Here is a 54781-nt window from a genome sequence, read left to right as displayed (position 1 = left end):
GACCCAATTCGTGATGACGGACATGAGGATTGTGATTGCCTGAGGGATGCCACCGAAGAAGGCGACAGCGATGTCTCCCCCAATGAGCCAGAGAGCGAGGTAGTAGGCTGCAATGAGGAGGATGCCGTTCTTGTGGAGCCACCTGAGATAGCGATCTCGTAGCATCGAACGGACCATCCGATAGTTCACCACATCGTCGTAGTCAGGGACGAAGTTTCTCCACCCCCGACGCGGCCCGTGCGGGTCTCTATCAGTGTCACTGTAAGCGTGGTGCGCCTTATGGACAGCAACCCACCCTATCGCGCTTCCTGAGCCAGCCAGATGGCCGAACAGAATAAACAGACGCTCTAACCACCACCACCGGAACTGGAAGCTGCGATGCGATAGGTAACGGTGGAAGGTGACAACCACTCCGAGGCAACCGAAGACGAAGTACATTGCGATAGCACAGGCCCACCAAAACAGGCCCGCATCGCGATAAACGATACCGGCGAAGATGCCCGCCAGCATGATGAGAAGGATGTGAATGGAGCGTATCATTCGGTGACCTCCAATCCGGCCCAGCGCGTCCCGCCAGCGTCGAACTCCACCCAGCCTTCAAACCGGCCTTCAAAGAAACCTTCCCGTTGCACTGTTGAGCGCGCGAAGAAGTATTCCGTGTTGAGTGCCTTAGCGTATGCCTGAGGGTTGGCTGAGATGATCGAAACGTGGTGGTGTTCTGAGTTGAAGGCGGTGACCTTCGTCATGCCCTCACGGGAGAACAAGAAGAGTTCGTGGCCACCGTCTGCCATGGGAACAGCGAACAGCGCTGATATGGTGGAGAACCCGTCGTAGACTGCGCGGACCAGAACAGCATGCCCTGCTTCCTCTGCCATAACGAACGGGAGAACACCGGGGATGCCGACGAATGCGAGCCATGGTCGGTCAGTGTTCTGGGTGATGTCGTAGACTTTCATTACCAACGTCCTCTAATTCTCAGTTCGATGACTTGACCCGGCTGCACATCGTTATCCCAAGTCTTCACAGGAAGCGGTTCGATGCCCGCGTAGAAGCCGTGACCACCTTGGGAGATGCCGCCCAAGTAGGCCCTGCTATCTGAGGGGGTCCAATACTCTAGGCGCTTGTTGGTGGTCTTGTTCCGCAACTCTAGGGAGACCACCTTGTTGAGCGGATGGTTAGTGCGGAAGTTTTGGTCAGCCAAGTTGCCGTTGCTGGTGAGTAGCTCGTACATGTAGACGCTTCCGGCGTAGATACCTGACGATTGGCCGGGAATGCCCTGTGCTGCGGTGATGAGGAGGCGACGGTCGTTTGGCTTTGACCCACTGAGGAATGGCGGCATCGCATCCCCCGCTTCGAAGGTTTTCAAAGTGCCGTACCAATTCCCTTTTCTGTCAGCCAGCGTCGTGACCGAATAGCGAATTTCCTTGATGTCCTGCCAAACGCTTGTCCACTTCCCGTTCCGCCGAACGAAAACCTCTTTGGGTTTCTTCCAGCTTCCCGAATGACGCACGTAAGGTGTGGCAGCTTTCCAGCTACCACCATGTCTTGAGTAGATTGTCATGGATTATACCTTGAACCAGAAGTCTCCGTCCTTCCCGCCAGATGGGTTTCCGGTGGAGATGCTGAAATTTGGGCGGTTGGCGATTTCACCGTTCCAGTTTGGTTTGTGACCTTCGTGGAAGACCCGCTTGTCGTTAATCCGCGCATCGCCTGACCCGAACAGGTCAAGTCTTCCTCCACCATCTCGGGATATACGCAGACGGTCTGAGAGACCTTGAATATACCCCACGCGCGTCGTGCCACCTCGGTAGAAACCTACGTAGGGGCTGAGGGATGCACCAGCATTGTAGCCGAGCCTAAGTTGTTCCGAGGAGTTTCGGCCTATCGAGACGAGACCCTTGGTGTGGCTGAGTTCGTCTTTACGCATGAACGTGGTGTAGTGAACCCCGCCGATATGATCGTGACTGTGGGACGACGCCGGATATGTCGTCGGTTTCCCTGTGATAGAGGTCCACGAATGATTGTGGGACGCAGGTGGAAACACAGAGGGCTTGCCCGTCACCTCAGTCCAGCCGTGGGTGTGGGCTGCAGCCGCGAATGACGCTGGATCGAAACCCGCCGCGTTGGCAGCGTCCAGAGCCGACTGAGCAGCAGCGACAGCCGAAGCCTGTGCTGCACTCTCATGGCCCCCTGCAAGGCCCTCCAAGCGGGCACATTCAGCAACCGCAGCAGCGCCGTCTGCACGGAGATCACCAATCTGGGTCTCGATCTGCTGCACGGAGGCCAGAGAAGAAGCGGCACCCTGTTGGGCAGTCTCAGCAGCCACCTTGTGGGCGTTCGCTGATGCGGCAGAAGAAGCCGCCTGAGAGGCGCTCTGTGCGCTCGCTGTGGCGGAGGAAGCGGCGTTACCTTCGGCAGTCACTGCGCGGGCCTTAGCGGCATCTGCGCCTGTCCGTGCAGTCTCAGCAGCGTTCTTCAAGGCGGTGGTCGCGGTGACGAAAGAAGTACCGGACTGCTCAACCCATTGCTTGTTGGCGACATCGCCGCCGTCCATAGGGTCAGCGACCTTGGTAATCCGTCTGCCGCCAGCAGAGAAAGCGCCTGAGTCATCAAGCAGCAGGGAGCCGCTCGCTGCATCAAACGCTTCCGCTGCAATGTGAAGAGCCTGCAGAGACGCGACGTTCAAGTCCTTTGCGATCAGTACAGAGCCGTCAACGAACTCGACAAGGCGCGCCTGATCGGTTTCACGCTTGAGGACAATGACAGCGCCAGCAGCAGGGGCTTTGCCGAGGGTCACCTGAAAGGTGTTCGAAAGTGTGAAGTCTGTTGAGTAGACGCCATCAATCAGAACCTTCACGAAGGCCTTGCTGATGTAATCAAACTCGAAAGTGTAGATGGTCGTGGAGCCATCCGACACGTATGTCTTGATAGTTTTTGCCATAATGGCCTCCATGAGGGGCCGCCCCTAGGTATTTCCTAAGGGCGACCATTAGGGTCATAGTTGCGGGTTATTGGGAATGGTCGGGAAGTTGGCCCGAGATCGCGGCGATCACGTTGCGGATACCAAAGGCGTTCTGGAACATGATCACCTTGGCAACAGCCTTGGCGTCCTTCTGGGAGAAGTCGTAGTCCGACGAGAAAGCGGCCTGAGCCATGCCCCCCGTCGCCCTGAAAACGCCGTCGATCAGGTCGCCTGTAGGGTTCCCCAGAGTTGCACCGACAGGGCCACCGCCGCCTCTCAGTCCTGAGGACCGGAAGTCGAAGATGGGATCGAGACCGAAGGCCTCTCGGCCTGTGTCAAATGCAAGGGGAATGACAGACGAAAACGCTGCCCGCTGGAAGGACGCCTCAGCGAGTGCCTGAGGGTTCAGGCGTTGTTCGAGGAAGTCCTCACGGTCATCGCGTCCAATGGAGTTGATGTTTTGCTGCGCCGCGTAGAACAGCCCGCCGAAGAACATGGACGTGGTAAAGGCTGAGAAGGTTTCCCAATCCCGGTTATGGATACCGGCGAGGGTTTGCTTCACATACGCTGCCATCATGAACGAGCGGAACTGGCCGATGGTCTTACCAAGCTCGTAGCTCATGAAGTCAGGCATGTTGCCGATGTCGTTCTCTTGGATAGACTTCTTGGCCCAGCGGTCCACACCGTTGATGAAAGCGTTCTTGGCGTCCAAGTCGTCCCACTTCTCGATGTTGATGCGCTTGACCTTCTTGCCCAGCATGCCTCTGCTTTGGTCAACGTGCTTCCGCATCTGCTCTTGAATGCGACCGTGCATGTCTTCCGACACACCCATCACACGGAGGCGGTTGTCGCTGATGCCTCTGCGTCCTGTCGCATCGTCCATGAACCGTTGGACCAGCACACGGGCGTTAAGGCGCTGCAGGGCCATGTTGACGTGCCCCATACCCGAGCCAACCACAGTCATTCGCTTGGCGCGCTGGAGACCATGATCGAGACGCTGCAAGTTAGAAGCCTGCTCAACGGCACCGGCCTCGTCGAACATCGCGGACATGTTCATCCGTTCAAGGTCAGTACCGAAACCCCACACGGCCTCGATCTCGCTCAGGAACTCGTCAGAGAACTCCCCTGTCTTAGCGTTGGCGTAAATCTTCCGAAGCGCTGGGATGTTCTGCAGCAGTACACGCAGACCGCCATTGCCCATGATGTTCCCCATCTCGGCCAACTGAGCGACACCCAACTGCCCCCCGATACGGGAGAAGTTGTAGTCACGCAGCATGCGTTGTGCGGTGCGGAAGTTAGATGCACCCTCAATCGGGATGCCGTGGACCAGCTTGTAGGTGTTGTCGAGTGTACGCATCTCTGCGTTCAGCTTCTTCGCGCTGAGGCCTTTCTCCCCTGCTTCCTTAGCGATGTAGCCCTTGACGGTCTCGAAAGATGGAGCATGTGCAGGAAGGTTCCCCTCAGCATCCCTTACGCGGAACTCTTTCAGGAAGTCCTCCATGTGCCCCGCTGCGGTGACCGAACGGACGTACTGGCCGAACAGCATTTCAGCGTCGTTTTCAAGGAAGTCCTCCATTCGAACCACACGGGGTTCCCCGCCGTTGAGCGGGTACATCTTCATGCTGTGGGTTTCATCCAGATCGAGACGCCATTTCGCAGAGGCGATGCGTCCAGTTTCCCCGCTGTCTTGTGTGAAGCGGACCTTATCGGAGATGCGAGTGATCTCCTCAGCGGACATACCGGCGTCATCCAGCATCATCTTGAGGGTCTCCATGTCCTGCCCCGCCAGTGCTCGGTTGAGGTTGAACTCACCGTAGCGCCGTGAGCGGATGCTCTTCACATAGGCCGAAGCAATCTTGAGGCTGGTCTCGTAGTCGATCTCGTCAACGGCAGAGGCGCGACCGGGGTTAGCATTTCGCCACTTACGGTTTGCCTTGCGGATGCTCTCAGCGATCATGCGGTTCATCGTGCCGCCGCCGAACTCTTTCACAAGATCATCCAGCCGATCTATGCGATGACGTCGGACCATGTAGTTGTTGTTCGCTTTGATCTCATCGAAGCCACGGATGCCCATTTGCTTGCCGAACTCAAGGAGGTCAGCGAACTCCTTCTTCATCTGACCCGCCACCTTGGCGACGTGGGGGTTGTTGGGCGCGTCGATCTCGCGGCGAACTGCCAAGGAGACCTGACGGTTGAACTCGGAGCGCTCATTCACGCCGTGCTGCCAGAACAGGCGCTTGCCTTGGTCCTTGAGCCAGTCGCGGTAGGCTGAGTTGTAGGTGCGATAGAAGCGGCCCATTCGGACACGCTCCTCACGGTTCACCTTCTCAGAAACCGAGAAGCGGTTGGTAGACCCGTCAGCGTTGCCTACGCCGTCTTCGACCAGACCACCGCCAAGGCGGCGCATGATGTCGCTCTCAGAACTCTTAAGCACCGAGGAGCGGTCGATACGGGCACCTGAAAGGGCTGCTTTAGGAGCACCCGCACTGTCTGCCGCCACGATCTCAGCAGCGGACAGGTCAGGCTCCTGCGGTACACGGGCAGCGCCCATGGAGCCGTTCGGCGTACCACCGGCAAATGCGCGGCGGATGTTATCTCCCTCGGCGCGTTGGATGGCCTCAGCCATGGCCTTGTCTTCCGGGGTCTTGCCGCGCAGCCCGCCAATGGTTCCGCCCAGCACGAAGCCAGCCGCCGCAGAGATCGCGACATCTTCCCAGCCCATTGTCTGGTCCTGAGATGCAAGGTAGCCGTCGATGCCTGCGTTCACGCTGCCAGCGACCGTGCCAGCCCGAAGAGCGCGGCCAACACGTCCTACCTTGGCACCGTAGATCACAGGAGCAGCCAAGCCTTCCGTTGCCGCTGTTGCAGCGATAGCCACGGGGTCTAGGATTGCAGCACCAATGCGCAGGCCTGTACCGGCCCACCCCAAACCAGCAAGCTCTTGGTCGATCTGTTGTTCCCGCTGTAGCTCCGAAGCGAGCGCTCTCAGGTGAGCCTCAGAGGTCGCAGCGCCGAGGCCGCTATGGTACACCTCGTCCAGCCCCTCAGTGACCTCTTTGAGGAGATCATCTGTCAGTCGGAAGTCGGCGTCTGGGGTGAACTGCTCCTGACCAATTTGACGGGCGGCATGCAGTCCAATCCATTCCTCGTTCGCGGCCATCTTTGACGCATCCCACCAAGTCGGGGTGGAGGCCTCAACCTTCTGGGCGAAGTCGAGGTCTTGTGCCTTGGAGCGGAAAGTAGAGATCGGAGTGTTTTCAACCGCGTTGATCGCGCGTTGTTCGAAGGTCTCCATCGGGACCAAGTCTTCGAGGGATGCCTTGTAGCTCGATGGGGCTGGCCGTGGCCCGCTCGCCGTGGTGCCTTGGTGGCGCTGGAACTCGTAAGAAGACCCTGTGCGGGAAGCGTTCAAGGCCTCCAGAACATTCCCCGGTGTCACTGTCGATTTGTTCAGGCCATCGCCGTCATAGTAACTGTAGCCTGACCGTTTACCTGTCACCATCGGCAGACCCGCCCATTCCTTGGAGAGGTTGTTCCCGAACTGGCTGTCAGTGATCTTACCGGATACCCAATCGTTGTACCCACGGCGGGCCAGAAGTTGGGTGCCCATGCGGTCTTGGAGGGCTTCGTCAAAGAGTTCCTCCCCGGTCAGCCCGAGGTCGCTGATCAGGCTGTCCATGGTCTTGCGGATGATCTGATAGCCGCCCACAGCGGAGGACTTGGAGCCAGCGCGGACGGAAGCGTCCTGCCATGCGCGGACCTCGCTCACGGTCATCTCAGTGACGGGTTTAGGGGGTGCGATCTTGGAGCCTCTGTAGAAGTCCACATAGCCCTTGGAGGTCTCAGCCCCACGAATGAGGCCAAGAAGTGCATCAGGTGTTGAAGTCATTTGGGTGTCCTATTGAAAGAGGGTGGGATGCCCCCTTTGGGGCACCCTTAGTCGTCGCCTGTGAGCCAGCCGAGGAAGCCGCCCTGACGCTCGTGGCGTTTGCTTTGGGCGTTGTTTCTCGCGCTTTGGTTCCGCTCTCGGCGTTCCATCATGTCTTGCTGGTTGAGTGCTTCTGCGGTTGACTGAGCAACCTCAGAGGCCAGTGCTTCTGCAGCAGCGGCTCGTACCTCTTCTGCATGCTGGGCATAGCCACGTTCGATCTCGGAGATGTGGACGATGTTGTCTGCGCCAGTGATCTGGACCGGCATAGCCACATTGCCTTTGTAGGCGATCATCCAGTTACTGGAGCCGTCATGGACAGGCACCATTGTGAGGTCTTCGACATCCTCGTCATACATCTCAGCGAAGTCTTGGAGGTGGACCGTAGAGGCGTCCTCGAAGTCAGGCGGAAGGTACACGTTACGGGTGTTGACAGAGACGCCGTTGATCACCGTGTGGCTGGCCTGATAGTCCTCGACAGCTTTCTCCACCGCCTGCGCCTTAGGGACGCCGAGCGAGATGAACAACTTAGCGAGAGCCTCAGTGCGCCCGAGGGCTGCGGCACCGTTAGCCATGTCGTCCCCGAACATGCCGGGTTCGATGCTTCGGGCCATTGCGTTGAACTCGTCACGTCCGAAGCTGTTGGCTTGCGCCTTACCTGCCTCAGTTGGTGGCTTGGCTGCGCGGAGCAGAGCATCCTCTGTCGAGTAGCCCATCTCTTCCAGCAGCAACGCAGCAGACCATACGTTCTCTGCATCGGTGTTGTTGATGTGGCGGGAGCGAAGCTGCGGTGTTTCAGCCAGAGCCTTGTATGTCGCGTACCCGCGCAGAGCCGTATCGGGCACCGTTGTGGTTCCGTCAGTGTCCGTCGCAGCGGCTTCCGTCAGGGTGAGGTGAGCGTCAGACATCACGTTCTCCCAGACAGGATACGTCACGTCCACGCCATAGCTCGATAGGGTCTGCGCCATGACCGCAGGAGGTGTCTGCCTGTTGGCAAGCTCGTTCATGCTATCCACCACAGCGCCTTCGATCAGCTTCTCCCGCGTGATCGTCTTGGTCTTGCCGTCAGCGGTCGTGTAGGTGAAGTCTTGAATGGCGTACCCCTGCCCTGTCGTTACCGCCTGCAGTGCTGACGTCTTGATGGCGTCGATCTGCTGGTTGTTCTGGGCAGCTATGGTGGCTTTCATCTGAGCCGTCCGGTTGGCAGAAACAAGACGCTCATACTCGCCGAGGCTGATCTGGCTCTGATCGCGAAGCTCTGTCGCGGTTTCGAGGTTCAATGTGCCGGTCGCAGCTTGCTGTTGGAGACCCACGATTGTCGCTGTGTTCTCAGCCCGCGCCACAGCACCGGCCACCTCACGCGCCTGTTCAAGGAGCTTGTTGCTTTCCTCGGCGAACTTCTGACGTGTCAGGTACGAGCCAACAACCGTGCCATCTGGTCCAGTGATCTCCGTTGTGAGAAGCTGGTTCAGCTCGTCCACTTTGCCCTCTGATGCGAGACGCGAGGCGATACCGAAGATGTTGTTGTCCATCTGCGCGAAGGTCATCCCGAACGCTTCCCTGTGCTCGCCTTTCAGAGCGTTCAAAGCTGCATTCAGGTCGGCACCCTCAGCGACGGCATTCACAGTCGCCTCGTAGGCAAGAGTACCGAAGTTGTCCGATGTTCGCTCACGGGTCCAGTTGGACTTCCACTCAGCGTGGTTGTCGCGGAGGTTCCCGAGGACGCCTTGCATAGCGTTCCGGTAGCCCGACATGATGAACTTCGATCCACCGAACTTCTCCATGTCCTCTCTGGCGAAACCCGAGATGAACTCGTCAAGGTCGCCGTTATGCTTGTCGAAGTCGTTGTTGTAGGCGTCTACCAACTCACGCTTGCGGCGTTGAGCGTAGACAGTGCCGAACTGCTTTTCGAACGCAGCCTGATACCAAGGGCTTTCGGTGTCGCGCAGGGCACCTGAACGGACCAATTCCTGGGACTCTTCAAAGGTCATCCCTTGGATGGTGTCGTGTGCCCTGTTTGCTTCGTCCTGTTGGTACTCCTGCTGGGCCTCCTGAACGTACCCTTGAAGGGTCGGAGCGATGGACAGAAGCGACTGAGCCAACGCCGAGCCACGCGATTGTGGGGCCGAATAGACAGGAGCAGCATCCCGTGTCGGACGGGCCACTGTACGGATGGCCTCAGGCTGTCCGATGTTGGTGTTCACTTGTGGGCGTCTTGCCATAGTCGTGGTTCCTTACTCGCCTGTTCCGCCGCTGCGCCCGCGTATCTTCCAAGTGTCTCTGTATGCGCCGACGACGCCGGTCCCGGCTTGGAGGGCGGAACCTAGGAGGGAAGGATGCTGCGGTGTTGGGCGGGTGTTGATGGTGTTCGAATAGCCACGCTGCACGGAGTTACGCTCGGCTTGAAGCTGCACACCTGTGTTCTCTAGGTTCTGGTTCACGCTGTCGCGGATGCTGGCCTCTTGACCAAAGATGTCACCGAGAAGAGCGTCCACGGAGAGACCCGAGACGCCGCCTGCGGTTGCTGCAACCTGCGCCGATGAAGCTGCCTTACTGGCGTCGATCTGGGCTTGGTTCACTCTTTGGGTAGCCGCTGCGCGTTCCTGTTGGCCTATCTGGGTGATCTTGTCTTGGTCTTCGATCATGTAGACGCGAGCGCGGTCGTTCGCTTGTTTGTTCTGGGCCTCAGTGATGTCAGCCATCCCAGCCGCTTGTTGGTAGCTCAGTGCAGTCTGACCGACTGCGAGACCTGCTGTAATGGCAGAGCCGTAAGTACCGATGGCGGCGAAGGCTGATTGCATCGCTGTGGCAATCAAGGGAAAGCTCATTTCATTATCCTTACAAATTCAAGGTAGGTCTGGCCGTTCTCGCCCTGCAGGCGGTTGATGAACGTGAAGCCTATCTTCTTGAGCCATGTGATCTGTTTGGTGTTGCGGGCGTCCTTGAGGTTCATCAGGACCGAGTAGTCCCTGCCGAGTTCAACAATCGCGTCCTCGGTGGTCTTGACGCCCCAGCGCCACCTTTTGTGCGCCTTGCTTCCCGGTAAGGCCCATATCAGGCCCACCTCTGGGTCAGGCGTAGGTGTCACCCCGTAGACAGCAACAGCGCCGTCCTCGGTGTCCCACACAATCATTTTGGTCCCGAGGGCCAGAAGTTCACCTTCCAGCGCCTCAGGGTTTCTCATACCGCCATCTTGGAGTTCTCGGAGTTCGTCTCCTAAAAGGGTGTCCCAAACACGACCGAGGTCGCCTTGGGCGTAGGGCCGAAAAGCGTTCCAGCCGTGCTTCGGTTCTGTCATTAGACTTTCCTTGCGCGAGAGTTGTAGGTCGCCTCCCACTCAGCAGCCGTGAAGCTGGCCGGTAGAGGGCTGTCACAGATGATCTCGATGTTGGCGTCGTGGTTGCGACACATGACCGGGATGCGGACACGTCCAGTCGCGAGGTTCATCTGTCCGATGGTTCCACTTGCGATGCCCAACTTGCGGCCCGAGAACGTGCGTTCTGTCACCGCCCGTCCGCGAGGATGCGAGCGTATCTTGAAGAAACCTGCACGGGAGTAATCCACGGACACGTAACGAAGCTGCAGACGACCATCTGAGTTGGCAGATACCCCACCTGCAGGCTCGGGCGTTCTCATGTAGAAAGTGGAGAACTTGTATCGGGCCACGAACTTAGAGCCGAGCATCAGCTTGGCGTTCGTCCAGTCACCCCTTAGGCGCACCTTGTTGGGAGCCGGTCGGTCGTATGTGATGATGGTCCCTTCTGGGAAGTTGGGGTCGTCCCCTCGGACCACCACATGGAGTTCATCGTTGGTTTCATAGGGGAGCGTGAACGTGGTGTAGTCGCCGCTCTTCACCCGTGTGCAGTCTTCGGAAGGAACACCACGGTCCACACGGAAGAGAACCGAGGAGCCTGTGTCAGTCGTGCCGCTCTCGAAGTTGATGACCTCTAGGAAGGTCTTACCTCTGCGGGAGATGACCAGATACATATTGCTCTCGATGAACTCCGCACTCAGGATGTGGTCCTCGTCGGACAGCACCCACTTAGACCAAGCCGACTGCAGCTTGCCTTCATTGTTGAAGAAGAAGCGGTAGACCCAGATCGAGTTCTTCTCTTCCTCGGCCAACATCACCATCGTGTCCTCAGCGGAGGATGCAGCGAGGAACTTCATGCCGCGCGGGAGATACCGTGGGCAGTGCGATGTCACGTCCAGCGCGTCGTTCTGCTCGTTCCCTTCTTGGACGAAGTATTCGCGCAGCCCTGAGCTACCCCCTCGGGGCACCGGGAAGTAGACGAACTGGCCCACACCTACAGGCCGTACATTCGGTAGACTTTCAAAGGCCGTAGACTGAGCAATAGCCACCGTCGATGGCGTCAGAACACCGCCACCCTCAAGGACGAACTGCGACTGGTCGGAGAACAGCAGTAGCGTTCTGTTGAAGGGAACCGCGAAGTTGATGATTGAGACGCGCTCTGAGGTGGTCGCGATGTCAATCGGGTCTGTGTCCAATGTCGTTGTCGCAGTGGCGCGGTAGAAGTCGAAGTATTCACCGTCCTGAGACATGATTACGTTCTCGTCTGCCACGAAGCCCAGCCGGTTCTGGAAGAAGAAGATGTCCCTGATCGGCCTGCCCTCAAACGAAGGATGCGGAACCTTATCCAGATCGCCCACCTCTCGCGGTGCCCAAGCGGGTCGCCCGAATGTGAACGTGCCGTTGGCCTCTCGGACCAGCGTGTGAGGCATCGTAACGGGGTCGAGTTTGTAGGTCTCGCCGCCTTTGATGAACTCCTTCCACACGCCCACGCCGTCATTTCCCTCGGTCTCGTAGCGCACGAAGTAGTTATCGAACGAGGACGATTGGTCGCCCACGATCTCCACCTCAAAATTCTCGATACCGTTCTTGGGTAGGTCGCTGAAACGCTGCACCTGAGACTGGATAGCGTCGATGTTCGTACCACCAACGCCGTCTTCGACGCGCACAGAGAATTTGGTGGCGTCGTTCCGTTTGATCAGGATGAGATCACCCTTACGGGAGAATGAAAAACCGGAGCCACCCCACGATTTGAGGTCGGACAGTAGCTCTGCCGCGATGTTGTTTGTGTCGATGGCGCTCGCTTGGTTCGCGTTGTCCCCGTCAGGCGTCGTGAAGGAAGCCCTTTCGGCTCCGTTGATGAAGACACGATAGGTCTTCCCGTAGTTGCCACCGCGCACGTAGACCATGCTTTGGTTCACCCGTCTGGGTGTCTTGGCTGAGGAAGCGCGGACGGTCTTATTGCGGTTCAGCACGAAGGTGTAGTCGGCCACGGTCACTGCGCGAAAGTCAGCCTTACCGGAGCCGCTGAGGTAGCCCCAGCCGTGTGGAGCGTTTACCGTCCGTTCGATACCAGTCTCTGCCTCAAAAACACGAAGCCGACCTGAGCGGATGACCACAACGTACCGCTCGTTGATGTCGCGGTTGATCGTGTGGATGAAGCCGTCAGACCAGTCAGAGTTGTCCACCTGAGCAAGGAAGCGTGTAGGTGGGCGCATGGTGAGGCCGTCTGCCACAGAGGACAGGAAGTTCACCTGCTCTTCGGCTTGAGACGCCAGCCGCAGTGTCGGTGGCTGCTGGGATATGCCGTTGATCAGGTTTGGGATGGATGATGCGATGAGCATAATCAGACCTATCGGGTGTTGTGGATGTTGCGCACCGAGTTGCTGTCGAAGAGGAAGTTCTTCTTCTTGATGCGTGTGTTCGCGCGGCGGTGCGCCCAGAGCGCCTGCCGTTCATCATCCGCTGTGATTGCGTTCAGGAGTTCCGACGCCACTGCCCGTTTCTGGAACCTTCGCGCTGCCCTGATGGCAACGTATTGGCGGGTCACTTCGGGGAGTTCGTCGAAGTCCAGACCCCAGATGATGTCGCATGTGATCTCGTTCCGGCCTTCGTGGCTGAAACTGAATGTCTGGGTGTCGTAGATGCGTTCGCCGCGAACTACGAGCGTCCGGTCGGAGGGGACCACGCTGAGAGCGTTCGGGGGAATTTTGGCTTCCCAAGGGTCAAAGCCTTCGGGAATGATCGGGTAACCCTTGTCAGTGTTGAAGGTGTATCCCTCAACGAGCACTTCACGGGTCACCTCTTCGAGTGCCGAGATGGCTGTGATGGCATCGACCACACCAACGTCTTCAAGGGTGTTGATCGGTGCTTCGCCTACAGAGGCCAACATCGAGTTGACCGCAGTGAGTTTTGATGTGGTTTGCATGGGTGCCTCAAGGTGGAAAAAAACCCCCACCAAGCGGGTTAGGCTCAGTGGGGGCTGTGAGGGTTTAGGCGCGAGCAAGCTCGATTGCGGCCTCAGGGCGCAGAACGCCGTGGCCAACCGCGTACTTGGACACAACCTGAGTGCCGAGGCGGCGCGGGTCGAAGTCCATGCGGGTGGTCAGGTCCATCAACTGCACGGTACCGATGGCAGACTTGTGCATGATCAGACCAGCGGTCTTGCGGAAGTCGCCAACGTAGCTGTCACGAGAACCACCTTCGACAGAGTCAGAGGTTACGTTCGTCTTTGGCAGGTTGTTGGTCTTGACGATCTCGATGCCTGCGACTTCGAAGACTTTGCCTTTGGCGTAGTCACCGTTACCCGCAACGAAGTCACGGTTGATGACTTTGTCAGACTGCACCAGCGCGTAGTACAGAGCAGGCGGCAGGTAAGCCACACGGTCGGCCTCAGGGATGTTCTTCTCATCCATGGTCTGAGCAGCGGCGTAGAACGCAGCAGCCAGCTTGTCCGGGTTGTTGAAGTCGTTTGCAGCGGCTTCGGTCAGGACTGTGCCTGCAGGGCTTTCACCGCTGATGTTGCCAACAGTGGTACGGGCCGCGAGGACGCCAACCTGCAGAGCGTGTTTGTCCCAAGTCTGGGCAAGCACACGGCCAACTTCGGTCGAGTAATGGCCGCGAACGTCATAGTGGTTCTTGGCTTCGTCGATCTCAGCGATGAACACAGGCGAGATCAGCAGATCATCAATGGTGATGACCTTCTCGTTGTGCTTGATTTTGCCGCCGAGGATTTCGTTACCCGGCGTGTGGTAGAAGGCAGACGCACGGCCCATGACCGGGAACTGTGCGGACTTACCAGAAGTGATGGAGCGGGACATAACCCGGCCCTTGGTGACGTTCTCGGCTTCGAAGATGGTCATTACTTCGCCCGAAAAGACTTTCAGGAAGAGTTCGTCGGTGAGGCCTGAGCCTTCAACTTGGCCCAGAGCGGATACAACTGCATCAGTCATTTGTGATTTCCTTGTGAGAGAGTGGGTGACCTCTCCGCACCACTCACAGCGCGACCGGAGTTATCCGCCTCAGCGGGCAACGGGCCTGTTCGTAAGTTCGGGTTGGTTCGTGATCGCCGCCTGAAAAGGTCAGCACGATCTGTCTCAAAGGATGTTCACGGGGGTTTCCCCCTCAGGAATGCGTCACGGCATCTGCGTTTTTGAAAAGATTGGGGCAGTTCGTCGGAGAGGCATTTAAGGGGGGGGGGTGTGACCCGCCAGATGGGTCGGTGTTCTGGCGGGCCTTCCATTCACCCCTGAAAGGAACCCTAAGGATGTATTAGGGCATAGTTGCGGGTTAATTGGATTTGGGTTTCTTGAAGAGATTTCTCAGCCAAGCGGCTATCTCGCGATGGGAAGGACAGAGGACTCCAGAGAGGAAACACAGCAGGCAGATCAGCTTCCAATCCACATTGGTCACCTCAACGACTTCCGCTTGGGGAACCGTGACGGTTTGCGTGGAGTGGTCCGCTAAGATTGCCTGAGTGTTCGTCTTTCCAATCTGAGTGTTCGCAGCGACGTTCGGGCCACCTCCTGTCAAAAGACCAAGAGGAGCGCCTGCGCATCCTGCCAGCGTGAAGGCCAGCAGGAGGGCAAATACTAAACGTCTCATGTCTGTTTAGCCTTCCAGTCCAGCGCGAAGGCCGCGCCAGACCAGCCGAGGACGGGGACGGTCAGAAACTTTGCCGCCTCGAATGCGATCTCGTCGAAGATGCCCCAAACCCACATGACCGCGAGGAAGACCAACATCACTGAGGCCACCTCACGCTTGTAGGTTTTTTCCATGGGGTCTCCTTACATCACGCTGGAACGGTCCAGCTTCGCCATGACGTCCGCGCGGTATGCCGCGTCGGTGGCGTAACGGGGGTCACGCATCGCCTTGGTGACTTCAGCAGTGGACCGGAACACGTCGCCCGCACCGCCCTCACCTTTGCGTTGACCGCCAAGGAGGTTTGGAGCCGAGCCAGCTTCTGACTTGTGGCGCGCAGCCAGACCAGCCAGAGCCATCTTCACGGCCTCGGGAGAACCGTTGTCCACGGTGTTGTTGAAGGCTTCGATCTCTGGGCGGGACAGGTTCTCTGCGGCCCAGCCGATGATCTCGTTGAAGTTTTCCTCGCCACCAACTTGGTTGTGCAGATCGGTCACCAGCTGGTCCCCGATAGCCGCCTGCCCTGCGACGTAGGCCTGCACCATTTCTTGGGTGATGCCTTGCTTCGCCAGTGCCTCGTAGTCGCTTGCATCCAGATCGCCGTTGTTCACGATCTTTTCGCCCAGTTTGTCCATGTCCAGACCTGCCGCAGAAACCACATCAGCAGCAGCTTGATCGGCTTCCTCTTGGGTTGTCTGTTCGGGTGTCTGTGCGGTTTCCTGTTTAGGCGCACCCTGTTTGGTTTCCAGAGCGGCATACGCTTTTGCCAAGTCCTCAGGAGTTGCGAACTTCTCGGGCAACCAATCTGGGCGCTGAGGTTCGCCGTCAGGTGCCGCCGCTGGGGTGGCTTCTTGTTTGCCTTCCGCCTTTGCGACCATTGCGTCGATATGCGCTTGGGTTTCTTGAGGAGTTTCTGGGGTGATGTTCAGTTCAGTCATGTTCAGTCCTTGAGCCAGAAGGTGAAGCCGTTACGGGTGACCTTGCGGCCCCGTGGGTCTTCCTTTTGGGTTTTCTTGGAGGTTTTCTTTGCGGGAGCTTTGGAGGGGTCTGCGGAGACCACCTCCTTGGTTGCTGGTACGGCGTCAGCCATCCTGTGTTTCCATTCCTTTCTGGGCAATCCCGCCCATCTGGTTGATCATCTGACCGGCACCGTTCAGCATCATCTGCTGGTTGAGGCGCTGCTCAGCTTCTTGTGCTTTCTGTTCTTCCGTCTTGAGGAGACCTGTCGGGTCGATACCGAGCGCAGCCGCACGACGCTTCACGTAGTCAGCGACGTTCGTCTCTTGGCTCAGAGCTTCGGGACCGTAGAGGTCACGCAAGCCTGCCACCATTCGGTCGAGCTTGTTGAGGTCACTCTGGCGGGACAGAGCGTCGATACCCGTGGTCACGGTTGGTTGGACCAGTTCCTTGGGCAGTTTCGGGAGCCGCTTCTGTTTGACCAGTTTCTCGATGGTGATCTTCACCAAAGGAAGCTGGAACTCTTGCGATAGCTGCACGTAGACGGCACCAATCGTGGCCTCTAGGTCAGCCGCCATGTAGCGGATTTCCTCAGCAGTCACGCGCTCGCCTTGGCGCTGGATCGAAGAGTTCATCAGGAAGTGCTGTTCAATACGACGAGTGAGATCGTCAGCGAGGTTTTTCGCCACCTGCAGATCGGCGTATTTGTCGATGCGCAGGAAGCTCACGTCAGACTCAACACCGGCTACGAACTCAAAGTTCTCTGCGTTGCTCAAGTCTTCCTCGTCAGTGACACCGTTAGGGTTCACCAGTGCGATCACCTTCGCGGCACCTGCAGCATACTCAAGGATGGCCTTGGTCAGGTTCTCCAGAGATTTCAGGTCGCCAATGATCGTTTCGACGTGGCTGCGGCCATAGTCTTCGCCGTCGATGCGTGTCCACCGCAATGGAAACCATGGACACTTATCCAGCGGGTAGCTGCCTTCGGTGCCGGGAATGTCCACATCATTGACTGACTGTTTAACCATCCACAGCTTATCCTCGCGCACGAGGTGAGTGTAGAGTTTGGCCGTTTGCTCAGGAGCCATCATGGCACCTTCAGCGTTCTTGTCCGTGGGCGTCTTAACGAGAGCCGCTACCTCTGGTGAGAGCGTGGCTACGTTGACTTCCTCCTCAGTGATGATCTCGACAGCGTTGCCTGACGGGTCACGCGCAACGACGAAGTTCTGCAAGCCGTAGACTTTCAGATTAAGATCTTCCTGCACGTAGACCAGAGCGTTGCCGCCAATGATCAAGTGCTGGGTCGCCTCAGAGAAACCCATACGGGTGCCCGAAGCTTCAACCGAACGGGACGCAGTGCGCTCGACCATGGTCAAGGCCTGCTCGATTTCGGCGCGGGCTTCTGGGTTCTGGGAGATTTCAGCGAGAGTAAATTCCTCAATGTCCAGTCGGAAGAAAGGCTCGTTCGGAGGCATGAGAGTGGTGGTCGCCTTGGCTGTAAGACCAATGCTGCCACGCGCTCCCACGCTCTGATACGGTTGTTTCAATGGACTGGACCCTGAGTGCCCTTCCGGCGGAATGAGCGACGGAATTGTGAGTGTGCTGTTCTCACGGGCACGGGTAAGGAATGGCTCACGGCTGCTCGATAACTGTGTGTATCGGGCCTGTGTGCTCATAGGGTCGCCCTTACTTCATGGGGATGTTGATACCCGCACCGCCGCGACTGGATACGCCGCCTGTCTGAGGGTCAATGCGGAGAGACTGTCGGCCTTTCTTGCGGCGCTTCGCTTCCGAGGGCCGCTCTTCGCTGCCTAGTTCACGGGTTGCGATGTCTTGGACAGGCGGGGCTGGGGCGGGTGCCGGAGGCGTGTAGTTGGAGGCCTTGGGTCGGCTCATGGATTATCCTTCCAGAATATTCTGTTTCGCGTTGTTGCGGCGGAGGAGATCGAGAACACCCTGCTGGCCGATGGCGACACCCATCTGGACCGGGGTCGTGTTGATGTCGCGAGGGGCTTTGTCAGGGAATGCCTCTTCTAACGCCGCCAAGAGTTCGTCTGGGACGACTGGGAATTTTGGCATATGCGCCTCGTTGGGGCTTAGTTGCGGGTTATTTGAGGGGAGCCTTTCGGCTACCCCTTCGTGTTCGCCTTGATGAACTCGGCAAGCATCCCTTTGAGGGGCTTGTCATCCACCAGATTTCCACCGCTTTCGGCGTCCAGAAGGATGCACATACAGGCGGCGGCATGGGCGAGGTGATGAACATTGCTGTCTGAGGCGCGCTGCTCGCCGTCCCACCACGACATCAGGTGGCGAAGCGCCGCGTCGTAATAGACGGAAGCCTTCACGGGATGCTCGCGCCAGTTCATCAGGCCATACTTCTCTTTCCCGTCAGCCATCGCTTGGCCGATGTGGAAGAGCGCCACAGGGGGCACACAGGAGATCGCCGGTTTGGTTTGCCCGATGATGTCCTTGGGGTTGGTTGAAGGGGCCTCAGGCTGTTTATCGCAGGGTTCACCGCAGTCGCAGTCACAGCAACGGTTGAACGTGTCTTCCCCCTCTACCTCTTTTTTACACAGCACAAGATCGCTCAGATACATCCATGAGCCACTCTCTTGGAGATGCACCGAGCTGAAGGTGCGGATGGATGCCACCGTGTCTTCGTAATCACCATGTGCAAAAGGAAGGCCGTTGCGCTTGCGTACTCGGTCGCCCGGCAGCAAGTCGCCATACATCAAAGTAGCAGTGTCGGTTGCCATAGAATGGGTTCTTTCTTCTTGAAGTCGTAGTCAGAGGTTCGGAGGATGCGGGCCACTTGCATCTGAACGATGGCGTCCTCTTCGGTCAGACCAGCTTTGGCGTAGAGGGACACGATGCCGGTCCAGAGATCAGGCGTCTCACGTTTGACCCAGCGGGTCTGTTCAACGCCTTTGTTCTTGCCGCTCTTCGGGATGTACGTCTCTTCGACGAACATGAAGGGGTCTTCGAGATACCGCTCGGCAGTATCCATGCCCCAGCCGGGACAGCCCTTGTAGCCATCGGTTACGTCACCCGCGATGCCTTGCTTGAGGTGGAACAGGTCGGCCTGTTTCTGGGTCACCTCAAAGACACCGAGGACTGTCTGGTGCATGCGGTAATGCAGCCCCGGCAGTGTGCTCATGTCCTTGTCAATGGTGACCATCACCTTCTCGCCGGGGAACCGTTCATGCAGTCCAGAGAGGATGCCCAGAAGGTCGTCGCCTTCGAGGCCGGGACGTTGCCATGCGTCGTATTTGTCCCTCAGGTACTCGCGGCACTGTGGCAGTAGGATTGGCTTTTCGACGTCCTTACGGTTGCCCTTGTAGGTGGGCAGAACGTCTTGCCGCCAGTTGTGGTTGTCGGTGATGCAGCAGATCACTTGATCGGCTTCGAGGTCATCCCGAAGTTCTTCGATGGAAATGTCGATATGCTTTCGGGCGGTTTCACCATCGGCCTGTGCTGTCCAGCGCGCACCGTCTAGGGAGCCATCTCCCCAGTCGGTCCACTCTTGGGCACCCGCTGCGGCGCGGAACGCGATGATGTCCGCGTCCACGATTGCTGTGCGCTTCTGTTTGGTCACTTGTAGTCACCCCGCAGGATGTCGAGGAAGACCTGTCGGGCCTGCGTCACCGTGTACTTCAGATCGGCGTTGGCCGAAGGCACACCATTAGACCAGACGGATTGAAGGTAGATGATTGGGGTGAGGAGCAGTGCTGACCAGAAGAGCGCGAGAAAGAGGCCCAGACGCGGGGGCTTGTGTTCAGCCATCAGGACCACTCCGAGTAGCCGCCGTTGCTGCCTTTGTCGAAGCTCCACCAGACAGCGAGGATAGCGGCAAAGATCAGTGCAATCCGCAGAACAGCCAGAACGACGAACACTGGAGGGAGGGTCCAGAAGATAGTCGAGACGGCGAACACCACGCCTTCGCAGATGAGCACTGCCGTAACGCCAATGGCAATGAACGCGAACAGAAACGTCACAAGCCACTTCATGAAGCTGCCACGTTCAAACTTGTTGGAAAGAGTGTTGAAGAAGTTTTCGAAGGATTTCATTTGGTCATCCATTGGTTGCTCATGTGGTCCTCGAAGAAGTCAGCCACCTGTCGAAGTTCAGCGACGGTCGCGTTGTTCTTGATGCGATTGGCTCTGTTAGAGATCACCAGCACGTTCCCTCGGACGTAGCCGAGAGCGGGCACCACACGGTCAAGTGAGGGGGAATTGTCGGTGGGCTTTCCCGAGCCGACGATGAGGGGTATGTCCAAGACAGGGCACGAGTGAGGGATAGAGATGTCCTCAGGGGTGATGTTGAAAGGAACACCTGCCTTGGCGGCACGGGCCTTTGCAGCCCGCACCATTGCTTTTGCGACCCGACTAAGGTCGGTTGCCATTAGTCAGCCAAAAAGAATGACTCGACGAGCCAGCCCTTCGCGCTTTCGACGTCACCGCCTTCAATGGTTGCGATTTCTACAGCGGCTTTACGCGCTGCGTCTGCAGAGCGGTACACGCCCTTCACCTGCGAAGAGCCCTCGCTGTCGTCGGTGAGGACAAAGATTTCTGTATGCTGTTTTTCCATCAGTGGCATTCTTTCCAGTTCTGGCCGCGCATACTGTCCACATCGAGTTTGATACGGATGCCGTAGTATTCGCGGACTTGATCCATCGCCCACGCGGACGCTGCCTCAACAGCATCGGCCACCTCAGGGGTGCGACAGGCGACTTGGTTTTCATCGTGAATGTTGGCCATGAAGGCGAAGTCGCCATCCCAGCCGTGCTTGAAGCCTTGATCAATCAGGCGTCGTTCCATCAGAACGGACCATTTCTTACACACCAGCGCACCGGCAGATTGCAGGAGCGTGTTCAGTGCAGAGTGTTCGGAGCGGACATGAAGGAGACCCTGATCGAGAGCGTTCAGGTGTTGGTGAGCCTTGGCTTTGGACTTCACCGCCTTCACCAGTTTCGCCAACGCAGGCAGACCCTCAAGGAACTTGGCCCTTAAGGCTTTACCGTCAGCAGCAGTCCCTCCCACGATCTCGCCCAGCTTCCCGTCACCGCCACCGTAGAGGAAAGCGTAGATCAGGGTCTTAGCCATGTTCCGTTCAGGTAGGCCTGCGAGTGTTTGGTTGTGGGTGTGGATGTCTCCGTTCAGGATAACGTCGCCGTAAGCGCCTTCATCCCAACGGGCCATGTAGTGGGCCAGCATCCGAAGCTCCAAGCCGGAGGCGTCGGTGCCCACCTGTATCCAACCCGCGCCGGGACCAAAGAGTTCGCGACACTCTGCTCCGAAGTCAGCGCCAATTCCCGGCACCTGAGCGATGTTCGGGTTGCTATGTGTCATGCGTCGGGTGACCGCGCCGACCGTGTTATAGCTGCCGTGGATGCGGCCATCGCGGACGAGCTTGAGCCACGCCTGCTTGCCCTCAGCGAGTTGTCCCACGCGCTTGATGACGGTGAAGTATTCAGTCAGCAGCGGCCCACAATCGTAGGGCAACTTCGACATGATCTCTTCGTCCACCTTCGGGCGACCGTCAGAGGTGAACTCTTGGGGTTTCCACCCGTAGAGCTTTTGCAGCCGGTTCGCGATGTGGATGCGCGATGAAGGATTGAACTCGACAACCTTGATCTTGGTCATCGGGTAGCCTTTGAACTCCCGACGAACGCCCCGGCGTTTTGCTGCGGCGTTAGGCAGCCCGCCCTTGGTGAAGTCCTCAGGTGGAACCGGACTGTCGTCGTCGAGGTAGCGCCAAGAGGTCTCGCCCCAATATCCTTGGGATTTGTTCGCGCTCTTGGGGGTATACGCCCCCTGCCCTTCAACCCACGACCCGAAGGTTTCCTTGAGCTGATCTTCGAGCTGGGCGCGACGGCCTGCCAATTTGGCGTAAAGGTTGCCCGCTCCAGTTTCGTTGAAGGGAAACCCGTTGGCTTCGATCTTGGCGCACAGGTACGCCATGTCCAGTTCGTCGCGGACGGCTTGCTTGGAGTAGCCCTTGCGCTGACACCAGCGGTAGATAGAGAGGTTGGTCAGAACGTCCTGATCACAGTAGTCCTGCATCTCCTGAGACCATGTGGCCCAGACTTTGTGCATTGCCTCCTGCTTGGAAAGGTAGGGTTCAGCCTCAAGGATTTCCTGTTGACGGACCTTGGCGAAGTCACCTTTCCATTCACCGAGACGCTGGCCCCACGCCTCAAGGGAGTGGGAACCAATCAGACGGCCATCGAGAGTTCCGCGCTTCACGTACATGCGGTCGCTGTCGGCCACGTTGGGCTTGATCAGGCGCGTTAGGGTGAGCGTGTCGATGGTGACGCCGGGGACGTTCGGAGTGAACCACGGGAACAGCATATGCAGGGCCGGTTCATCGAACTTGATGATGTTGTGGCCGATGCGTTTCTTGGCGTTGTTCAGGAGGTGGACACCCTCAACCAACCGGTCGTAGTTGTCGGGGTGCCCATCGTTGCGGAAGCTCAGAAGCTCCTTGGTGTCCATGTCGTAGAGAACGAGACAATGGATTTTGTCCATCTGATCGAGCAGACCATTGGTCTCGATGTCATAGATGAACCGCTCGCGGCGAGGGGCTTCCTCGTCCACGTCAGTGTGGTTGCTCATTTTGGGCCTTTCGCTGAAGTGCCTAGAAGTCGCCCTTCCCGTCCTCGTCGGAAGCAGCGTGAGAGGTCATGTCTTCGAAGCCCGCCGCCATCTCTGGATCGACGCCTGCGCAGAACGTGCCTGTCTCTTTCTGGAAGAAGATGAAGTCAGCAGGACCAGTGTCTCCGGTGTATCGGGACTTGAGGACGTGGACCTGTGCTGTGTTTCGGGCAGCTTCCGTCTCGGCCTGTTGGTTGCGAGAGATCGCGTAGACGGAGTTGGAAAGCTGTTTGATGCCACCGCTCCCACGGAGGTCATCTAGTGAAGGAGCAGCGCCCTCTTCGAACGAGGTGTTTCCGCCTGCCTTCTTGAGGTGCGAGATCAGCCCGATGTAGATGCCTAGCTCCACAGTCAGGGTCTTGAGGTTGTGCATCAGCGCGTCGATGCGGCGGCGTTCGTCACCGTCCTCACCCATGTCCGAGACCAAGATCGACAGGTGGTCAATCCAGATCACCTTACAGTCACAGGCGTGGGCATAGTAACGGATGCGGTTCATCAGGTTCTCGTCGGAACCCATGGAACCGAAGGCGTCATGGAGGTAGATGCGGCTGTTGCCGTTGGCATCCTTCGCGAGGAAGTATGCTTCGAAGTTCCGACGCAGTTCCTCTTCGGTGATGGTGTCGCGCACCGCAGGCAGCGTCATGCGCTTTTCCATGAACACCCCAAGCAAGCTCTCAGCGGTGTCCTCAAGGGGTTCCTCAAGGTGGATGATCGCTTGGTTGTAGTCGGTCTCGCGGAAGATGTGCGCTTGAAGCTGCTTGATCATGGTGGTCTTGCCCATGCCCGAGCCGGAGGTCCAAGTGTCCAACTCACCAAGCCGGATGCCCAGCACCTTGCGGTTCATCTCAGGCATCCAAAGCGGGAACGGAATGGAGGTCACCACCGGACGGTTCTTCAAGCGGGTCCAAATGTCCTCGCCATGGACAACCGAAGGTGGGCTGTAGGGTTTGGCATTCCAGATCGCCTGAACGATCTTGTCCTGCTCACCATTCACCCAGCACTCATTGGCGTCCTTACGAGGCAGCGTTGCCACCAGAACATTGTGTCCGGTCAGAACCTCAGCGGCAGCTTCGACAGCCTCACGCCCCGGCTCGTCTTCGTCGAACATCAAAACGATCTCGTCGAAGTTGCCCAGGTATTCGAGGTTCTTGGCGATGTCCTTACGGGCACCGTCAGCGCCGTTGATGAGGGACACTGCAGGCCACTTGGAGCCTTGGGCTTGGAAGACAGTCATCGCGTCGATCTCACCCTCGGTGATCACGATACGCTTGCCCTTTCCGAACAGGTGCGAACCGAACAGGCCAACGCCTTTCTTATCGCCCACCCAAGGCATGCCTTCTTTCTTGTCGGCGAAGCGCAGCTTCTGGGCGACTACGTTCCCTTTGTCGTCAGTGTACCCAGCCAACTGAGCAGGCTTTCCATTGAAGAGGCCGATCTGGTAGTTGTAGCGTCGGGCTGTTTCTTCACTGAGTTTGCGCGCTTTGAGGGCTGCGTAGCTTCCTTCGATAAGGTTACGACTACGGGTTGGTGCCGGGGTATCGTTAGACCCAGCGGAGGAACCACCCTCTGGTGGCTCGTAGTGGTCGCAGGATGCGCCGAAGCAGTAGGCATGGCCGTCGCTGTACCGCGCGAGGTTGTCTTCCGAACCACAGGAGGGACACTCCTCCCGCCCCACGAACACGCTTTCGTCTTCATAATCGTCGTACATTCATTGTTCCTTGAAACGAAAAAACCCCCGCCGAAGCGAGGGTCAGAGAAGGGAGACAGAGGGCTTTCTGGGGGTTCAGAAAGCTTCCGTTTCAGGGCGTCCGCGCTTGGAGCCAGCGTTGTCACGGAGGAAATCTTCCAACAGGGTGCGGGCCTCTTGGCGCGCCTTCCCCATGGTTTTTGCAACGCGGAAGTGTGGAGGATGCTCGTAGTCGGTGTGGCGACCGCCAGCGATCAGGTAGCCGTTGTCAAGCTTTTCAATGGAAAGGGAGAAGCGGAGTTTCATATCAGTTGCCTTTCAGTACGCGGGCGATGGTGAAGATTGGGAACAGGACGGGGAACGCGAAGGCGATGACGATGTCACGCCGGTTGGCGGGGCGGACCATCATCACAGCCATGAGAGAGGCGGCGGCGGTGCAGAGCCATAGGTAGATGCAGAGCCAGATCATGCGACGTCTCCACGCTGCGCCCATTCAGGGAGAGCGAAGTCAGGCAGACCGTGAGTGCCTTTGTCTTCCAAGAAGTAGACGGCATATTTCTTGCCGTTGGGGTCGGTGCGATTGTCGGTCGTGATCGGCCAGCCCTTGTCACGCAGTTCCTTGATGCGAGCCGCGAGCCGGAAGACGCCATAAAGGCCAAGAGCTTCAAGTGGGCTGATGGTGCGGCCTGACTTGAGGTGGGATTTGATCTGATCGAGTTGGGATTTCGCCATGGATTTTCCTTTCCACAGTGTGGGTGCTTAAAAGCAGGAAGCCCCCAATCCCGGCGTGGGAAAGGGGGCGGTTGTGTGTTGAGCACAGTTGCGGGTTAATTGAGCGAGAAGGCTCCGGTGCGCAGGAAATGCTGCACATCGTGGGAGGGGCATGCCTTGCGGACACCCTTCACATCGCGGTGCCCTTCGATCTCCTCGTCGGTGAACCCGTAGGTTCCCTTCAAGAAGTCGAGAAGGCCATCCAGAGAGGTTGCCTGAGCGTCGGTGAAGTTGGCTTCTGCGTCAGAGCCATTCCAAGGGTTGCCCGGAACGTGCTCCTGAGGGCGCTCAGATACGCCACCAATGAGGCAGACAGAGATGTGGGTCTTGTTGCGGCCACCGTGTTTACAGTGAGCACCGCGAGCGTCCATGGGACGGCCAGCATGGATGACACCGTCGCGGGAGATCACGAAGTGGTAGCCGATACAGAGCCAGCCCCGTTGCCGGTGCATGCGGTCGACGTCGATTGCATCCCAATCCTGAGAAGGACGTGAAGCAGAGCAGTGAACGGTACAGCCGAGGGTTTCGTCGCGCATCTTGAAACGGAGACCAGTGAAGTCTAGGTCCGAGCGCCATGTGAGTTGGGTTTTGAGTGGTTGAGTCATGTCATTCTAGCGATAGCGTCGAGGCTCGCTTGGTTGATCGGCTCGTCAATCCACGCTTGCGGGATGAACTCCTTCGCAAACGGAATGCCGAGGCGTGTTGCGTAGATCGCGTATGTGGTGGGGCTGTTCTTCCCGATGCGTTGGTTCGGGTTCGAGAACACCATGCGAATGTCGAGGTCGGGGTGCTGCTCAACGATCATCTTGAACTTCTGCCGGTCTTCGGTGACCCAGCGTCCTTTGGTGTCGATGATGATGCCATTCGGCAGCACAAAATCAGGTGTGTAGGTGCGCGGCTTTGCGGGCTGCACATAGGAGAGCTTGAAGGGTTCGTAGTCGTAGTCGAAACCACCAGCGTCGAGGCGCTTCGCGTTGCGCACTTCAAGCCCTGAGCGATAGCCAAGCTCTCTTGCACGAGCGGCGGCTGTCTTGGTGATGCGGGCCATAGGTATCTCCAAACGCAAAAAAGCCCCCAAGGCTTTCGCCAAGGGGACTAATGCAGAGGTCAGTTGGTGGTGGGTTTAGAAGTCGTCAGCGCCGGAGGGGTCGCCCTCGCCTTCGCCGGGGGTGTGGTTGTATTCACCCTCGTCTTCACCCTCGTCGTCGTCGCCTTTCGGGGCTTCGTATTGGGAGGAGTCGAAGCCACCTTCTTGGGCACCGAAGCCGTAGTCGCTTGCGGAGCGCTCGCCACCTTGACGGAGGGTCACCACTTGGGCCGCTTCAAGCTGCAGCTTGATGCCGTAGGCACCAGTCGCCGGGATGAAGTAGCCGCTTTCAGTGAACGAGAAGGAGATGATCAGTTCGGAGCCACCCCAGATGGCGATCTCGCCTTTGATCGGGCGACCGAGCGCGTCGAACAGTTGAGGTTTGCGGGACCACTTCTTGCCCTCACGCGGGCCTTTCTTCACGACGCCGCTGGCCTTCATGGTCAGCTTCATTTCGACTTCGCCAGTAGGCTCATCGTCTTCGTCGTAGATCGTGGTGAAGATGTCGTTGCGGGTCGGGCTACCCAGCTTGTCACGCTGTGGTTTCTTGAGCGCCGCGAACTTCTCATCGGCCATCGCTTCGACCGGCCCCATGTAGGCTTCGAGCTTCTCGCGGAAGGCAATGAATTTCGGGTCAGTCTCGGAGAAGACCAGCTTCACGGAGTATTCGCCCTCGGGCTTCGGGTAGTCTTTCGTGCCATAGTCAGGCTCCGTCAGCTTCGGCCATTTCGCGGTGCCGAGTGGGGAGTTCATCTTCACGATCTTGGGCTTGTCTGCCATGTGTTTTCCTTTGCAGTATTCGTGTTGGCTTGGTCGCCGAATGTGTTGAGCACAGTTGCGGGTTAATTGGCGGCGGTCAGACGACGACGCCTTTAGACGAGAGAGCGGACAGCAGATCGGTCGGGACCAGCTCGCCTTGCTGTTCAAGTGCAGCCTTGAGGTACAGCAGGTTGTGGACCGAGCGTTCGCGGTATGGCTTGGCCTTAGGGCAAACCTCAGAGGCGCTCGTGCGTTCCATGTTCGGGTTGTTCATTTGGTCACCTTTCGGGGTCGGTTCTGGTGTTACACAGTTGCGGGTTAATTGGGTTGCACCTGCGGATAGTCTCCGCAAGTGGAGCTAATTAGGCGAAAGCAAAATCACTGTCGATGACCGCAGCGCGGTCCAGCGTTCCGTGGGTGGGTGGCTTGGGGAGCTTGTCCCGACTGTCTGGTGAAAGCTGCCCCTTCATCTGTGCTGCGAAGTCGGCGATCACATCAGTCTCCGTATACATGGTTACCAGAGCTTCCCGAAGGATAACGAAGAAGCGTCCGGTGTCTGCCGCATGGGTGCCGAAGCTGTCATGCACCAGAGCCACGTCCTTGATGCCCTCAAGTGAAGCTTGAAGAACAGCCATACGCAGGTGGGTGGCGTCCAGCGAGTGAACGAAGTTCGGGGAGAGACCCGATGCCTGCTTACGGCGGGAGACCATTGGCTTCCCGTTCTTGTCCTTTGCCTCCTCGGTGATGGTCATCATCACACGGCTACCAAAGATCATGGTGTCCACGCGGTGCGCCTTCTGTTCCCGATAGTGTTGCACGACAGGGAAACCATCAGGTGTGGTCCAGCGTACCGGAAGGCCCTCGCTTGTGACGACCGATGCGGTGTCCTTGAGCCACGCCATGCACTCGGCAGCCTTAACGACGGTGCGCTCCACAGCCTGTTGGGTGATCTTGGCGAGGTAGAGGCTGGCTTTGAAGCCGTTGTCCTCGAAATACCAAGGCCCCTCCCCGCGCTGGTATGCACGGTAGACAGGACGCAGGGTGTCGCTTTCGATCTGGTCACGGAAGCCGAACTGGCTTGAGCCGTAGCCATAGGTCATGGTCGGGCGCTTGAAGCAAGAGCGGTTGAGCAGCCCAGAGCGCAGCCACGCCTGAGCGACGGCCTGATTATCTCCACAAGTGGAGGCATCTAGGCGCACTTGTTCAATAGCTTGCGCCATCACAAGCGAGTAGATGTCGGCAGGCTTTTCCGAAGGGACCAGATTAACAGCAGCACCGCCAACCTCGTCAGCAAGGGCCATCGAGAAGTGTTGGATACCGGAGCAAGAACCGTCGAGCGCCACCGGAAGGTGCGAAATGAAACCTTCACCTTCACGAAGCCACCCTGCCCACTCTCGACAAGCAGCGAGAAAACAATATGGGGAGTCGGCTTCGGTCCACCAGCGATTGTCGAAGGGGTTTTCTGCACAGGCAACGATCTTATCCTCATTGTCATAGACCCACTGGACGCGCTCGCCGAGAGGAGCCTTGTCGATCTTGTCGAAGGCACCCGTGTTGGCCACCTGAATGGCGAGGAAGTGCGCGCTCTCTTCATCGAGAGGTTTGCCTTCCGCGAACATCAGAAGAGCTTTCATCCAATCTGGTCCTTGGGGGTTAAGCCGTGGCACCGCGTAGATGCGACCACGGAAGTCGAGTTGGTACGGCATGTAGATTGCCGGGAAGAGTTGGTAGCGGTTCGCTGTGTTCAGCGTCTGCAGGAAGCCGATGCGCTTGCCGTCCATCTCGCGGTTCTCCATGAACACCTGATGGGCTTCTTTACGCCACGCCTTACGGGCTTCTTCGTTCTCCTCAATGTCGTGAGGCTTTGGTGGTTCCTCCGTGTTGTTCTTTGGAGGGATGCCACCGAGGCTGTAGTCCTTGTCCCAAGCGATGTTCAGGGCAGTCAGGATGAACGGGTTGATGGCCCATGCTGTGCGCTGGGCAGCGTTGACGGAGGCGTAAACGTCGTCGAGATCGAGGTCTTCGAGCGACTGCAGATAGCCACGCTGGTGGGTCTTCACGAAGCGCACAGGGCGCACACGGCTGGTCAGGTATCCCCCGTTGTAGGGTGAGGACCACTCGGCAGGCTCGACAATCATCGGTTCGTAAATTGGGCGCATCACCTCAGCGGAGGCAGAGCGTTCCGCAATCCACTTACGGGTGGCCTCTGTTGCGACCACGAAGGTGACCCGCTGCTTGCCCTTATCAAACGTGATAACGGTCTTCTTTTCGATCAGACCCGTGGTATTGATGATCGCTTCAACCACAGTCGCGCCCAGCACAGCGATAGCCTTCTCAGGCCACGGCTCGTTCTTGTCCATCCCGCGCTTTGACAGGTGGTAGTTCACGACCTTGCGCTTCACATGCGTTGCGAACTTCTTCTTGGCCTCGTCGCGCAGGTACTCGTAGAGCTTCTTGTCCTGCTCACGCACGGAGCCGTAGTGGTGTTCGTCTTCGAGGGCGCGGCCAATGCGGACGGACAGAGTGTTGAACTTCACATCCTGAGAGGACAGGCTTGAGATCACCATGCGGAGCGCGATGAACGCGGCAGCATCAAGGCGACCTTCGAACAGCTTGAGGAACTTGAAGGCCTGACCACGACGACCGGCTTTACCGCCGCTACGTGCAGCGATCAGTGCTTCCAGTTCACCCACCACCTTCGGGAGGAGGTTATCAAGGAGGGATGCACCGTAGACGGTTCTGTCTTCGATGCCCTTCTCAACAGCGCCTTTGGTTTTCTGACGGAACGCTTCAACGCCCATCATTGTCATTTCGTTCTCAAGCTCTTGTTGCTGCAGAATCAAGTCGGATTGAGGTTTGATCGCTTCCATCAAGAAGTCCTCTCTTAGGGTGCTCTTTAAGGTTCCCTTTAAGGTTCCCTCTAAGGGGACACCGGCAGGGCACAGATGCGGGTTAATTGGATTTGGTGGGTCACTAGGCCCCGTCACTGGTGACGTGAGGGGTGACTTGAAGTGACATGAAGGTGACGCAGGATGGTGACCCAAGTCACATTCTATGGTGACCTGCACTTACAGATTTACTCCGCAAGTGGAGCTTTCTGGAGAAATAAAAACGTGCAGAGACAGACACTTAGGTATCTTTAGCTGCACTTACGGGGAGTTTTCGCGTGTGTTGACGCCGGATTTTGAATCCCCTGCGTCTACCATTCCGCCACTTGGGCCACGCTCTTCATTTAGACAAGCTTCTCAGGAAGGTCCAGCCACAAAACGCAACTTTCTGACAGAGATATGACAGCGACAGATTCGGCCTCACCGCACTCATTCGTTGATTATTTGCTTGCACTTCAATCCCGATGCCCTACGCAAGTGTAAGGTGCAAACTAGGGCTCAAGAGACCGAAATATGCTTCAACGCCTCTACAGCTGGACCATGAGTCTGGCAGATCATCCCCGCGCGCTCTGGGCGCTCGCAATTGTCAGCTTCATCGAAAGCTCGATCTTCCCAATTCCCCCCGACGTGCTGATGATCCCGATGATTCTGGCAGCCCCGTCTCGGGCGTGGCTGATCGCGCTGGTAGCGCTGGTGTCTTCTGTGTTGGGCGGCATTTTCGGCTATGCGATTGGCTACTTTGCCTTTGAACAGATTGGCGAGCCGATCTTGATGTCTCTCGGCAAAGCGGACGCTGTGGCAGAGTTCTCAACGCGATTTAACGACTTCGGGTTCTGGGCGGTGCTGGGCGCGGGCATCACGCCCTTCCCTTACAAGGTCATCACGATTATGTCGGGGTTCACCGGCATGCCTATGGGCACCTTCATCGCAACGTCGATCTTGGCGCGTGGCATCCGCTTCTTCCTGGTTGCAGGTCTGTTGCGCAGATTTGGTGAGCCGATCCGCGACTTCATCGAGAACCGCCTTGGCCTCGTAACCACCGTCTTTCTTGTGCTGCTCTTTGGCGGCTTCTTGGTGGTGAGATACCTATAATAATGACGCAAAAACATGTCTTTCTGCTGCTGACCGGATTTTCGGTCAGCATGGTCCTTGGGGCTTGGGCTTTTGAATTCATTGGCGGGCTTGCCCCCTGCAAGCTCTGTTACTACCAGCGCTACCCGCATTGGTTGGCAGCAGGTGCCGGAGCTTTGGCAGCCCTCTCAGGCATGACACTCTTGGCCTACGTGGCCGCCATGGGCGCGGCGGCATCCGGCCTGATCGGCCTGTTTCACTCCGGTGTGGAACGCGGTTGGTGGGAAGGCCCCTCAACCTGCACCAGCGGTGACATCACAGGCATGAGCGCCGACGATCTTTTTAATCAGATCATGTCCGCGCCTTTGGTGCGTTGCGACGAAATCCCGTGGCAGATGTTTGGTCTGTCCATGGCCAACTACAACGCCCTCCTGTCCCTTGGCGCCGCCCTGATCTGGCTCTGGGCGGTCAAGCGCACAGCCTGACCCGACAGTATCCAATCTTCACCCGGCCTTCCGGGTGGAGAGCAACAGGCTGGTCTCGCTGGTGGCCACCCCATCCAGACGCCGTATCTGGGCCAGCACGTCATCAAGCTCCGCCAAAGTCTCGGTTCCCAATTCCACAATCAAATCCCAACGGCCATTGGTGCTGTGAATGGCGCGCACTGGCGTAAATCCGGTGAGGTGACGCACAATTCGGTCTGTCCCCCTGCCCTCAATCCCGATAGACATAAGCCCGCGCACCGGATCGCTTTTCATGTCGTCTTGCAAGACCACCGTAAAGCCGACGATGTCCCCGCGCTGACGCAGGCGTTCAATCCGCCCTCGTACTGTGGTGCGCGAGACGCCAAGCGTGATCGCCAGATCAGACAAAGAGGCGCGCGCATCGTTGCGCAATGCCGAAATCAGCTTACGATCCACATCATCCATTTCGACAACTCCACATTCCAATCTGAACAATCTCTTCGCGTTATGTGCAAATTGCTGGGTGTAAATCAATTCATTTCGGAAACATCTTCCGAGAAATAGCGTCAAATGGATGAGCAAATGACACAAAAGACCTGTTTGTTGGTCGGCGCGCCGGTGGATAGCGGCAAACGCCGCCGTGGATGCCTGATGGGGCCGGATGCCTTTCGCACGGCTGGCCTGCGTGAAAGCCTTGAGGATCTCGGGCATGCGGTCGAAGACCTCGGCAATCTCGCGCCACGCGCTTTTACTGGCGAAGCGGCAGAAGGCGCACCCTATGCGCTCAATGAAACCATTGCCTGGACCGAGCGCCTCACCGCTGCGGCAGAGGAAGCCTGCGCGCGTGGCTTCCCCATCTTCTTGGGTGGGGATCATAGTCTGTCCGCTGGCACGGTTGCCGGTGTTGCCAATCACGCCGCCAAAGAAGGCCGTCCACTGTTTGTGCTATGGCTGGATGCACACACCGATTTTCACACACCTCAAAGCAGTGACAGTGGCAATCTTCACGGCACGCCCGTGGCCTACTTCGCTGGGCGTGACGGGTTTGACGGCTTCCCGGCTGTGCAGAACCCCGTGCCAGAAGAAAACATCTGCATGATCGGCCTGCGCTCGGTGGATGCAGCAGAACGCGAGACGTTGCAAGCCACACAAATCCGCCGCCACGACATGCGCGATATCGACGAAAACGGCATTGCCCGACCACTGGCAGCCTTTCTTGAGCATGTGTCCCAAAGCAAGGGCCTGCTGCATGTGTCGCTTGACGTGGACTTTCTGGACCCATCCGTAGCCCCAGCCGTGGGCACGACCGTACCGGGCGGTGCCACTGTGCGCGAGGCCCATCTGGTCATGGAGATGCTGCATGACAGCGGGCTGCTGAGTTCGCTGGATCTGGTCGAATTGAACCCCTTTCTGGATGAACGCGGGCGCACCGCCAAGCTGATGGTCGATCTTGCCGCCTCCGCACTCGGTCGGCGGGTCTTTGATCGCCCAACCCGAAGCTTTTCTTAACTTTCGCGGACCGGTCCGCCCCTCTTCTCTCTGACGGAGCCACACTCATATGTCCCAACCTTCTGAAAAAGCCCTCGTCCCCTTTGTCTCCGTCGACAATATGATGCGGCTTGTGCATCACATCGGCGTCGATCAGGTGCTGATCGACCTCACACGCTATGTCGAAGAAGATTTTCGCCGCTGGGAGCAGTTTGACAAAACACCCCGCGTGGCAAGCCATTCTGACGTCGGCGTGATTGAACTCATGCCGACCTCTGACGGTGAGGCCTACGGCTTCAAATATGTCAACGGTCACCCCAAGAACACCGCCGAAGGGCTGCAGACCGTAACCGCTTTTGGTCTGCTCGCTGATGTCTACACCGGCTATCCGGTTCTGCTGACGGAAATGACCATTCTGACAGCCCTGCGCACCGCAGCCACCTCAGCAATGGCCGCTAAGTATCTGGCACCAAAAGACACTGATACCATGGCGATGATCGGAAACGGCGCGCAGTCCGAGTTCCAGTCGCTCGCCATGAAGGCCATCATGGGTGTAAAATCCGTGCGCCTTTATGACAAAGATCCGGCGGCAACGGCAAAATGCGCAGCCAATCTTGCAGGCAGCGGATTGACCGTTGTCAGCTGTTCTTCACCGGAAGAAGCGATCGAAGGTGCGCAGATCCTGACCACCTGCACCGCAGACAAACAATACGCCACAATCCTGAGCGACAACATGGTTGGCGCAGGTGTGCATATCAACGCAATTGGCGGAGACTGCCCCGGCAAGACCGAGCTGGCCAAAGGCATTCTGGAGCGTTCCGACGTGTTTGTGGAATTCCCGCCTCAGACCCGCATCGAGGGCGAAATCCAGCAGATGCCGGAGGACTTTGCCGTCACCGAGCTCTGGCAGGTGATCACAGGCGCAAAACAGGGTCGCCGCGATGCGCGCCAGACCACTCTGTTTGACAGTGTAGGCTTTGCAATCGAGGATTTCTCAGCACTACGCTACATCCGCGACAAGGTGGCGGAGACCTCATTCCACGAAGATCTGGATATGCTTGCAGATCCGGATGATCCGCGTGATCTGTTTGGCATGCTGCAACGCGCCAAGGTCTGATCTTGGCTCTGCCAGCGAAATCTGGCTGCGGCGCGCTAAAGGATATCTTCGCGCCGCACCACAAAGGTGTGGATTGAGAAAATCACCGCATCACTCTCAGGCAGACGCAGGATGCTCTGACGTTCCGAGCGCAGATACGCCCCTGCTTTTGCCGGCACCGGATCGCGCGGTGCGTTTTCTGAGCGTGGCGTAAACAACGTGGGATCATCATACCACAGCGCATTCTTGCGCCACAGCGGACGCCCGGCGCGCACGCCATCAAACAAACGCTGCACACGTTTCGCGATGTTGGCGTCATATTCACCCACCGGAATATGGATATCGATCAGCGGCTTCTGAAACTTCTCCGCCAGTGTCCAGCTCGCAGGGAAACAAAGCACCGCGCCGGTAAGCACATGCTCATCCCCCTGTTTTTGCAGCAGACAGATGTCCTCCTGAATGATCTGACCCAGGCTCATCAGGGGCTGGTTCCAGTCCAACGCCACCTCGCGCCCATCCGGACAAACAACCACTTTTTCAGAAACACCAAAGTCCTCGCGCTGCGATAGGCAATCCAGCACTACGCGCAAGGCCTCCTGCGCCGCGGGCAAAGCCTCAGGCGCAAGACAAGCCACCTCATCCGGGCGTTGTTTCAAAAGTGCGCAGCGCAACGCCATCTGCGCCGCATAAGCGTCATCAAATATCAGCCAGTCCGCAGGCTCAAGCGGCGCAATACCCGGCAGAGGCTTCTGCGCCAGCGCATCATAAGGAATCTGTTTCTGTAGAATAGGTTGCATGGCGTCTTGCTATCCAATCACAGGCTCGGAAGCACGCTCAAAATCACCATCAGTCGGCTGGGCACCAAAATTGTTCGCTCGCACAAAGTCACCTTCCTGTGACCAAACGAAATCTTCCTTTTATAGGCGGCTTTGCGCCCACACATTGAGAGGCAACTGCTCTCTGGAGATACCACATGCCAATCGAACGCATCACCTTCCCCGGCCACGGTGGCGATCAGCTTGCCGCCCGCCTTGATTTGCCTGACGGCCCACATCTGGCCACAGCCCTGTTTGCCCATTGTTTCACCTGTTCCAAAGATATCCCAGCCGCCCGCCGCATCGCCTCGCGTCTTGCGGCGATGGGCATTGCGGTCTTGCGGTTTGATTTTACCGGCCTCGGACATTCAGAAGGGGAGTTTGCCAACACGCATTTCTCCTCCAACGTCGCAGACCTTGAAGCGGCAGCGGCCTATCTGGAAAGCCGCGGCATGGCGCCAAGTCTGCTGATCGGCCACAGCCTAGGCGGTGCGGCCGTCCTCAAGGCCGCCACGCGGATTGCCAGCTCCAAAGCGGTCGTCACCTTGGGCGCCCCGTTTGAGCCGGAACATGTCAGCCATCAATTTGGCGATGCGGTCACAGAAATTGACCAGCAAGGCCAAGCCGAGGTCAGCCTTGCGGGACGTCCCTTCCAGATCACCAAAGCGTTTCTGGAAGACATCTCCGCGCAGAACATCGCCCCCTGTATCCGCGAGCTCAATCAGGCGCTTCTGGTGCTGCATGCCCCACGAGACAGCACAGTGGGCATCGAAAATGCCGCGCGAATTTTTGAGGCGGCCAAACACCCCAAGAGCTTTGTGACACTGGACGACGCGGATCACCTGATCTCCGATCCCAAAGACGCGGAATATGCGGCGGAAGTGATTTCCTCCTGGGCAGGTCGCTACCTGCAACTGCGCCCGCCTGCCCCGCCGCCCGGTGCCCCCGAAGGCATCGTGCGCGTTGCAGAAGCTGATCCAAACGGCTTTTTGCAGGATGTGAATGCAGGGCCTGCCCATCACGCACTTGCGGATGAGCCTCTGGCCTATGGCGGCACCAACCAAGGCATGACGCCTTATGGGTTCCTCTCCGCCGGACTGGGTGCCTGCACCTCAATGACCATCCGCATGTATGCGCGGCGCAAAGACTGGCCCCTCACCCATGTTTGGGTCGACGTCAGCCACGACAAGGTCCATGCGCGAGACGCCGAGGCTCCGGCCGGTCAAAAGGTGGATACGTTCTCCCGAACCATCCACCTTCAGGGCGACCTCAGCGCCGAACAGCGCCAGCGGCTCCTGGAAATCGCTGACCGCTGCCCGGTGCACCGCACGCTGGAACAATCCTCACTCGTGCGCACAACGCTGGCAGAACCGGCCTTGTCGGCAGCGACTTAGCGTCGCGGCCGTCCCACGGGCGGACGCGCAACCGGAGGACGAGCCACCGGTGGGCGCGCCACTGGCGGCCGGGCCACAGGCGGCGCAGGTGCAATCGGATGAACCGGGCGTTCTGGACGATCAGGGCGCTCGGGCCGGTCCGGCCTGTCAGGGCGATCCGGGTGATCGTGGTAGTAGTAGTCGTTCCACAACATGCTGTCGTAATAGACACCGGTGCTGACATAGCCACCGCCACCTTCACAAGCCGCCAGAAGCATCCCCGCCAAACCGAGGCCGGCAATCATTTTCAAAGAGCGTTTCTTTGTCATGTCAAACCTCCCTCAGCGTGCCCGAATGGATTGCAAAATGGCATTCACATCGCTCAATGCGCTGGTGTCATACCCTTTCTCAAGCACGGTCAGCCCAACAACCACGCGATCACGCGGCAACTCCAGAACGGCCGCAGAGAAATGCACTGGGCGCCCATCGCGGCGGCCCGTGCCCTCAACGACAAAGGCAGGATAGCCCGCGATCTCTCGGCTTTCTGTGCCGGTGATCTCAGTGGTTTTGGCAAGCTGTCCGCTGAGGCTCTGCGCATAATCTTTGGCATCTTCAAGCCCGCGCAGCTGCGGCGGCGACATCAGACCAACCCAGACGCCATTCTCCAGCTCAGGCGACAATCCAAAGACACGCGCAATCGGGCGCAGCGCGTCATCGTCTGACGGTGTGATTTCCCGTTCTCCGCCCACGCGCAATGTCCAAAAATCAGGCACAGTGACTTCAAACACGTTGCGCCCGGCGTCTGCATAGACAACCTCTGTGTCGGAAAGTGCAACCTGCGGCAGCAAGGACAACACGCCCACCGCAGCACATACAACAAGGCTGGACCAAGCTTTCATAAATGCCTCCTTCAAAATTTCGCGTAATAGCACACTTAGTGTGCTGCAATTACAAGCTAAATGCGCATCGCAAAACCACGTCCCTTGCTGTTTTGCGCTCTGACGTCTAAACGACGCTCGACCCCACGCTAACAAACAAGGCTGAGATATGATCCCGCGTTATGCCCGCCCCGAGATGGTCGCCGTTTGGTCGCCTGAAACCAAGTTCCGCATCTGGTACGAAATCGAGGCGCACGCCTGTGACGCGCAAGCCAAATTGGGCGTGATCCCGCAGGAAAACGCGGATGCCGTCTGGAAAGCCAAAGACGTCGAATTCGACGTCGCCCGTATCGACGAAATCGAAGCCGTCACCAAACACGATGTGATCGCCTTCCTGACCCACCTTGCAGAGCATGTGGGCTCCGAAGAAGCCCGCTTTGTGCATCAGGGCATGACCTCCTCTGACGTTCTGGACACCTGCCTGAACGTACAGCTGGTACGTGCCGCAGACATTCTGCTCGCCGACATGGACAAAGTGCTGGCCGCATTGAAAAAACGCGCGTTTGAGCACAAAGACACCCTGCGCGTGGGCCGCTCCCACGGTATCCACGCAGAGCCCACCACCATGGGTCTGACATTTGCGCGCTTCTACGCTGAGATGGACCGCAACAAGGCCCGTCTGCAGCAGGCGCGTGAAGAAATCGCCACCGGCGCAATCTCCGGCGCGGTTGGCACCTTTGCCAACATCGACCCGGCCGTGGAAGAGCACGTATGTGAGCAGCTCGGCCTCACACCAGAGCCGATCTCCACACAGGTGATCCCACGCGACCGCCACGCCATGTTCTTTGCCACGCTGGGCGTGATCGCCAGCTCCATTGAGAACATCGCCGTAGAAATCCGCCACATGCAGCGCACCGAGGTGCTGGAAGGCGCAGAGTTCTTCTCCATGGGCCAAAAAGGCTCCTCCGCGATGCCGCACAAGAAGAACCCGGTTCTCACCGAAAACCTGACTGGTCTGGCCCGTCTGGTGCGCATGACCGTGATCCCGGCCATGGAAAACGTGGCACTCTGGCATGAGCGTGACATCTCCCACTCCTCGGTTGAGCGCGGCATTGGCCCGGACGCGACTGTCACTCTCGACTTCGCACTGAACCGTCTGGCCGGTGTGGTCGACAAAATGCTGATCTTCCCGGAAAACATGCTGGCAAACATGAACAAGTTCCCGGGTCTGGTGATGTCTCAGCGTGTGCTTCTCGCTCTGACCCAAGCAGGTGTCAGCCGTGAAGACGCCTACGCTATGGTGCAGCGCAACGCATTGAAGGTCTGGGAAGAGCGCGTGGACTTCCAGGAACAGCTTCTGGCGGATGCCGATGTTGTGGCGGCACTGGGTGAGGACGGTATCAAAGAGAAATTTGATATGGGTTATCACACCAAACACGTCGACACGATTTTCGCGCGTGTTTTCAAAGACTAAGACACCAGAAGTCACCTGAAAATCACAAAGGCGTGGCCCATGGCCACGCCTTTTTTGAATTTTATTTGAACTGACAGCCCTGTGATTACGACATCTTAATACCACGTGCTAGCGTATTGCTAAGCACAGAGATTTTTTGGAGAAAGAATGATGTTGGTCAAATCCTTCGCAGTCGCGTCACTCGCCGTTTTTGCCGTGGCTGGACCTGTTTGGGCCGCTGGGAGCGGTTCTTCTACACCCAAACCCAAAACCGTGCATTGCAGCAGCGGCAAGGTATACAGCGAAAGCGCTGGCAAATGCGTTGTGCAGCAAGACAGCTCGCTGACCGATGAGGACTATTTTGAGAACCTGCGCAGCCTCGCGTATGCCGGTGAAAATGCGGCGGCACAGGAACTGCTGGCGATGATGTCAGATCAAAACGCTGACCGCGTTCTGACCTACTGGGGCTTCACCCACCGCCGTCTGGGCAATGTGGATGAAGGCATGCGCTACTACAACAAAGCGCTGGCAAAGAACCCTGACAACATCCTGGCGCGCTCCTACATGGGTCAGGCTCACGTCGAAGCCGGTCGCCTTGATCTGGCGCGTGTGCAGTTGAAAGAGATCCGTGACCGTGGCGGCGAAGGCAGCTGGCCTGAGATCGCTTTGGCCAAAGCGATCCAGAGCGGCGACACGTTCAACTACTGATACGATATGAGGCAATCGTGTCTCCACGTTTGCCTCAAAAATCCTTTGCGACCTCCATTGGTCTTGGTGCACCTCGGCGTTCTCAAATCTTGGGAAAAAACCGAGGTGCTTTAAGTAAGTTGTTCAGAGTTTCTTTAGGGTTGAATGGGACATTGCCCCCCAAGACCTATGGAGACATTGATGAGCAGTGCGATTCCTCTGGCGCCGTTTGGTGGTGCCGCTGACATGCCCAGCTTTGGCAGCATGCGCAAAACCAATCTCACCCGCCCGCAAAAGGCAGCCATCATCGTGCGTTTTCTGCTCAATGAGGGTGCCGAGCTGTCACTGGCCGAACTGTCAGACAACCATCAGGCAGATCTGACCTACATGATGGGCGACATGGGCTACATCGACCGTGACACCCTTGCCGAGGTCCTGATGGAATTTGCGCAGGAACTCGAATCCATCGGTCTCTCTTTCCCGAACGGTATTTCCGGAGCGCTCAGCGTGCTTCAGGGCCAGATCAGCCCGTTGACCGAAGCACGCCTGCGCAAAGAGGCTGGCGTGCGCATGATCGGCAACCCATGGTCACGCATCAAAGAACTCTCCGTGCCGGAGCTGATCAATATGGTCGACAGCGAAAGCATCGAGGTCTCCGCTGTCCTGATGTCAAAGCTCCCGGTCGACAAGGCCGCAACCGTTTTGGCCAAACTGGCTGGCGACAAGGCCCGCCGCATCACCTTTGCCATGTCGATGACCGAAAGCATCACGCCTGAGGCGGTGGACCGCATCGGCCTGACGCTGGCTTGCCAAATCGAAGACCGTCCGCCCAAAGCCTTCAAGCAAGGCCCCGAAGACCGTCTGGGCGCGATCCTCAACAACGCAACCACTGCAACACGCGACAACGTGCTGGAATCGCTGGACGAACAGGATGCGGAATTTGCCGTGGCCGTGCGCAGACGCATCTTCACCTACGCGCATATCGCAACCCGCGTGAAGCCGCTGGATATCCCCCGTCTGGTGCGCGATCTCGACGAAGGCAGCCTAATCACCGCCATGGCTTATGCCACCGAGGGCGACTTTGGCGTCTCCACAGAGTTTATCCTCAACAACATGTCCGCACGTATGGCGGATCAGCTGCGCGAAGGTGTCAACGACCGCGGCGAGGTAAAAACCAAAGAGGCAGAGGCCGCCATGTCGGAAATCACGACAGGTGTGCGCGAGCTGGTGGAACTTGGCGAAATTGAGCTGATCAGCGACGAGGATGACGACGAGGATTAATCATCCTCCCCAACGTCATCCTGAGTGTCTGTTACTTTACGCGCGCGGCGGCTTCGATGGGGCCGCCGTTTTCGCGTTGAATGAGCACCACAACGGGAGCGTCGCCCTCAACGGTGACGCGCATCGCCAGTTCGCTTTGCCCCGTCCAGCGGCGCACTTGCTCCCAATTGTCCACGATATTGGCGTAGTTCAGGACACGCCCGGCATTTTCGCCACGTTTGATAGAGACCTTCTCAGCCGGGCGATACTGGACCACATGCACATTCATCGGCGTGCTCAGGTCTGTTGACGCAGTGATGCTTATCGCATCCCCATCACGTGTCACATCCAGGTCCACCTGAGAAGAGACCGCTTTGTGCGCCTCAATCAGCTTTTCCACCTTATTAGGATGCGCACCAACAACATGGTCCTGCCCGTTGATGATCATCTGCGGCGTATAGACCGAGCGATGGCCTGCTGCACGCGCATAGCTGTGCTGGCGCTGGGTGAACGCCGGATTGGCGAACTCGTCTTTCCAGCCGATGTAATCCCAGTAGTCCACATGCAGCGCAAGCGCGATCACATCCTCCCGCGCGGCCAATTGTTCGCGCAAGTAGGCATCAGCAGGCGGACAAGAGGAACACCCCTGCGAAGTGTATAGCTCAACCACAACAGGTTGCTCTCCTGCAGCAACAACGGATGCAAGTGAAAGCCAAAGTGTCGCTATTATGCCTGTTGTCCGGATCATCGTCTCAATTATCCCCTTCGCGTTTCCCAGCAACATTACTACGCCGCGATGGTCTGACTTGCCAATCAAGGTTTCGCGAGAAGCCGGTGAACCTCGCGGCAAGCTTGAATGCCTGTCGCACATGGGCCACAAATTTACGTAGCGAACCCCTGTGTAATGTTGAGAGGGAGGCCAACATGCCCATCACTGTCGGACAAGACAACGCCAAGGCACGTAAGACGCTTTCGGTACACGGCAAATCGATTTCATTTTATTCCATCCCCGCCGCTCAGGACGCCGGATTTGGCGATTTCTCCAGATTGCCCGCAGCCCTCAAAGTGGTGCTGGAAAATCTGCTGCGATTTGAGGACGGCGGCTTTTCGGTTTCAACCGATGACATTAAAGCCTTTGGTGAATGGGCTGAAAATGGCGGGCAAAACCCGCGTGAGATCGCATACCGCCCTGCCCGCGTGCTCATGCAGGACTTCACCGGTGTGCCTGCGGTTGTTGACCTCGCCGCGATGCGCGACGGCATTGTCGGCCTCAAAGGGTTCGCCTCCAAAATCAACCCGCTGGTGCCTGTTGATCTGGTGATCGACCACTCGGTGATGATCGACGAATTTGGCAATCCTCGCGCGTTTCAAATGAACGTGGACCGAGAATATGAGCGCAACATGGAGCGCTACACCTTCCTTAAATGGGGACAAACTGCCTTCGACAATTTCCGCGTCGTGCCTCCGGGCACCGGAATTTGCCATCAGGTGAACCTCGAATATCTCGCTCAGACGGTCTGGACCGATGTGGATCAAAACGGCGATGAGGTGGCCTATCCGGACACATTGGTTGGCACAGACAGCCACACCACCATGGTCAATGGCGCAGCGGTTCTGGGCTGGGGCGTTGGCGGGATCGAGGCTGAGGCCGCGATGCTTGGTCAGCCGATTTCCATGCTGATCCCGGAGGTCATCGGCTTTGAACTGACCGGCGAAATGATGGAAGGCACCACCGGCACGGACCTTGTGCTGAAGGTCGTTGAAATGCTGCGCGAAAAAGGTGTGGTCGGCAAATTTGTCGAGTTCTATGGCGACGGGCTGGACCGCCTGCCCCTGGCGGACCGTGCCACGATTGCCAACATGGCACCGGAATACGGCGCAACCTGCGGCTTTTTCCCGATTGACGGCGAAACCCTGCGTTACCTCACCAACACCGGCCGCGACCAAGACCGCATCGCGCTGGTGGAGGCCTATGCCAAAGAAAACGGCTTCTGGCGTGATGAGAACTACGCGCCGATCTACACCGACACGTTGCATCTGGATATGGGCACGATCGTGCCAGCAATCTCCGGCCCGAAACGACCGCAGGACTATATCGCGCTGAGCGACGGCAAAACCGCCTTCCGCCGCGAAATGGAGGAGACCTTCAAGCGCCCAATGGGCAAAGAGGTGGCTGTCGCAGGTGAAGGCTACACGATGGAAAGCGGCAAGGTTGTGATTGCTTCCATCACCTCCTGTACCAACACCTCCAACCCTTATGTTATGATCGGCGCAGGGCTTGTGGCGCGCAAGGCCGCCGCTCTGGGCCTGAACCGCAAGCCTTGGGTGAAAACCTCGCTTGCACCCGGCTCTCAGGTCGTATCGGCCTATCTGGAAGCCGCCGATCTGCAAAAGGATCTCGACGCGCTTGGCTTTAACCTTGTGGGCTATGGCTGCACCACCTGTATTGGCAACTCCGGCCCGATTCAGAAAGAGATCAGCGACGCCATTGCTGAAGGCGATCTGGTGGCGACCTCAGTGCTGTCTGGCAACCGCAACTTTGAGGGCCGCATCAGCCCCGATGTGCGCGCCAACTACCTTGCCTCCCCGCCCCTCGTGGTCGCCTATGCCATCGCCGGGACGCTCGACATCAACCTGACCTCCGATCCACTTGGGCAGGACCAGAACGGCAACAACGTCTTCCTCAAAGACATCTGGCCCTCCACACAGGAGATTGCCGACCTCGTACAACAAACGGTGACCCGCGAGGCGTTTCAATCCAAATATGCCGATGTCTTCAAAGGGGATGAGAAATGGCAAGGCGTCGAGGTGCCGCAACAGGAAACCTATGACTGGCCTGCGACGTCCACCTACATCCAAAACCCACCTTACTTCCAGGGCATGGGGCCAGAGCCCGGCACCATCAGCAATATTGAAGGCGCAAAAGTTCTGTTGATGCTCGGTGACATGGTCACAACGGACCATATCTCCCCCGCAGGATCCTTTGCCCAGTCAACACCGGCAGGCACCTATCTGACCGACCGCCAAGTTGCGCCGCGGGACTTCAACTCCTACGGCTCGCGCCGTGGCAACCATGAGATCATGATGCGGGGCACTTTCGCAAACATCCGTATCAAAAACGAGATGCTCGATGGGGTCGAAGGCGGCTACACCAAAGGCCCAGACGGTGCGCAAACTTCGGTCTATGAGGCCGCGATAGCCCATCAGGCCAATGGCACGCCATTGGTGGTCTTTGGCGGCGCGCAGTACGGCGCGGGATCGTCTCGCGACTGGGCGGCAAAGGGCACGGCCCTACTGGGTGTGAAGGCGGTCATCGCCGAAAGCTTTGAGCGCATCCACCGCTCAAATCTGGTGGGTATGGGCGTGATCCCTCTTGAATTCACCGGAGATGACACCCGCAAGACGCTTGGTCTGACCGGCGAAGAGAGCGTGACAATCACCGGATTGGACAGCGTTGAGCCGCTGCAAGAGGTGCCGTGCGACATCACTTATGCGGACGGCACAGAGAAAACCATCACGCTCAAATGCCGGATCGATACCGCACCGGAGATTGAATACATCGAACACGGCGGCGTGCTGCACTATGTGCTGCGCAACCTCGCCAAGGCTTGAAACAAAACGGATAAGGCCCCGCCAAAGGGGCCTTATTCCATCTCAGTCAAAATCAAAACTGACCGGGAAGTGATCACTCGCCGAAGTCAACGCCTCAAAAAGAGCTTTGTTTTCAGCTGTCTCGCGCTGCTTCTTCGTCCACATTTCATAAGGGTTCCAAATCCTGTAGGCGTCGTCACCCGCCGGTTTGATAGATTGGCTGGTCATGATCAGATCAATCATCGCATTGATAGGGTCTTCGGTGATCTGGTCAAAAAACCGCGTGGTGGACGGCTCCCAGCCAAACCGCTTCCATTTTGGCCGCCCGGCGTAGCAGCGCAGAATTTTATCCGGCTCAAACAGATCTCCCATGATGATCTCAACGGCAGAGCGGCCAAATTTCGCCTCATGCTCATCCATGCCCGGACCATCATTGATATCCCCCATCACCATCACCCGCGCATCATCGACCATCAGCCGATCAACGCGCTCCCGGATAGAGGCCGCCTGAGCAAACAGACGCAGGCGGTTCCTGCGCGACGTGCGCTCCAGATGCACCAAATCCACACTGTTGAAGATGCCCTTGGATTTGGCATGCACCACAAACAGATCCATCGGCGCACCGCCATCCTTGCGCTCTACATGCACCTCCAAGGGTGGGCGATCATGTTTGTGCAGCTCCTGCAGCCCATCCTCATCCGCATCATATAAAAACGGCTCATCAAACCTGGGGCTCTTTTTGCTGCCAGCGGTGCCGCTCGGCTTATGTGTCACATCAAGACTGTCCGGATCATACAGCACCGCAATTTCCTGGGTGCCGGCGTTAAACCCAAACACACATTTGCGCGCGCGCAAGCCCGCCTGCGCTGCGAAAGCCTCAAGACAGGCCACGGTGGATTTCACGGCATTTGCGCTGCTGGCCGTGTTGGGGGCCTCAGTGATCCCGATCAAATCCGCATCAATCTCTGCAAGCACCTTCCCCACTGCCTCTATCTGCGGCAGCGGATCCTTTTTCTGACGCTTATGATCCGGCTCAGGCACGTTCTGATTGGTAAAGGCGCGGTCAAAATGTTCGATGTTATAGGCGGCAAAACGCATCACGCTTACTCCACAAGAAATCACTCAAAACAATCTCTTCTTTGGTAGACCAGATTGATGTGATCTCCAAATGACGCCCCAAAACGAGCAAAGCCCACACCGGTCTGGCGTGGGCTTTCTCAAAAGTTTTTGGACTGAGTGATTACTTCAAACTGTCCAGCGCGGGCCGCAGACGCTCGTCCAACTCGCGCTGAGTGACCGGCCCTGCAATTCGCAGCACCACATTGCCCTGCCCATCAATCAGATAGGTCTCCGGCACGCCGTAGACACCCCAGTTCAGAGCCATACGACCCGCCGTGTCCGCCCCAACCGCCTCATAGGGGTCCCCCAGTTCATTCAGGAAAGACAAGGCGTTGCCCTGTACATCCTTATAGTTCGCACCAAGGATGGTGAGCCCTTCGGACTGGAGCTGTTCCAGGTTGGGATGTTCCACCCGGCATGGGCCGCACCAGCTGGCCCAGAAGTTCACCAGAGTTGGCTTGCCACTGCGCAGCGCCGCGTCATCCCACATGGGCTTGTCGCCCAGCGGCGTCATTTCTGCAGAGGGCGCCTGCTGGCCCACCAATGCACTTGGCAGCTCATCAGGGTTCTGGCGTTGCATCCCGATCAGGAAGAGCGCCGCAAGCCCCGCAAACAGCAGGGGCGGCAAAAACATCAGTGGGGATACTTTACGAGCGCTCATTGCGACGCGCCTCCACCTGATCCAGATCCGCGCGGGCTTTGCGAGCCGCACGGATGCTGAGCCACACAAGACCGGCAATCAACAGCAGTGAAACCGCATAAGACGACAGCACCGTGTCAGCGTATTTTCCAAGGTCCGGCATCATGCCAAGCGCTCCCGTGCCAAAAGCGCGCGTGTGCGGCGCTTGTGAATTTCCGTGCGCGTGCGCAGCAGCACCAGCGCAACAAACAGCAAAACAAACCCGGCGATGCACATCAGCAGCGGATAAAAGAAGACGTTGGAGACCTTCTCCGTGGTGTCCGCCCCCGTGACCGCCTCAACCCGCGCAAACGACGCCCCCTGATGCAAACCCTGGTTCCAGAAGTTCACAGCGTACCGGCTGAGCACGGCAAAAACCGATCCCACAATGCACAGGACAGACGTCAGATCTGCGGCGGTGTCAGGATCATCAATCGCCTCCCAAAGGGCGATATAGCCTAGATAAAACAGAAACAGGATGAGGAAAGAGGTCAGGCGCGGATCCCAGGCCCACCATGTGCCCCACATCGGCTGCCCCCAGATCGCTCCGGTCAGCAATGCAATCACCGTCATGACCATGCCAATAGGCGCTGCCGCCTTGGCCGCAAGGGCGCTTACGTGGTGGCGGCGCACCAGCCAGATCAGCGAGGTGACCAGCATCATGAACCAGGCGTTGATCGCCATCAGTGCTGAGGGCACATGCAGATAGATGATCTTCACGGTGGAGCCTTGGCGAAAGTCATCCGGCGTAAAGAAAAAGCCCCAGATCAGGCCAATCACCAGACAGGCGCCAGCCACGATGGCAACAGGTGCCAAAAACCGCGAAACGGTTTGGCTGAATTTCACCGGATTGGCATATTCCCAGATCGATCCCATGAGGTCGTCCTAACTTTCTGTGCCGAGTTTTGCACCTCACTTCCATGAGAGCATCACAGGTGCTTTGATATGGATTAAATACCCTAAGCGCTATCTCAGATTAACACGCAATACTGCCGCACTGGCAAAAGGCAAAAGCGCGATGACACCAAAGGTGATCCCCGCCAGCATCAACAGCGGTGTGGTCACGGCCTGCCCCTCAGCGCCCCGGCGCGCCAGCTCTGCACCAAAGATCAGGGTTGGCACGTAAAGTGGCAAAATCAAAAGAGAAAGCAGCAGCCCCCCGCGTTTGATACCCACCGTCAGCGCTGCGCCAAAGGTGCCGATTACACTCAAGGCTGGCGTGCCCAAAGCCAGCGATGTGACAAGCCAGACGTATCCTTGTGGTGGCAGGTTCAGCAGCACCCCAAAGAGCGGCGCAGCCACCACAAGCGGAACCCCTGTGGTGAGCCAATGTGCCAGCGCTTTGACGGAGACCACAGCCTCAAGCGGCAAAGGTGATGTGGCCACCAGATCCAAAGTGCCGTCTTCCCAGTCAAGCGCCAGAATACGGTCAAGGGACAGTAGGCACGCCAGCAGCGCGCCAAGCCAAAGAATACCGGGGGCAATCTTGGTCAAAAGACCACTTTCCGGGCCAACAGAGAACGGCACAAGTATCACAACAATAAGGAAAAAAGCGATGCCAAGGCCAAAGCCGCCACCGGCGCGGAAGGCCAGTTTCAGATCCCGCAGGAGAAGTGCTCTCATAAGAAGGCCTCATCATAGCCTGCAATAGCGCCCTCAAACGCAGTTGCGCGGAACGGGCCGACATCAAGCACGTCCACGGACAGGCCAAGATTGATGTGTGTCGCCAATAGCGCGCTGCCGCCGCTGGCCAAATGCCGCTCCACCGCCTTGGCAAACAGCGCCACAGAGGCGGTGTCCAGAGACACGGTGGGCTCATCCAAAATCCAGATCGGACGCCCTGTCACCAACAGGCGCGCCAGCCCGAGGCGGCGCTTTTGACCAGCCGACAGGCTGCCTGCGAGACGGCCTTGCAACTCGACCAGATCAAACCCTTCGATGGCGGCGGAAATGTCTGACTTACCAAAGACTTCCGCCCAGAACCTGAGGTTTTCCTCAACCGTCAGCATGGCCTTCAAACCATCGCTGTGGGCCGCATAGGCGATGCTTTCTTCGGGCGCTTCAACGGTGCCTTTGAAGGGGGGCTGCAACCCGGCCACCGTGCGCAAAAGCGTTGTCTTCCCCACGCCATTGGGACCTTTCAGAATCAGCCCCTTGCCGGGTGCCACCTCAAAGGACAGCCCTTCCAGAACGGCCACGCCACCACGCGCCACGCTGACATCTTTTACGCGCAAAGTCATGACGCTGCATCTAACCGCTTTTCTGCGATGGCAAAAGAGTAACCTTTTGACGCAGCCAAAATCGCCCGTCTGTATCGCGTCGGTATTGCGGCTGTATCGCGGTGGTGTTGGTTTCGGTTCCCGCACTCAGCGCAGATGTAAACGCACCGTACGTTGCACGCCCCGCCGCGGCCCTCAGACCGGCAGGAGGACGGCCGCAACACGGCGTCCTTCGCTCACCAGAACATTGTAGGTCCGACAGGCCGACGGTGAAGCCATCGGTTCCACGCCGATGCCCGCCGCTTCCAGCGTTTCGCGAAAGGCGGCTGGAACCGGTGCCATGTCGGGTCCCGTGCCCATCAGGATGAAATCGATCTCTTCCGCCAGCGCCAACACCGCCTGCGCATCCTCATAGCCTGCCCAGCTGCGCGCGCCTTTGGCATGGATCACAGCCCCGCCTTCGATCACCTCTCCGCCGATGCGGAAGAACCCGGGGCCATAGCTGTCTATCGGGATGGCGTCCGCATAGGTCACTTCTGTCATTTGCATGATCTTCTCCTCCTAATGCCCCCCGCCCGCGTTCAAGAACGGCAAACCGGACAGGGCAGCGGCAGCGATAATCAGATAGGCCACAGCCCGGTAAAGTTTCTCATGGCGCGGATCAAAGAGCCAGCCTCCCAAAAGATTGCCAGCCATCGCCGGCAGCGACAGCAGGATGCCCAGCACAAAGGGCGCGGCCTCAAACCGGCTCAGGCAGATCAGCACCACCACAAGCAGGATGTCGTAGAAAAACAGATAGGCATTGGTGTTGGCGCGGATCACTGTGGGGCCATGCGGGCTGGCCATGTAGAACATGATCACCGGCGGTCCCGGCAGCCCGGCAGCACCACCCAGCAATCCACCGGCTCCGCCGATGCCATAGACCATGGGGGCCGTGACAGCGCCGCGATAGCGAAACCCGGTCAGCAGGACGACCAGCATGGCGAGCGACAAGAGCGAGACCAGATAGCGGTACACATCAGGCTCTGTGCGCTCCAGCAGCCAGAGCCCGGCAGGCATAAGCAACACCACGCCAATCATCAGACGCAGAAGATCCCGGCGGTGCCCATTGCGCAGCGCGGCAGGGATGTGAACAGCAGGTGCGAGGATATCCATGCCCGCCAGCGTGATGATCGCCCAGAGAGGCGGCATGACTTGCGCGGCGATGGGGAGGTAAATCAGAGCGGTGCCAAATCCGGCAAACCCGCGCACAATGCCTGCAACAAAGGCGGCAGCGGCGACCCAGGCCAACCCGTCAAGAGCGAGGGCCTGGGTCAGTATGTCAGGCATCAATATTGGCGAATTGGTTGCCAGCGGTGTTGTCCGGTTTGGACCAGTCGCGCTTCACACCAAGCTTCAGAGCACGGCAGAGGCGATAAAGATCGAGCTGTATGTCCCGACAATCACACCCCAGATCATCGCAAAGACGAAACCCCGGATCACATCGCCACCCAGCACAAACAGAGAGATCAGCGCCAGCAGCGTGGTGACAGAGGTCATCATGGTCCGGCTCAGGGTCTCGTTGATGGAGATGTTGAGCACCTCTTTCAGCTCCATCTTCTTGTACTTGCGCAGGTTTTCGCGAACGCGGTCAAACACAACCACGGTGTCGTTCAGTGAGTAACCCACGATGGTCAACAGGGCCGCGATGATGGCGAGGTCAAACTTGATCTGAAGTTCGGAGAAGACCCCAATGGTCAGCACCACATCGTGCACAAGCGCGGCCACAGCGCCCAAGGCAAACTGCCATTCAAAGCGCAGCCAGATGTAGATCAGAACCGCGCCAATGGCCAACAGCACCGCAATCGCCGCTGTTTTGATCAGCTCGCCGGAGACCTTAGGGCCAACCGATTCAACGGACACAAACTTGATGTCAGACACCACGGTTTTCAGCTGTGCCTCAACGCGCTCGATCACATCCGCCGTCACCGCCTCTTCGCCCTCCTGGGCCTGAATGCGGATCATGGTCACATGCTGATCTTCGTCAAAGGTCGGGTCAAACACCTCGGTGATCGAGATATCGCCCAGCTCCAGCGGCACCAGCGCCTCGCGGTAGTCACCAACAACCACTTCCTGCGCACTCTCGGTGCGGATGGTTGTGCCACCCCGGAAGTCGATGCCGAAATTCAGCCCCTGAATGAAAAAGCTCACCAGAGCCGCCACCATCAGCGCACTGGAAATGCCCAGCCACAGGGTTGGACGCGAGAAGAAATCCCATTTGGTTTCTTGGGGAACCAGTCTCAAACGCATGGCTTATACCTCGATTGTCTTGGGACGGCGGCGCTCAAACCACATCACGATCATCACACGCGTCACAAAGATCGCGGTGAAGACAGAGGTGAGAATGCCAAGCCCCAGCGTGATGGCAAAGCCGCGTACCGGGCCGGAGCCCACGGCAAAGAGGATCACAGCAGTGATGAATGTGGTGATGTTCGCGTCCAGAATGGCCGAAAGCGCCTTTTCATAGCCAAGCTCGATCGCGCGGGCCGGGCCTTTGGCCGATTTCAGCTCCTCGCGGATGCGCTCAAACACCAGCACGTTGGCGTCCACCGCCATACCGATGGTCAGCACGATCCCGGCAATGCCCGGCAGGGTCAGCGTGGCACCAATCAGGCTCAGCAGACCAAAGATCAGGCCGACGTTGATGATCAGCGCGATATTGGCAAACAGACCAAAGGTGCCGTAGCTCAAGAACATAAAGACCAGCACGGCGACAAAAGCGACGATACAGGCGATGCGGCCTGCCTCGATGCTGTCTTGGCCAAGCTCTGGGCCAATGGTGCGTTCTTCGAGGAATTCCAGACCAGCCGGCAGCGCGCCTGCGCGCAGCAGCACGGCGAGGTTGGTGCTTTCTTCCACAGTAAAGCGCCCGGTGATGATGCCGGAGCCGCCCGCGATATGGGCCTGAATGACCGGCGCGGAGATCACTTCGTTATCAAGCACAATGGCAAACGGGCTGCCGATGTTGTCCGCAGTGTAGTTGCCAAATTTACGTGCTCCGGTCGGGTTGAAGCGGAAAGAAACAGCGGGCCGGTTGTTCTGGTCAAAGCTTGGCTGTGCATCCACCAGCTCTTCGCCGGTCACAACAGGCGCGCTTTCCACGATGTAGTAAACGCCCTCTTCATCCAGCGATGGCAGCACCTCGTTGCCCACGCCCGCAGGGGCGTCCGGATCAGAGACACGGCCCACAACCGGGTTAAATGTCAGCTGTGCGGTGGTGCCAATGATGTCTTTCAGCTCTGAAGCGGAGCCAATGCCGGGCACCTGAATGAGGATACGATCCGCACCCTGACGCTGAATGGTCGGCTCACGTGTGCCCACTTCGTCAATCCGGCGGCGGATGATTTCCAGCGCCTGCTGCACGGTGCGCTCGTCTGTGGCGAGTTTTTCCGCATCAGAAAGGGTCACAACGATGGTGTCACCATCGGTGCGCACCACAATGTCAGAAGCCCCTGCCCCGGTGATCGATGTCACCGGACGAGACAGGCCACGCACCAGCGTAGCGGCTTCCTGAATGGCTTCAGGCTTGGAGATTTTTACACGCAGCTCGTCCACAGGCGAAGGCTGCAGACGGATGGTGCCGATGGTGGCCCGCTCGCCGCGCAACAGGTCGCGCACCTCAGGCCACATCGCTTTCATGCGGCTTTCATAAACGTCCTGAACCTTCACTTCCGCCAGAAGATGCGCACCTCCGCGCAAATCCAGACCAAGGTTCACCAGACGGCTTGGCATGAACGACGGCCACGCCGCGACCGCCTCCTCAAGCTCGTCATTTAGCTCGCCGAATTCCATAGCGGCGAGCGCGTCATTATGGGCCTCAACCTTCGGATAAAAGGCATTTGGCGTGGCCAAGAGCAGGCCCACCGCGCAGGTGAGCCAGATCAGGACCCGTTTCCAAAGGTCGATTTGCAGCATGTTTGCAGCCCTGTTGGTCGTGTCTTTTATAAGTGCGCGGGTTTATTCGGCTTTGGCCGCTTCGGTCTTCGCCAGCACCTGCGCGATGGTGGATTTCACCACACGGACTTTCACGTTTTCAGCCAGTTCGACTTCAACTTCATTGTCGTCCTTGACCTTGGACACTTTGCCGATCAGCCCGCCCTGGGTCACGATCTGATCCCCACGGCGCACCCCAGCCACCATGGCCTGATGCTCTTTAACTTTCTTCTGCTGCGGGCGGATGAGCAGAAAATACATGATCGCGAAGATCAGGATGAGCGGCAGAAACTGGCCGAGTTCTTGCATGTGTCTATGTCCTCTGAATTCAGGCGAGGCGTTGCCCCGCAAAGTCGCAGGGAACCTATGTGGGCTTGGCGGCACATGCAAGGCGAGATGATGGGAAATGCGGAATGCATCACTGCCGTTTGTCGGGTGGACGTGTGATTGGCGCAACTCTAGTGTGAAAATGCATTATAAGCAGAGGCAGGCATGACGACGATCATCTTACCCATCCCCCCAGAGGTGTTTTGGACCCTCACCCTTTTGGTCGGGATCGTGCTCCTGTCAGCGATGATCTACATGGCTTTGCCCAGGGACATCAGCGACGACGGCACAAAGACGCTTCAGCCTAAGTCCGCATTGGGTGCAGGAAACTGGCCGGATGCCATGTTTGCCATCGTAGCATTTTTCTGGACCGTATTGGCACTGTGCCTGTTTTCCGGGCTTGTTGCCACAATTGGCATGATCGGCCATCAACTGTTCTTTGCAGAGAATTTCGCAGCCAATCGCTTTCCCTTGATCCAACTGGCTGCTTTGACGGCAACCTTGGGTGCGGTCGTTGCGCTCCCCTTTACGGTACTGCGCCTGAAGCTTACGCAGGAACAGACTGAAACTGCCAAAGCAGCGCTGTTTAACGAAAAGATCACCGAAGCCGCGGCGGACTTACATGCGCAGCGGCAGGTAACAAAAGTGTTTGGCTGCAAACGCGAAACGCTTTGGGAAGACGACATTGTGCGCCGCAATGCCGCCATTGACCAGCTTGAAGGGTTGGTGCGCGAGGATCCGACAGAGGCCACAAGGGTCTCGCGGCTCTTAAGTGTTTATGTGCGTGAGCTCTCAAATCAACACCCCCCCCGAATGAAACCCAAAACAGAAGATTTGGCCATAATACAGGAGTGGCAAAAGGAACTGAGGGTACCTCGTTCGGATATCCAAAACGCGGTGCAAGTTCTTGGTCGCATAAAGAGTATTAAAGGTGCCTTTCTTAAGTCTGCGGACATCAATCTAAAGTATGCGAACCTACAGTCAATGGATCTGTCCGAGCTCGATTTTTCTGGCGCCGATCTGTTTGGAGCATACATGCAAGGCGCAATTTTGCATGATTGCCGACTTTGTGGTGCAGATTTGGTTTCCGCCGATATGGAATTTTCTAGCCTTTTGAGAACAGATTTAGACGGAACAAATCTCAGCAGGGCAGACTTAAGAGGGAGCTATATTACAAGCACCAAATTCACTGCGTCCACGGTTTTAGAAAACTCGGACTTTCGTGGAGCATCCGTCTCACTGACAGATCTGAGTTCAGTTAAGGAAATCAACAAGCACATTGAAACCATCTTTGGGATGGGTGTCAGGTTAGGTGACAGCGTCACTCCACCAGACCATTGGCCAAAGCAACTGGCACCTTACGCTGACTACGTCGAAAAATGGCGCGAATGGGCCGCTAAGAATGGCTTCCCCGTGTTGGACTAACACAACGCTTCCCCTCACGCTCCCTCTCCGGCATATAAGCCCCACTGTGAATCACATACAATCAAAGGACACATGAGATGCATGACATTAAAGCGATCCGCGAGAACCCGGCCGCTTTTGACGCCGCCCTGACCCGCCGTGGGGATGCGGCCATGTCCTCCTCCGTGCTGGCCCTTGATGAAGAGCGCCGCGCCAAGATTGCGGCTGCTGAGGCCGCGCAAGCCGCCCAGAAAGCCGCTGCCAAAGAGGTTGGTGCCGCCAAAGCCAAAGGGGACGAGGCCGAGTTTGAACGTCTGCGCGCGCTTGTGGGTGAGAAGAAATCCGAAGTCGCGGCGATGCAGAACGAAGCCAAGGAGCTTGACGCCAAGCTGACCGACACGCTGGCGCGCATTGCCAACCTGCCCGCCGATGACGTGCCTGAGGGGGCGGATGAGGATGACAACGTTGAGGTGAACCGCTGGGGCACCCCACGCGCGTTGAATTTTGAACCTGTCGAGCATTTTGACATCAAAGGCGTCGCCGCCGCGATGGATTTTGAAACCGCCGCGAAAATCTCCGGCGCGCGCTTTGTGATGCTCAAAGGCGCGGTGGCCCGCATTCACCGCGCGCTGGCACAGTTCATGATCGACACCCATGTGGATAAAAACGAGCTGACTGAGGTGAACTCACCGGTTCTGGTGCGTGACGAAGCCATGTACGGCACGGATAAATTGCCGAAATTTGGCGAAGACAGCTATCAGACCACCAATGGCTGGTGGCTGGTGCCAACCTCTGAAGTGCCGCTGACCTATTCGGTCGCCGGTGACATTCTGGAAGAAAGCGCCCTGCCGATCCGCATGACCGCACACACCCTGTGTTTCCGCTCGGAAGCGGGCAGCGCGGGCAAGGACACCTCCGGCATGCTGCGCCAGCACCAGTTTGAAAAGGTGGAGATGGTCTCCATCACTCATCCGGACAAAAGCGAAGACGAGCAAAAGCGCATGCTGCGCTGCGCCGAAGGTCTGCTGGAAAAACTCGGTGTGCCCTATCGCACCGTGGTGCTCTGCACCGGCGACATGGGCTTTGGCGCGCGCCGCACCTATGACATCGAGGCATGGATTCCGGGTCAGGACACCTACCGCGAGATCAGCTCTGTCTCCACCACCGGCGCCTTTCAGGCCCGCCGCATGAACGCCCGTTTCCGTCCCGCCGATGGCGGCAAGCCGGAATATGTGCACACAC

At 57.9% G+C, this 54781-nt stretch carries 60 protein-coding genes and 1 pseudogene (2 of these 61 cut by a window edge); 11 read left to right on the top strand and 50 right to left on the bottom strand.

Translation table 11 applies throughout. The features are described from left to right. The 34 genes from ACO07T_RS12800 to ACO07T_RS12635 all read right to left on the bottom strand — a co-directional run. A protein-coding gene (locus ACO07T_RS12800) for an acyl-CoA desaturase (protein ID WP_422049738.1) crosses the window boundary here: on the bottom strand, window positions 1-540 show its 5' portion. The gene continues 204 nt to the left of window position 1, outside the view; 540 of the gene's 744 nt are visible here — the first part of the coding sequence; its start codon is at window positions 538-540; the stop codon falls past the left edge of the window. Further along, complete coding sequence (locus ACO07T_RS12795) at window positions 537-956, bottom strand: hypothetical protein (protein ID WP_422049737.1); 420 nt, start codon at window positions 954-956, stop codon at window positions 537-539. Before ACO07T_RS12795 ends, ACO07T_RS12800 begins: the two co-directional genes overlap by 4 nt. After that, complete coding sequence (locus ACO07T_RS12790) at window positions 956-1561, bottom strand: hypothetical protein (protein ID WP_422049736.1); 606 nt, start codon at window positions 1559-1561, stop codon at window positions 956-958. The genes ACO07T_RS12795 and ACO07T_RS12790 overlap by 1 nt, the downstream gene beginning before the upstream one ends. 3 nt (window positions 1562-1564) lie before the next feature. Further along, on the bottom strand, window positions 1565-2941 hold the full coding sequence (locus ACO07T_RS12785) for a phage tail fiber protein (protein WP_422049735.1): 1377 nt from the start codon (window positions 2939-2941) through the stop codon (window positions 1565-1567). Between the two features lie 67 nt (window positions 2942-3008). After that, window positions 3009-6851 (bottom strand): hypothetical protein, encoded by a 3843-nt coding sequence (locus ACO07T_RS12780; RefSeq protein WP_422049734.1) that lies wholly within the window; start codon window positions 6849-6851, stop codon window positions 3009-3011. A gap of 47 nt (window positions 6852-6898) precedes the next feature. After that, on the bottom strand, window positions 6899-8857 hold the full coding sequence (locus ACO07T_RS12775; RefSeq protein WP_422049733.1) for a hypothetical protein: 1959 nt from the start codon (window positions 8855-8857) through the stop codon (window positions 6899-6901). Between the two features lie 267 nt (window positions 8858-9124). Beyond that, entirely contained in the window at window positions 9125-9718 is a 594-nt protein-coding gene (locus tag ACO07T_RS12770; RefSeq protein ID WP_422049732.1) for a virion core protein, T7 gp14 family, read from the bottom strand. Next, window positions 9715-10188, bottom strand: a complete 474-nt coding sequence (locus tag ACO07T_RS12765) for a hypothetical protein (protein ID WP_422049731.1) — start codon at window positions 10186-10188, stop codon at window positions 9715-9717. The genes ACO07T_RS12770 and ACO07T_RS12765 overlap by 4 nt, the downstream gene beginning before the upstream one ends. Next, the gene (locus ACO07T_RS12760) at window positions 10188-12545 is read right to left on the bottom strand and encodes a hypothetical protein (RefSeq protein WP_422049730.1); all 2358 of its coding nucleotides are present in this window, start codon (window positions 12543-12545) and stop codon (window positions 10188-10190) included. The genes ACO07T_RS12765 and ACO07T_RS12760 overlap by 1 nt, the downstream gene beginning before the upstream one ends. 8 nt (window positions 12546-12553) lie before the next feature. Continuing rightward, window positions 12554-13129, bottom strand: coding sequence for a hypothetical protein (locus tag ACO07T_RS12755; protein ID WP_422049729.1), 576 nt, complete (start codon window positions 13127-13129; stop codon window positions 12554-12556). Between the two features lie 64 nt (window positions 13130-13193). Beyond that, window positions 13194-14153 (bottom strand): hypothetical protein, encoded by a 960-nt coding sequence (locus tag ACO07T_RS12750; protein ID WP_422049728.1) that lies wholly within the window; start codon window positions 14151-14153, stop codon window positions 13194-13196. A gap of 337 nt (window positions 14154-14490) precedes the next feature. Further along, window positions 14491-14805: a lipoprotein gene (locus tag ACO07T_RS12745; RefSeq protein WP_422049727.1), complete on the bottom strand. Its 315-nt coding sequence runs from the start codon at window positions 14803-14805 to the stop codon at window positions 14491-14493. After that, window positions 14802-14978 carry a hypothetical protein gene (locus ACO07T_RS12740; RefSeq protein ID WP_422049726.1) on the bottom strand — a complete coding sequence of 59 codons (177 nt, stop codon included), beginning with the start codon at window positions 14976-14978 and terminating at the stop codon, window positions 14802-14804. The genes ACO07T_RS12745 and ACO07T_RS12740 overlap by 4 nt, the downstream gene beginning before the upstream one ends. Before the next feature lie 9 nt (window positions 14979-14987). Continuing rightward, on the bottom strand, window positions 14988-15779 hold the full coding sequence (locus ACO07T_RS12735) for a capsid assembly protein (protein WP_422049725.1): 792 nt from the start codon (window positions 15777-15779) through the stop codon (window positions 14988-14990). A 2-nt stretch (window positions 15780-15781) separates the two neighbouring features. Beyond that, window positions 15782-15931, bottom strand: coding sequence for a hypothetical protein (locus ACO07T_RS12730; RefSeq protein ID WP_422049724.1), 150 nt, complete (start codon window positions 15929-15931; stop codon window positions 15782-15784). Then, complete coding sequence (locus ACO07T_RS12725; RefSeq protein ID WP_422049723.1) at window positions 15924-17474, bottom strand: portal protein; 1551 nt, start codon at window positions 17472-17474, stop codon at window positions 15924-15926. Before ACO07T_RS12725 ends, ACO07T_RS12730 begins: the two co-directional genes overlap by 8 nt. A 10-nt stretch (window positions 17475-17484) precedes the next feature. Further along, window positions 17485-17694 (bottom strand): hypothetical protein, encoded by a 210-nt coding sequence (locus ACO07T_RS12720; RefSeq protein WP_422049722.1) that lies wholly within the window; start codon window positions 17692-17694, stop codon window positions 17485-17487. 3 nt (window positions 17695-17697) lie between these two features. Further along, window positions 17698-17877 carry a hypothetical protein gene (locus ACO07T_RS12715; RefSeq protein WP_422049721.1) on the bottom strand — a complete coding sequence of 60 codons (180 nt, stop codon included), beginning with the start codon at window positions 17875-17877 and terminating at the stop codon, window positions 17698-17700. A 50-nt stretch (window positions 17878-17927) separates the two neighbouring features. Next, window positions 17928-18554 (bottom strand): dATP/dGTP diphosphohydrolase domain-containing protein, encoded by a 627-nt coding sequence (locus ACO07T_RS12710; protein WP_422049720.1) that lies wholly within the window; start codon window positions 18552-18554, stop codon window positions 17928-17930. Further along, window positions 18530-19393 carry a hypothetical protein gene (locus ACO07T_RS12705; RefSeq protein ID WP_422049719.1) on the bottom strand — a complete coding sequence of 288 codons (864 nt, stop codon included), beginning with the start codon at window positions 19391-19393 and terminating at the stop codon, window positions 18530-18532. The genes ACO07T_RS12710 and ACO07T_RS12705 overlap by 25 nt, the downstream gene beginning before the upstream one ends. Continuing rightward, window positions 19390-19581, bottom strand: a complete 192-nt coding sequence (locus tag ACO07T_RS12700) for a hypothetical protein (RefSeq protein WP_422049718.1) — start codon at window positions 19579-19581, stop codon at window positions 19390-19392. The genes ACO07T_RS12705 and ACO07T_RS12700 overlap by 4 nt, the downstream gene beginning before the upstream one ends. After that, window positions 19581-19877 carry a hypothetical protein gene (locus ACO07T_RS12695; RefSeq protein ID WP_422049717.1) on the bottom strand — a complete coding sequence of 99 codons (297 nt, stop codon included), beginning with the start codon at window positions 19875-19877 and terminating at the stop codon, window positions 19581-19583. Before ACO07T_RS12695 ends, ACO07T_RS12700 begins: the two co-directional genes overlap by 1 nt. Continuing rightward, window positions 19862-20200, bottom strand: coding sequence for a hypothetical protein (locus ACO07T_RS12690; RefSeq protein WP_422049716.1), 339 nt, complete (start codon window positions 20198-20200; stop codon window positions 19862-19864). Before ACO07T_RS12690 ends, ACO07T_RS12695 begins: the two co-directional genes overlap by 16 nt. Continuing rightward, entirely contained in the window at window positions 20200-20385 is a 186-nt protein-coding gene (locus tag ACO07T_RS12685) for a hypothetical protein (protein WP_422049715.1), read from the bottom strand. Before ACO07T_RS12685 ends, ACO07T_RS12690 begins: the two co-directional genes overlap by 1 nt. After that, entirely contained in the window at window positions 20385-22412 is a 2028-nt protein-coding gene (locus tag ACO07T_RS12680; RefSeq protein ID WP_422049714.1) for a DNA polymerase, read from the bottom strand. Before ACO07T_RS12680 ends, ACO07T_RS12685 begins: the two co-directional genes overlap by 1 nt. Window positions 22413-22434: 22 nt before the next feature. Continuing rightward, complete coding sequence (locus ACO07T_RS12675; RefSeq protein WP_422049713.1) at window positions 22435-24126, bottom strand: DnaB-like helicase C-terminal domain-containing protein; 1692 nt, start codon at window positions 24124-24126, stop codon at window positions 22435-22437. 108 nt (window positions 24127-24234) lie between these two features. Then, complete coding sequence (locus ACO07T_RS12670) at window positions 24235-24444, bottom strand: hypothetical protein (RefSeq protein ID WP_422049712.1); 210 nt, start codon at window positions 24442-24444, stop codon at window positions 24235-24237. A gap of 1 nt (window position 24445) precedes the next feature. Continuing rightward, entirely contained in the window at window positions 24446-24607 is a 162-nt protein-coding gene (locus ACO07T_RS12665; protein WP_422049711.1) for a hypothetical protein, read from the bottom strand. Further along, the gene (locus tag ACO07T_RS12660; protein ID WP_422049710.1) at window positions 24604-24870 is read right to left on the bottom strand and encodes a helix-turn-helix domain-containing protein; all 267 of its coding nucleotides are present in this window, start codon (window positions 24868-24870) and stop codon (window positions 24604-24606) included. Before ACO07T_RS12660 ends, ACO07T_RS12665 begins: the two co-directional genes overlap by 4 nt. 95 nt (window positions 24871-24965) lie before the next feature. Continuing rightward, window positions 24966-25514 (bottom strand): N-acetylmuramoyl-L-alanine amidase, encoded by a 549-nt coding sequence (locus ACO07T_RS12655; protein WP_422049709.1) that lies wholly within the window; start codon window positions 25512-25514, stop codon window positions 24966-24968. Further along, window positions 25511-25957, bottom strand: a complete 447-nt coding sequence (locus ACO07T_RS12650) for a hypothetical protein (protein ID WP_422049708.1) — start codon at window positions 25955-25957, stop codon at window positions 25511-25513. Before ACO07T_RS12650 ends, ACO07T_RS12655 begins: the two co-directional genes overlap by 4 nt. A 75-nt stretch (window positions 25958-26032) precedes the next feature. After that, on the bottom strand, window positions 26033-26776 hold the full coding sequence (locus ACO07T_RS12645) for a hypothetical protein (protein ID WP_422049707.1): 744 nt from the start codon (window positions 26774-26776) through the stop codon (window positions 26033-26035). A 76-nt stretch (window positions 26777-26852) separates the two neighbouring features. Then, window positions 26853-27029, bottom strand: coding sequence for a hypothetical protein (locus ACO07T_RS12640; RefSeq protein WP_422049706.1), 177 nt, complete (start codon window positions 27027-27029; stop codon window positions 26853-26855). Window positions 27030-27117: 88 nt separating this feature from the next. Continuing rightward, complete coding sequence (locus ACO07T_RS12635) at window positions 27118-29625, bottom strand: DNA-directed RNA polymerase (protein WP_422049705.1); 2508 nt, start codon at window positions 29623-29625, stop codon at window positions 27118-27120. 531 nt (window positions 29626-30156) lie between these two features. Here ACO07T_RS12635 and ACO07T_RS12630 point away from each other — a divergent pair. Both ACO07T_RS12630 and ACO07T_RS12625 read left to right on the top strand, forming a co-directional pair. Then, the gene (locus ACO07T_RS12630; protein WP_422049704.1) at window positions 30157-30735 is read left to right on the top strand and encodes a YqaA family protein; all 579 of its coding nucleotides are present in this window, start codon (window positions 30157-30159) and stop codon (window positions 30733-30735) included. A 2-nt stretch (window positions 30736-30737) separates the two neighbouring features. Continuing rightward, complete coding sequence (locus tag ACO07T_RS12625; protein WP_422049703.1) at window positions 30738-31199, top strand: disulfide bond formation protein B; 462 nt, start codon at window positions 30738-30740, stop codon at window positions 31197-31199. Between the two features lie 18 nt (window positions 31200-31217). On the opposite strand, the gene ACO07T_RS12620 is transcribed toward ACO07T_RS12625, so the two are convergent. Continuing rightward, window positions 31218-31643, bottom strand: a complete 426-nt coding sequence (locus ACO07T_RS12620; protein ID WP_209060320.1) for an Lrp/AsnC family transcriptional regulator — start codon at window positions 31641-31643, stop codon at window positions 31218-31220. Window positions 31644-31760: 117 nt separating this feature from the next. Between ACO07T_RS12620 and rocF the strand changes: the two genes are divergently transcribed. Both rocF and ACO07T_RS12610 read left to right on the top strand, forming a co-directional pair. Continuing rightward, window positions 31761-32687: an arginase gene (gene rocF, locus ACO07T_RS12615; RefSeq protein ID WP_422049702.1), complete on the top strand. Its 927-nt coding sequence runs from the start codon at window positions 31761-31763 to the stop codon at window positions 32685-32687. Window positions 32688-32736: 49 nt separating this feature from the next. Further along, a complete protein-coding gene (locus tag ACO07T_RS12610; protein ID WP_422049701.1) occupies window positions 32737-33783 on the top strand; it encodes an ornithine cyclodeaminase in 1047 nt (348 codons plus the stop codon). A gap of 35 nt (window positions 33784-33818) precedes the next feature. Here the strand turns inward: ACO07T_RS12610 and ACO07T_RS12605 are convergent, their stop codons facing one another. Further along, window positions 33819-34559, bottom strand: coding sequence for a heme-dependent oxidative N-demethylase family protein (locus ACO07T_RS12605; RefSeq protein WP_422049700.1), 741 nt, complete (start codon window positions 34557-34559; stop codon window positions 33819-33821). Between the two features lie 176 nt (window positions 34560-34735). On the opposite strand from ACO07T_RS12605, the gene ACO07T_RS12600 reads away from it, so the two are divergent. Further along, window positions 34736-35971, top strand: coding sequence for an alpha/beta fold hydrolase (locus tag ACO07T_RS12600; protein WP_422049699.1), 1236 nt, complete (start codon window positions 34736-34738; stop codon window positions 35969-35971). On the opposite strand, the gene ACO07T_RS12595 is transcribed toward ACO07T_RS12600, so the two are convergent. Together ACO07T_RS12595 and ACO07T_RS12590 are read right to left on the bottom strand one after the other, a co-directional pair. Then, complete coding sequence (locus tag ACO07T_RS12595) at window positions 35968-36279, bottom strand: hypothetical protein (protein ID WP_209060336.1); 312 nt, start codon at window positions 36277-36279, stop codon at window positions 35968-35970. The two genes, ACO07T_RS12600 and ACO07T_RS12595, sit on opposite strands and share 4 nt — an antisense overlap. Before the next feature lie 12 nt (window positions 36280-36291). Next, window positions 36292-36849, bottom strand: coding sequence for a hypothetical protein (locus ACO07T_RS12590; RefSeq protein WP_422049698.1), 558 nt, complete (start codon window positions 36847-36849; stop codon window positions 36292-36294). Window positions 36850-36997: 148 nt separating this feature from the next. Here ACO07T_RS12590 and purB point away from each other — a divergent pair, with 148 nt between their 5' ends. The 3 genes from purB (at window position 36998) to ACO07T_RS12575 (ending at window position 40249) form a co-directional block, all read left to right on the top strand. Further along, window positions 36998-38302, top strand: coding sequence for an adenylosuccinate lyase (gene purB, locus ACO07T_RS12585; RefSeq protein ID WP_209083474.1), 1305 nt, complete (start codon window positions 36998-37000; stop codon window positions 38300-38302). A 147-nt stretch (window positions 38303-38449) separates the two neighbouring features. Then, complete coding sequence (locus ACO07T_RS12580; protein ID WP_247738633.1) at window positions 38450-38989, top strand: tetratricopeptide repeat protein; 540 nt, start codon at window positions 38450-38452, stop codon at window positions 38987-38989. Between the two features lie 180 nt (window positions 38990-39169). Next, complete coding sequence (locus tag ACO07T_RS12575; protein ID WP_422049697.1) at window positions 39170-40249, top strand: flagellar motor switch protein FliG; 1080 nt, start codon at window positions 39170-39172, stop codon at window positions 40247-40249. A gap of 31 nt (window positions 40250-40280) precedes the next feature. Here ACO07T_RS12575 and ACO07T_RS12570 read toward each other — a convergent pair whose 3' ends face one another. Then, window positions 40281-40976, bottom strand: coding sequence for a DUF1223 domain-containing protein (locus tag ACO07T_RS12570; protein WP_422049696.1), 696 nt, complete (start codon window positions 40974-40976; stop codon window positions 40281-40283). A gap of 176 nt (window positions 40977-41152) precedes the next feature. Between ACO07T_RS12570 and acnA the strand changes: the two genes are divergently transcribed. After that, entirely contained in the window at window positions 41153-43840 is a 2688-nt protein-coding gene (acnA, locus tag ACO07T_RS12565) for an aconitate hydratase AcnA (protein ID WP_422049695.1), read from the top strand. Between the two features lie 42 nt (window positions 43841-43882). On the opposite strand, the gene ACO07T_RS12560 is transcribed toward acnA, so the two are convergent. From ACO07T_RS12560 to yajC, 11 genes and pseudogenes are all read right to left on the bottom strand, one after another. Then, a complete protein-coding gene (locus ACO07T_RS12560; RefSeq protein ID WP_422049694.1) occupies window positions 43883-44917 on the bottom strand; it encodes an endonuclease/exonuclease/phosphatase family protein in 1035 nt (344 codons plus the stop codon). 142 nt (window positions 44918-45059) lie between these two features. Further along, a complete protein-coding gene (locus tag ACO07T_RS12555) occupies window positions 45060-45599 on the bottom strand; it encodes a DsbE family thiol:disulfide interchange protein (protein WP_422049693.1) in 540 nt (179 codons plus the stop codon). Continuing rightward, window positions 45586-45744, bottom strand: coding sequence for a heme exporter protein CcmD (gene ccmD / locus ACO07T_RS12550; RefSeq protein WP_209060353.1), 159 nt, complete (start codon window positions 45742-45744; stop codon window positions 45586-45588). Before ccmD ends, ACO07T_RS12555 begins: the two co-directional genes overlap by 14 nt. After that, complete coding sequence (locus tag ACO07T_RS12545) at window positions 45741-46493, bottom strand: heme ABC transporter permease (RefSeq protein ID WP_209083483.1); 753 nt, start codon at window positions 46491-46493, stop codon at window positions 45741-45743. Before ACO07T_RS12545 ends, ccmD begins: the two co-directional genes overlap by 4 nt. Window positions 46494-46583: 90 nt before the next feature. Next, on the bottom strand, window positions 46584-47240 hold the full coding sequence (gene ccmB, locus ACO07T_RS12540) for a heme exporter protein CcmB (RefSeq protein ID WP_422049692.1): 657 nt from the start codon (window positions 47238-47240) through the stop codon (window positions 46584-46586). After that, window positions 47237-47857 (bottom strand): heme ABC exporter ATP-binding protein CcmA, encoded by a 621-nt coding sequence (gene ccmA, locus ACO07T_RS12535; protein WP_422049691.1) that lies wholly within the window; start codon window positions 47855-47857, stop codon window positions 47237-47239. Before ccmA ends, ccmB begins: the two co-directional genes overlap by 4 nt. A gap of 174 nt (window positions 47858-48031) precedes the next feature. Beyond that, on the bottom strand, window positions 48032-48385 hold the full coding sequence (locus tag ACO07T_RS12530; RefSeq protein ID WP_209078266.1) for an Mth938-like domain-containing protein: 354 nt from the start codon (window positions 48383-48385) through the stop codon (window positions 48032-48034). Window positions 48386-48397: 12 nt separating this feature from the next. Further along, a complete protein-coding gene (locus ACO07T_RS12525; protein ID WP_422049690.1) occupies window positions 48398-49165 on the bottom strand; it encodes a TSUP family transporter in 768 nt (255 codons plus the stop codon). Continuing rightward, a pseudogene (gene secF / locus ACO07T_RS12520) lies at window positions 49158-50125 on the bottom strand (protein translocase subunit SecF). Before secF ends, ACO07T_RS12525 begins: the two are co-directional and overlap by 8 nt. A gap of 3 nt (window positions 50126-50128) precedes the next feature. Next, window positions 50129-51790: a protein translocase subunit SecD gene (gene secD, locus ACO07T_RS12515; protein ID WP_209078263.1), complete on the bottom strand. Its 1662-nt coding sequence runs from the start codon at window positions 51788-51790 to the stop codon at window positions 50129-50131. A gap of 42 nt (window positions 51791-51832) precedes the next feature. Continuing rightward, window positions 51833-52117: a preprotein translocase subunit YajC gene (yajC, locus tag ACO07T_RS12510; protein WP_209060364.1), complete on the bottom strand. Its 285-nt coding sequence runs from the start codon at window positions 52115-52117 to the stop codon at window positions 51833-51835. Window positions 52118-52300: 183 nt separating this feature from the next. Between yajC and ACO07T_RS12505 the strand changes: the two genes are divergently transcribed. Both ACO07T_RS12505 and serS read left to right on the top strand, forming a co-directional pair. Continuing rightward, a complete protein-coding gene (locus tag ACO07T_RS12505) occupies window positions 52301-53560 on the top strand; it encodes a pentapeptide repeat-containing protein (protein WP_422049689.1) in 1260 nt (419 codons plus the stop codon). A 77-nt stretch (window positions 53561-53637) separates the two neighbouring features. Next, on the top strand, window positions 53638-54781 hold the 5' portion of the coding sequence (gene serS, locus ACO07T_RS12500) for a serine--tRNA ligase (protein WP_422049688.1). It continues 149 nt past the right edge of the window; the window shows 1144 of its 1293 coding nt (coding positions 1-1144); the start codon lies at window positions 53638-53640; its stop codon lies beyond the right edge, outside the window.

Origin of the sequence: Shimia sp., assembly GCF_965227725.1 — a bacterium.
In the GTDB taxonomy this organism is placed as follows: Bacteria; Pseudomonadota; Alphaproteobacteria; order Rhodobacterales; family Rhodobacteraceae; genus Shimia.
Note: the sequence above shows the minus strand (reverse complement) of the source record. Positions and strands in the feature narration are given on the sequence as shown.

What these genes read in the sequence shown, in the direction of transcription:
- ACO07T_RS12795 (WP_422049737.1), bottom strand. Translation starts at nt 956, where the DNA reads ATGAAAGTCTACGACATCACCCAGAACACTGACCGACCATGGCTCGCA.
- ACO07T_RS12790 (WP_422049736.1), bottom strand. Translation starts at nt 1,561, where the DNA reads ATGACAATCTACTCAAGACATGGTGGTAGCTGGAAAGCTGCCACACCT.
- ACO07T_RS12785 (WP_422049735.1), bottom strand. Translation starts at nt 2,941, where the DNA reads ATGGCAAAAACTATCAAGACATACGTGTCGGATGGCTCCACGACCATC.
- ACO07T_RS12780 (WP_422049734.1), bottom strand. Translation starts at nt 6,851, where the DNA reads ATGACTTCAACACCTGATGCACTTCTTGGCCTCATTCGTGGGGCTGAG.
- ACO07T_RS12770 (WP_422049732.1), bottom strand. Translation starts at nt 9,718, where the DNA reads ATGAGCTTTCCCTTGATTGCCACAGCGATGCAATCAGCCTTCGCCGCC.
- ACO07T_RS12765 (WP_422049731.1), bottom strand. Translation starts at nt 10,188, where the DNA reads ATGACAGAACCGAAGCACGGCTGGAACGCTTTTCGGCCCTACGCCCAA.
- ACO07T_RS12760 (WP_422049730.1), bottom strand. Translation starts at nt 12,545, where the DNA reads ATGCTCATCGCATCATCCATCCCAAACCTGATCAACGGCATATCCCAG.
- ACO07T_RS12755 (WP_422049729.1), bottom strand. Translation starts at nt 13,129, where the DNA reads ATGCAAACCACATCAAAACTCACTGCGGTCAACTCGATGTTGGCCTCT.
- ACO07T_RS12750 (WP_422049728.1), bottom strand. Translation starts at nt 14,153, where the DNA reads ATGACTGATGCAGTTGTATCCGCTCTGGGCCAAGTTGAAGGCTCAGGC.
- ACO07T_RS12745 (WP_422049727.1), bottom strand. Translation starts at nt 14,805, where the DNA reads ATGAGACGTTTAGTATTTGCCCTCCTGCTGGCCTTCACGCTGGCAGGA.
- ACO07T_RS12740 (WP_422049726.1), bottom strand. Translation starts at nt 14,978, where the DNA reads ATGGAAAAAACCTACAAGCGTGAGGTGGCCTCAGTGATGTTGGTCTTC.
- ACO07T_RS12735 (WP_422049725.1), bottom strand. Translation starts at nt 15,779, where the DNA reads ATGACTGAACTGAACATCACCCCAGAAACTCCTCAAGAAACCCAAGCG.
- ACO07T_RS12730 (WP_422049724.1), bottom strand. Translation starts at nt 15,931, where the DNA reads ATGGCTGACGCCGTACCAGCAACCAAGGAGGTGGTCTCCGCAGACCCC.
- ACO07T_RS12725 (WP_422049723.1), bottom strand. Translation starts at nt 17,474, where the DNA reads ATGAGCACACAGGCCCGATACACACAGTTATCGAGCAGCCGTGAGCCA.
- ACO07T_RS12720 (WP_422049722.1), bottom strand. Translation starts at nt 17,694, where the DNA reads ATGAGCCGACCCAAGGCCTCCAACTACACGCCTCCGGCACCCGCCCCA.
- ACO07T_RS12715 (WP_422049721.1), bottom strand. Translation starts at nt 17,877, where the DNA reads ATGCCAAAATTCCCAGTCGTCCCAGACGAACTCTTGGCGGCGTTAGAA.
- ACO07T_RS12710 (WP_422049720.1), bottom strand. Translation starts at nt 18,554, where the DNA reads ATGGCAACCGACACTGCTACTTTGATGTATGGCGACTTGCTGCCGGGC.
- ACO07T_RS12700 (WP_422049718.1), bottom strand. Translation starts at nt 19,581, where the DNA reads ATGGCTGAACACAAGCCCCCGCGTCTGGGCCTCTTTCTCGCGCTCTTC.
- ACO07T_RS12695 (WP_422049717.1), bottom strand. Translation starts at nt 19,877, where the DNA reads ATGGATGACCAAATGAAATCCTTCGAAAACTTCTTCAACACTCTTTCC.
- ACO07T_RS12690 (WP_422049716.1), bottom strand. Translation starts at nt 20,200, where the DNA reads ATGGCAACCGACCTTAGTCGGGTCGCAAAAGCAATGGTGCGGGCTGCA.
- ACO07T_RS12685 (WP_422049715.1), bottom strand. Translation starts at nt 20,385, where the DNA reads ATGGAAAAACAGCATACAGAAATCTTTGTCCTCACCGACGACAGCGAG.
- ACO07T_RS12680 (WP_422049714.1), bottom strand. Translation starts at nt 22,412, where the DNA reads ATGAGCAACCACACTGACGTGGACGAGGAAGCCCCTCGCCGCGAGCGG.
- ACO07T_RS12670 (WP_422049712.1), bottom strand. Translation starts at nt 24,444, where the DNA reads ATGAAACTCCGCTTCTCCCTTTCCATTGAAAAGCTTGACAACGGCTAC.
- ACO07T_RS12665 (WP_422049711.1), bottom strand. Translation starts at nt 24,607, where the DNA reads ATGATCTGGCTCTGCATCTACCTATGGCTCTGCACCGCCGCCGCCTCT.
- ACO07T_RS12660 (WP_422049710.1), bottom strand. Translation starts at nt 24,870, where the DNA reads ATGGCGAAATCCCAACTCGATCAGATCAAATCCCACCTCAAGTCAGGC.
- ACO07T_RS12655 (WP_422049709.1), bottom strand. Translation starts at nt 25,514, where the DNA reads ATGACTCAACCACTCAAAACCCAACTCACATGGCGCTCGGACCTAGAC.
- ACO07T_RS12650 (WP_422049708.1), bottom strand. Translation starts at nt 25,957, where the DNA reads ATGGCCCGCATCACCAAGACAGCCGCCGCTCGTGCAAGAGAGCTTGGC.
- ACO07T_RS12645 (WP_422049707.1), bottom strand. Translation starts at nt 26,776, where the DNA reads ATGGCAGACAAGCCCAAGATCGTGAAGATGAACTCCCCACTCGGCACC.
- ACO07T_RS12640 (WP_422049706.1), bottom strand. Translation starts at nt 27,029, where the DNA reads ATGAACAACCCGAACATGGAACGCACGAGCGCCTCTGAGGTTTGCCCT.
- ACO07T_RS12635 (WP_422049705.1), bottom strand. Translation starts at nt 29,625, where the DNA reads ATGGAAGCGATCAAACCTCAATCCGACTTGATTCTGCAGCAACAAGAG.
- ACO07T_RS12630 (WP_422049704.1), top strand. Translation starts at nt 30,157, where the DNA reads ATGCTTCAACGCCTCTACAGCTGGACCATGAGTCTGGCAGATCATCCC.
- ACO07T_RS12625 (WP_422049703.1), top strand. Translation starts at nt 30,738, where the DNA reads ATGACGCAAAAACATGTCTTTCTGCTGCTGACCGGATTTTCGGTCAGC.
- ACO07T_RS12620 (WP_209060320.1), bottom strand. Translation starts at nt 31,643, where the DNA reads ATGGATGATGTGGATCGTAAGCTGATTTCGGCATTGCGCAACGATGCG.
- rocF (WP_422049702.1), top strand. Translation starts at nt 31,761, where the DNA reads ATGACACAAAAGACCTGTTTGTTGGTCGGCGCGCCGGTGGATAGCGGC.
- ACO07T_RS12610 (WP_422049701.1), top strand. Translation starts at nt 32,737, where the DNA reads ATGTCCCAACCTTCTGAAAAAGCCCTCGTCCCCTTTGTCTCCGTCGAC.
- ACO07T_RS12605 (WP_422049700.1), bottom strand. Translation starts at nt 34,559, where the DNA reads ATGCAACCTATTCTACAGAAACAGATTCCTTATGATGCGCTGGCGCAG.
- ACO07T_RS12600 (WP_422049699.1), top strand. Translation starts at nt 34,736, where the DNA reads ATGCCAATCGAACGCATCACCTTCCCCGGCCACGGTGGCGATCAGCTT.
- ACO07T_RS12595 (WP_209060336.1), bottom strand. Translation starts at nt 36,279, where the DNA reads ATGACAAAGAAACGCTCTTTGAAAATGATTGCCGGCCTCGGTTTGGCG.
- ACO07T_RS12590 (WP_422049698.1), bottom strand. Translation starts at nt 36,849, where the DNA reads ATGAAAGCTTGGTCCAGCCTTGTTGTATGTGCTGCGGTGGGCGTGTTG.
- purB (WP_209083474.1), top strand. Translation starts at nt 36,998, where the DNA reads ATGATCCCGCGTTATGCCCGCCCCGAGATGGTCGCCGTTTGGTCGCCT.
- ACO07T_RS12580 (WP_247738633.1), top strand. Translation starts at nt 38,450, where the DNA reads ATGATGTTGGTCAAATCCTTCGCAGTCGCGTCACTCGCCGTTTTTGCC.
- ACO07T_RS12575 (WP_422049697.1), top strand. Translation starts at nt 39,170, where the DNA reads ATGAGCAGTGCGATTCCTCTGGCGCCGTTTGGTGGTGCCGCTGACATG.
- ACO07T_RS12570 (WP_422049696.1), bottom strand. Translation starts at nt 40,976, where the DNA reads ATGATCCGGACAACAGGCATAATAGCGACACTTTGGCTTTCACTTGCA.
- acnA (WP_422049695.1), top strand. Translation starts at nt 41,153, where the DNA reads ATGCCCATCACTGTCGGACAAGACAACGCCAAGGCACGTAAGACGCTT.
- ACO07T_RS12560 (WP_422049694.1), bottom strand. Translation starts at nt 44,917, where the DNA reads ATGCGTTTTGCCGCCTATAACATCGAACATTTTGACCGCGCCTTTACC.
- ACO07T_RS12555 (WP_422049693.1), bottom strand. Translation starts at nt 45,599, where the DNA reads ATGAGCGCTCGTAAAGTATCCCCACTGATGTTTTTGCCGCCCCTGCTG.
- ccmD (WP_209060353.1), bottom strand. Translation starts at nt 45,744, where the DNA reads ATGATGCCGGACCTTGGAAAATACGCTGACACGGTGCTGTCGTCTTAT.
- ACO07T_RS12545 (WP_209083483.1), bottom strand. Translation starts at nt 46,493, where the DNA reads ATGGGATCGATCTGGGAATATGCCAATCCGGTGAAATTCAGCCAAACC.
- ccmB (WP_422049692.1), bottom strand. Translation starts at nt 47,240, where the DNA reads ATGAGAGCACTTCTCCTGCGGGATCTGAAACTGGCCTTCCGCGCCGGT.
- ccmA (WP_422049691.1), bottom strand. Translation starts at nt 47,857, where the DNA reads ATGACTTTGCGCGTAAAAGATGTCAGCGTGGCGCGTGGTGGCGTGGCC.
- ACO07T_RS12530 (WP_209078266.1), bottom strand. Translation starts at nt 48,385, where the DNA reads ATGCAAATGACAGAAGTGACCTATGCGGACGCCATCCCGATAGACAGC.
- ACO07T_RS12525 (WP_422049690.1), bottom strand. Translation starts at nt 49,165, where the DNA reads ATGCCTGACATACTGACCCAGGCCCTCGCTCTTGACGGGTTGGCCTGG.
- secD (WP_209078263.1), bottom strand. Translation starts at nt 51,790, where the DNA reads ATGCTGCAAATCGACCTTTGGAAACGGGTCCTGATCTGGCTCACCTGC.
- yajC (WP_209060364.1), bottom strand. Translation starts at nt 52,117, where the DNA reads ATGCAAGAACTCGGCCAGTTTCTGCCGCTCATCCTGATCTTCGCGATC.
- ACO07T_RS12505 (WP_422049689.1), top strand. Translation starts at nt 52,301, where the DNA reads ATGACGACGATCATCTTACCCATCCCCCCAGAGGTGTTTTGGACCCTC.